Origin of the sequence: Polynucleobacter sp. MWH-UH35A (assembly GCF_018687075.1) — a bacterium.
Lineage (GTDB): Bacteria > Pseudomonadota > Gammaproteobacteria > Burkholderiales > Burkholderiaceae > Polynucleobacter.
The window spans coordinates 1192578-1250248 of the sequence record NZ_CP061285.1; the positions used below are offsets into that span (position 1 = coordinate 1192578).

Below are 57671 nucleotides of genomic sequence, written 5' to 3' on the forward strand. Positions count from 1 at the left end.
GCTACAGTAATGATCTGGTCTTCAGACTTAGAACCAGTACCGCCCATTTTGAATTTACCTGGACCAGCTGCTTTAGCTGCATCGATATATTCTTTAGCAGTCTTGTATGGTTTTTCAGCGTTATCCCATAAAACAAATTGGTCAAGCGCCAACATGGCTACCGGGGTAATGTCTTGCCAGTTAAATGGCACGCCAGTTGCCAATGGAGTGGTAAACAAATTAGAGAGCGTAATCACAATCTTATTTGGATCGCCCTTAGCCTCTTTCATTGCCAAGAAACCCTCAGCACCCGCACCCGCACCTTTGTTCACAGGAATAATTGCCTGCTTCATCAAATTATTTTTGGTAATGATCCCTTGGATCATGCGCGCCATTTGGTCAGCACCGCCACCAGGACCAGCAGGAATAATGAATTCAACTGGCTTGTTTGGTTCCCATGCTGCAAACGCAGGTGAAACGCCAACTACACCGAGGGCCAAAGCGGTAGATAACAACGCCCCTTTTAACTTCATCTTCATAAAGTATGTCTCCAAAATGGTTTACCAATTTAAATTTGGCTTATCTAATGTGAGATCGATTTTTAAACAAGATGGACTCGTAGAACTTGACTGCCATCAATAATTTCAAAATCGTTACACATAGGCCTCTGAAATCTAGTAGAAACCCTGATATATCAAGCCAAAGACCGTTGCTAGTGTACTTACAAATGAAAGTAAAAACTGCATTTTTTGCACGAATAATGAACGTTTTGAAATTCATTACTGAGCAATTCCAGTCTAGGGTTTTCCCTTAATTTAGAGGAATTGGTTGGTGCCGCTTGCCGGAATCGAACTGGCGACCTTTTCATTACGAATGAACTGCTCTACCAACTGAGCTAAAGCGGCATATCCGTTATAAATTCTAGCGGAATCGATCCAATAGTTTTTTGCTGACTTTATCGAGCTGAGTTGAGTCCTTGATCAAGAACTGCAAACCATTCGAGTCAGCAATCAGCAATGTGTTGCCTGCAATTCTACGAATATCTTCTTCGCCCTTTAGGCGAATTCGAGTTGGACCGCGATCGGTTTCAATATCCCAAATGCTTGGGGTAGCAAAGGTAGACACTTTCGTAATTTTTTCAATCACTGGCATGAACTCACGCTCAGCCAACTCTTCTTCAATCAATCCTAATTCTGCTTCAGGGATTGCAGCCATGTTTGGGAACCAGAAAAGCTCTTTGCCAGATTGATTCATGATGCCAATACCAGCGCCAGGCGCAGTGATTGGAAAGGCGCGCACAGGATGAACACCAACATGACGCTCGCCTTTGCTATCTACAAACACAAGGCGCCCCAATGCATCGCGCTCGAGTTGATGAGTGGATTGATTGATTTGCGTCATACCCCACCCCCTATTTTCTTGGCTACTTCTTGTAGCTGCTCTTCTTGCTGCTCTCTTTGCTCTTCTTCTAGGCTTTCCCCAATAGCACCGCCCTCAACCAATTCAGCTGCATGACGAAGCTGAGCCTGGTAAAGGGTGTAGTAAGCGCCTTGGGCCTCCATGAGCTGGTCATGCGAGCCAATTTCTACAATTTCACCTTTATCCAAAACGACTAAGCGATCTGCTTTTCTTAGAGTGGATAAGCGGTGGGCAATCGCAATCGTGGTGCGCCCCTTAACTAAGTTATCCAAGGCGCGCTGAATTTCTTTTTCGGTTGTTGTATCAACCGAGGATGTTGCTTCGTCCAAAATGAGAATGCTTGGGTTAATGAGTAATGCACGCGCAATAGATATGCGCTGACGCTCACCACCGGATAGAGACTGACCGCGCTCACCAACCAAAGAGTCATAACCTAAAGGTAAGCGAAGAATAAATTCATGGGCATGAGCTGCACGGGCAGCCTCAATAATTTCTTCACGAGTAGCATCAGGCTTACCGTAAGCAATATTTTCAGCAATCGTGCCAAAAAATAGGAATGGCTCTTGTAATACCAGGCCAATACGTTTGCGATAGTCGGAAATAGCGATACTGCGAATGTCGCGCCCATCCAGCGAGATAGCACCAGAGCTCACGTCATAAAAACGGCAAATCAAGTTCACTAAGGTGCTCTTACCAGATCCGCTATGCCCTACCAAACCAATCATTTCGCCCGGGGCAATGTCTAAATCAATGCCCTTGGAGACTGCACGGTTGCCGTAACGGAAACCCACGCCTCGCAAGGAGATGCGGCCCTTAACCTCACCCAATGGTGCTGGATTAATAGGTTCTGGAACACTGGAAACATGATCGAGGATGTCAAAAATACGTTTGGCACCCGCAGCCGCTTTTTGCGTATGCGAAACAATGCGGCTCATCGAATCTAAGCGGATGTAGAAACGTCCGATGTATGCCAAGAAAGCAATCAAGACACCCACGGTAACTTTCTGATGCGCTACTTGCCAAATACCAAAACCCCATACCACTAGCAAACCTGTTTCTGTCAGTAGCGTTACTGTAGGCGAGAACAAGCCCCAAACACGATTGACACGATCATTGATTTGCAAATTGTGTTTATTGGAATCGACAAAGCGTTTGAGTTCACGATCTTCTTGTGCGAATGCTTTAACAACACGAATACCTGGAATGGTGTCGGCAAGAATATTGGTCACTTCAGACCAAATACGATCAATCTTCTCAAAACCAAAACGCAAACGATCGCGCACTACGTGAATCATCCAAACGATAAATGGCAGCGGGGCCAGCGTAACCAAGGCTAGTAGCGGATCGATAGACACCAGAATCGCAGCCGTCATCGTAATCATCAAGACATCAGTTGCAAAATCAAGGGCATACAAAGACAAGAAAACGCAGATACGGTCAGTCTCTGCGCCAATGCGGGCAATCAAGTCACCTGTACGTTTGCCGCCAAAATATTCCAAAGAAAGTTTGAGTAGATGCTCAAACGTAGTGTTGCGTAAATCCGCACCAATGCGCTCACTTACGAGCGCAAGCAGATAGGTCTTCCACCAACCCAAACCCCATGCAACCAGTGCAGCACCAAACAAAGCCAACAGATACATGCTGGCCAAATGAAAATCAATCGGATTGCCACGTTCATATGGAATCAATACATGATCCATTAACGGCATCGTGAGATACGGAGGAATTAATGTTGCCCCTGTTGACAAAAGCGTCAACACAAAACCAAGCAGCAATTGTTTTTTATAAGGACGCGCAAAACGCCAAAGCTTAAATAAAGTCCAAGTAGATGGCGGAGCGTCATCTTCTGGATCGCATGTTGGACAATTCTCAGAATTTGCTGGTTTAGGGCTCAAGCAAACCGGACAGACCTGTTTGTCGTACTCACTAACCTCGCCATTACGAATTTCCTCACCACGGGTAAGTTGCCTAAAACTGGACTGCAAGCGAAGCACTTGGGGGTTCACTGCCAAAGTGAAGTTCCAAGACTTGAGTAACTTATCGGCTGTTTCCAGCCTTAAATGCCCTACCCCGGCATGATCGCCATGGACTAAATGGGCACCCTGACCCAATTCCCAGGATTCAAATGCCTTGCCATCCGTCCAAACCAGTCCTTCATGACTAAGCAAAAGGAGGCTTTTTTCAAAGCGCAAATCCGCATCCAAATCAAGCTCAACCCAGGCTAGTAAAGCCTCAGGGCTCTTTACAGGGGATGCGTGATTGGCTAAAACAGCCTCCCAGCCGCTTGGCAGCACGGGGGCAAAAGGTAGGATTTGTGGCTTCATTGACCTTAAAAGTATAGTGGAGCTGAATTATTTAGATTTATTGCTCCTGTCAACTTTAGGGGGCCAAAAGCCGTTAAATTATCCAACTAGGCCTTTTTATGTATTTTTGCTAATTTTGTGAGTTTTTCAATAACTACTAGAAACAGAGAGACTGTCTGACGCGTCAACGCCAAAATTCTGGCGCCGGCCATCGCAACACTGCATATATGCCCCAATTATTAGATAAATCCATCGAGATTCTGAGCGTGAAGCATCTCCGTGGCCCCAATATGTGGACCTACCATCCGGTTATCGAGGTTTGGGTCGATATTGGCGATTTAGAGGACTACCCCTCAAACCTCATTCCTGGCTTTTATGAACGTTTAGTCAAGGCACTCCCCAGTCTTGTTGAGCATCGTTGTAGTTATGGCGAAACTGGCGGCTTCTTAAAGCGCGTTGAAGAAGGCACTTGGCCTGCTCACATCATGGAGCATCTCACGCTTGAACTACAAAATTTAGCGGGAATACCAGGTGGGTTTGGTAAGGCACGAGACGGCGATCGTCGTGGCGTTTATAAAGTGATGGTTAGCGCAATTAACGAAGAAGTCACACTAACCGCCCTCAAATATGCGCGTGATTTATATCTGGCTTTAGCGCAAGACAATACTGATTGCATTGCTCTAGTACAAACCATCATCGAGAATTTACGTGACCTTGGCGACGATCTTCTGTTAGGTCCAAGTACGGCATGCATAGTGAATGCTGCAGAAGAGCGCGGCATTCCATCGATTCGTTTGTCTGAAGGCAATTTAGTACAACTGGGTTATGGCGCCAAGCAACGCCGCATCTGGACAGCAGAGACTGATCAAACGAGCGCCATTGCTGAAACAATTTCTAGAGATAAAGATTTAACGAAAAGCCTGCTGCGTAGCGCTGGCGTACCCACCCCTGAAGGTCGTACTGTAACGAGTCCAGACGATGCCTGGGAAGCTGCTCAAGATATTGGCTTACCAGTCGTTGTAAAGCCGATCGACGGCAACCACGGTCGCGGTGTTTTTATCAACCTGTATACCCAACAAGAAATTGAAGCTGCTTATGCAGTTGCGATTGATGAAGGTAGCGAAGTTTTAGTTGAGCGACATATTGTTGGTGATGAACATCGCTTGCTCGTAGTTGGCAATAAAGTCGTTGCTGCTGCAAAAGGGGAAACGGTTTGGGTTACTGGTGATGGCAAACACAGCATTCATGAATTAATTCAAATTCAGATTAATTCCGATCCACGTCGCGGTACAGCTGAAGAGCACCCGCTTAATCCAGTACGTATTGACTCAGCAGTTGAGCTTGAACTGGCGCGCCAACAATTAACTGGGGATAGCGTTCCTGCTGTCGACCAAAAAGTATTGATTCAAAGCAACGGTAATGTGGCATTTGATGTTACGGACTTAGTTCATCCTGATGTTGCCAGCCAAGTAGCCCTCGCCGCTCGCGTCGTAGGTCTTGAAATTGCCGGTGTTGATTTGGTGGCACAAGATATTGGCAAGCCACTTGCCGAGCAAAACGCCGCCATTGTTGAGGTTAATGCTGGCCCAGGCTTGTTGATGCATTTAAAACCCGCCAGTGGCAAACCTCAGCCTGTAGGCAAAGAGATTGCAAACCACCTCTTCCCCCCTGGAACAGATTTCCGTATTCCGGTAGTGGGTGTTTGTGGCGAACGCGGCAAGACTTCAGTATCTGAAATGATTGCCCACTTCTTGCGCTTAACCAATGTGTATGTTGGTCTATCTAGCAGCAAAGGATTATTTTTCGGCAACCGCGCCATTCCAAACTCGAATGCATCGAATTGGGAAAATGCGCGGCGCACCCTCCTCAACCGCGCTGTAGAGGCTGTTGTGATTGAAAATAATCACTTATCAATGTTGATTGAAGGTTTGGCCTACGATCGTTGCCAGGTTGGCGTAGTGCTCAATGTTGATCCGAAGGCCAACTTCCCGCAGTATGCAATTTATGACGAAGATCAAGTCTTTAGCATTGTTCGCACCCAGGTAGACGTTGTTCTGCCTACAGGCGTAGCTGTTCTCAATGCTGATGATGCTATGTGCGTTCAGATGGCGGAGCTGTGTGATGGTGAGGTGATCTTCTTTAGCGAGAATCCAGATTCTGAGATCGTCAAGACCCATTTACTCAATGGCGGTCGTGCAGTTGCAATTGGTAAACAACAAATTACCCTAAAGTCTGGCAAGCTCGATCAGAAATCCATTCCCGTGCCACGCCACTCAGAAGCGAATAGCACCACCCCATGGAAGACGATGAATTTGGGCGCCGCGATAGCAGCAGCTTGGGCCCTAGATATTCCGTTTAACGTTATCGAAGCAGGTGCAGAAACATTTGTGCCTGATGCCACTATTACTGCAGGGGCTTAATTGGAAATCACCCGTATCCGTATGTTACGCGGCCCAAATTTATGGAGCCGCCACACCGCTTTAGAAGCTATTGTTTCCTGTGATGAGTCGGAGCGCTCCATCGATTCCATCCCTCAATTTGAAATCAAGATTCGTGAACGCTTTCCACAACTAGGCAGCATGCGCCGTGGCGGTCATAATGAGGTGCTTTCGCTTGCTCATGCTTTAGAGCACGCCGCACTGGGACTTCAAGCGCAAGCAGGCTGCCCTGTAACCTTTAGTCGCACCGTACAAACCGTTGATACTGGCGTTTATCAAGTTGTTGTTGAATACACTGAAGAAGTTGTGGGCCGCATGGCTTTTGACTTTGCCTTTGCCTTAATACAAGCAACGCTAAATGACGCACCATTTGATCTGGCTGCCGCCCTCTCTGAATTAGAAGCGCTTTATGAAGATGTCCGCCTTGGACCAAGTACTGGTTCTATTGTTGATGCAGCCATTCAACGCAACATCCCTTTTCGCCGTATGACTGAAGGCAGTATGGTTCAGTTTGGTTGGGGTAGCAAACAAAAGCGGATTCAAGCAGCAGAGACTAGCGATACCAGTGCAATTGCTGAAGCCATTGCCCAAGACAAAGAGCTCACCAAAAATCTACTCGCTGCTGCTGGCGTATCTGTACCCATTGGTGAAGTAGTCACCACCGCTGACGATGCTTGGCGTGCGGCTCAAAAAATCGGTGGCCCGATTGTGCTCAAACCTAAGGATGGCAATCAAGGTAAAGGTGTTGTTGCCAATATTCAAACTGAAGAAGAAGTTCGTGCTGGCTTTATCGTGACGCAAGCCTTTGGCCGCGAAACCATTGTTGAGCGCTATCTTCCAGGCGCAGACTATCGCTTGCTGGTTGTAGGCAATCGCCTTTCCGCAGCAGCGCGCCGCGAACCTGCTCAGGTAGTTGGCGACGGCACTCATACCGTTACTGAACTGGTCGAAATAGAAAATAAAAACCCATTGCGTGGCGATGGTCATGCTACTGCCCTAACCAAGATTCGCTTTGACGATATTGCACTAGCTCATCTTGCGGGTAATGGCCTCACTCCAGAATATGTGCCAAAGACTGGTGAACGTGTATTGCTGCGTAACAATGCCAACCTCAGTACTGGTGGCACTGCTACCGATGTGACGGACGATGTTCACCCAGATGTCGCAGCTAGCGCTGTTGCAGCCGCCCAAATGATTGGTCTAGATATTGCTGGCGTAGATATCCTATGCGAATCAATCTATAAGCCTTTAGAGCAACAAGGTGGTGGCATTGTGGAAGTCAATGCTGCGCCGGGTTTACGGATGCACTTAAAGCCTTCTTATGGCAAAGGTCGTCCTGTTGGTGAAGACATTATTAATATGATGTTCCCTCTAGGTGAAGACGGGCGCATTCCAGTGGTTGCTGTCACTGGTACAAACGGCAAAACTACTACGGTTCGCCTTATCTCTCATCTGCTCAATCAAACTGGCCTACGTGTTGGCATGACCGGTACTGATGGTGTTTATATCAATAACCGCCTCATTGACACCGGTGATTGCAGTGGGCCTAAGAGTGCCCGCAATGTATTGATGCATCCAGATGTTGACGCCGCCGTTCTTGAAACTGCACGCGGTGGCTTACTGCGTGAGGGCTTAGGTTTTGATCGCTGTGAGGTTGCAGTCGTGACCAATATTGGTGAAGGTGATCACCTGGGACTAAATTACATTACCAGCGTTGAAGATTTAGCAGTTCTCAAGCGCGTTATTGTGCAAAACGTAGCCCCTACTGGTGCAGCCGTCTTAAATGCTGCCGATCCCATGGTTGCAAAGATGGGTGACAAATGCTCTGGTCGAGTGATTTTCTTTGCGCAAAATCAACATCACCCAGTCATTACCGCACACCGCGCTAAAAATAAGAAAGTGATTTTCTTTGATGGCACCTACATTGTTGCCTCTAAGGGTTCACGCGTGATGTATCGCTTCCCTGTAAGTGAAATACCATTGACGCAAAATGGTGTACTCGGGTTCCAAATTGAAAATGCCATGGCCGCCATTGGTGCAGCTTGGGCGTTAGGCTTAGATGCTGAAAAGATTGCACGCGGTCTGCACAGCTTTGAAAGCGATCCAAATTCAGTACCAGGTCGCTTTAACCAGTTCCAACATAATGGCGCTACGGTGATTGCTGATTACGGCCACAACCCTGATGCGATGCGCGCACTCGCAAGCGCAGTCGAGGCCATGAAACCCAAGAAAAGCCATGTCGTGATTAGCGGCGCCGGCGATCGTCGTGATGAAGACATTCGCGATCTCACTCGTATTCTTGGAAATGCTTTTGATAATGTCATCCTTTATCAAGATGCCTGCCAACGCGGACGTGAAGATGGCGAGGTATTACGCCTGCTACAAGAAGGTTTAGTTGGCGCCACCAAGGCAAAGCAAGTTCAAGAGATCCACGGTGAATTCAAAGCGATTGATACTGCATTAGATGGACTTTCTGCTGGTGATATTTGCCTGATCCTCATCGATCAAGTAGAAGAGTCACTTGCCTACCTTAAAGAAAAGGTCAAGCCATAAGGGCTTTTCAACCTATCCGTCAGCGGCAATTTCTGAATAATAAAAAAACCCAATCAAACGATTGGGTTTTTTTATTTACAGCAGCCGATCTGATTATGAGTGGTAGTGCACAATGCGATCAATTTCTTCTTTAGAACCAAGCATTACTGAAACACGCTCGTGGAGATCGGTGGGTTGCAAATCCATAATGAGATCTGTGCCATTGGTCGACGCACCACCGGCTTGCTCTACCAAGAAACTCATTGGGTTCGCTTCGTACATTAAGCGCAACTTACCGGGCTTGTGTGGTTCACGTTGATCCCATGGGTACATAAATACGCCACCACGGGATAGAACACGATGCACATCAGCCACCATGGAGGCAATCCAACGCATGTTGAAATCCTTATCGCGCGTGCCACTCACACCGGCAAGACACTCCTCAACATAACGACGCACTGGGTCGGCCCAGTGACGCATATTGGACATATTGATCGCAAACTCCTTAGTTGAGTGTGAGATCTTTACCGCTTCCTTAATCAGCAAGAAATCACCAGTGACTTTATTCAGAGTAAACATCACCACGCCATCACCCAAGGTCAATGCCATTGTGGTTTGTGGGCCATAGACTACATAACCAGCGGCAACTTGATGACGTCCCGATAACAAGAAATCAGAATTCTGCAAAGGCGCATTGGGATCTTGCTTTTTGAGAACAGAAAAAATAGTTCCAATGGAAACGTTCACGTCAATATTGGATGAGCCATCAAGTGGATCAAACAAAAGCAAGTAGTCTCCCGTGCCTTGAACTGGAACTGGCAACTCCATCTCTTCAGAGGCTAAACCAGCAAGTGATTTACAACCTTTAACGCCATCGATCAATAAATCATTTGCAATGATGTCGAGCTTTTGCTGAACCTCGCCTTGTACGTTGCCAGTGCCTGCAGAACCCAATAAACCAATCAAAGCGCCCTGCGCTACTTCATGACTCAGAGTTGAGCAGGTATTAACCACTGCAGTCAGCAATTCTTGCAACCCCGCAGGGATGGGAGCACCCGCTGGCTTAGCGGAGGTCAAATATTGCTTGAAATTGATATGGGTACTTGAGGACAAAGGTGTTTCTCCAAAGCTCTATAGAAATTAGGGTCTATTTTGCCCTTTTCTGAATATCATGCTGAAAATACGGTCATATCTTAAATAAATGGTTCTTTTTGCGGTAAAGCCCTCTGATTTTGATGTTATTTTAGATGTTATACTGCATCAAAATTGATGAGGAATAACTATGAGAACCACTGTCACCATAGATGATGACCTTTACCAGAGGGGTTTGGATCTTGCTGATCCCGAGATGGATAAAGCAGACCTCTTCAGGGAGGCTATTAATGTATTCATACGAGTTCAAGTGGCTAAGAGATTAGCGGCGTTGGGTGGAAAAGCTCCGCAGATGAAAAGCATTCCTCGTCGCAAACCAAAGAGTGGTCAGCAATCATGACCATGGTTTTAGTCGATACATCCGTTTGGGTGGCACACTTTAGAAAATCAAATGCATCCTTTGAATCGCTTTTAATAAACGACCAAATTCTTTGCCATCCCTTGGTTTTAATAGAAATAGCATGCGGCTCACCGCCTGCCCCACGCTCTAAAACCCTAAGCTATATTAAAAAATTACAGCAAGCGAAGGTGGCTACTCCAGCCGAAACGTTGGACTTTGTTGAAAAGCATCAACTCCAAGAATCTGGATGTGGCGCAATAGATGTTTCACTTCTTGCATCAACTCTGCTTTCAGAAAATGCCCAACTCTGGACTTTCGACAAGAACCTAGAAAAACTTGCTGTTCGCTTGGGTATTTCGTATAGCAATAAGCTCCACTAATTTCTTAGTTACCCAGCGCCTTGCCAATCACTTCCCTCACATCTGGGGAGAGTGTTTGACACGCTGAAACCCGCTCTAGCGCGGCCTTCATACGATCTTGGTAGGGCTGGGCAAATAGGCGCCAACGATCCAAGGCTCTTGCAAGGCGTGCGGCTACTTGGGGGTTAATCGGATCTAAGGCCAGCACACTGTCCGCCCAAAACTCATAGCCACTGCCATCCGCCTGATGAAAGCTAGCTGGATTGTTAGCACAGAATGAATGAATGACACTGCGTACTCGGTTGGGATTGTTTAACTTAAACGCTGGATGCTCACGTAGTTTCTTTACCTCAGTCAGCGTAGAGTCAAGACCATCCACTGGAGGACGGCTCGATTGCAGGCCAAACCACTTATCAATGACGAGTGCGTCATTTGCAAAGCGATTGTAAAAATCAATCAAGCAATCTTTTGCCTGCTTTGCACCATGCACTACCAATGCAGATAGGGCTGCATAGCGATCAGTCATGTTATCTGCGATCTGATACTGATGGGCAGCCATAGGAGCCCATACTGCTGGAGCAGCTTCAAGCAACATGGTTAATGCCAAGTTCTTGAGGGCACGCTTACCTGAGTCCACCCCATCTGACTTAAACGGTCCAGGTGTTTGCATTTGCTGATACAAAGCAGCCCACTCCAACTGGAGTTGTTTGGCAATCTCTCTACGGAAAGCACGGCGTGCGGTAAAAATCTGCTGCGGATCAACACTTGTGCATTGCTCATACAAGTAGGATTCTGCAGGTAGGGTTAGGGCCAGATCCTTGAAGGCTGGGTCTAAGTTGGGATCCAGCAAGACAGTGCGATACGCCTCAATGAGCTTGGCATCAGGCAGACGATTATTCAGAATCATTTGCATCGCCAGCTTTTGTCCAGCCTCCCAGCGATTGAAGGCATCATCATCGCTAGAAAATAGCGTCAAAAGATCTGCTTCAGACTGCTCAAAGTCTAAATTAATCGGGGCTGAAAAATTGCGGTTTATCGATAGCACTGGGCGCTCTGCAACATTGTCAAAGGTCCATGCCTGAGTCTCTTGCGTCAGTTCTAGCAATTGCTCTTTTTGGTCATTCGCTTTTGTAATTAAGCGCATATTCAATGGAATATGAAAAGGCTTTTTCTCGGACTGGCCAGGACTTGGTGCGCAACTTTGCGTCAGTGTGAGTTGGTACTGTTTATTGGCAACATCGTAATGCTCTTGTACCTTAACCCTTGGAGTACCTGCTTGGCTATACCAATTCTTAAACTGAGTGAGGTCTTTGCCGTTAGCATCAGCCATAGCCATCAAGAAGTCATCGCAAGTTACTGCTTGTCCATCATGGCGCTTAAAGTACAGATCCATGCCCTCACGGAAACCCTCCTTACCTAGCAGGGTCTGGTACATCCTTACTACCTCAGAACCCTTCTCATAGACTGTGACGGTATAGAAGTTATTAATCTCTTGGTACTCATCTGGACGAATGGGGTGAGCCATCGGACCCGCATCTTCTGGAAATTGCAGTTGACGCAATAATCTGACATCTTCAATTCGCTTGACTGCCCTGCCAGACTCGTTGCCCATTTGATCAGCAGAAAACTCTTGATCTCTAAATACGGTCAAGCCTTCTTTCAGTGACAACTGAAACCAATCCTGACATGTGACGCGATTACCAGTCCAGTTATGGAAGTATTCATGTGCAACCACACTTTCAATATTGGCAAAGTCAGCATCAGTAGCAGTTTCTGGTTGTGCAAGCACAAACTTGGTATTGAAAATATTCAATCCCTTGTTCTCCATGGCGCCCATATTGAAATCACTCACTGCGACGATCATGAAACGCTCAAGATCTAACTCCAGCCCAAAGCGCTTCTCATCCCAATGAATAGAAGCAATCAGAGAGTCCATGGCATGACGAGTCTTTTTCAGATCATGTGGCTCAACCCAGATCTGCAATAGCTTCTTAGCGCCACTGCTAGTGGTAATAGTCTCTTCAATACACTGCAGCTTACCGGCCACCAAGGCAAACAAGTAGGATGGCTTCGGAAATGGGTCTTCCCAAGTGGCGCTGTGCCAACCGTTAGGCAGCTTCTCTGTATTGAGTAAGTTACCGTTAGACAACAAGACTGGGCACTCTGTTTCACGAGCACGCAATGTCACACGATAGCGCGCCATGACATCAGGGCGATCCAGGAAATAGGTAATCTTTCGAAAACCTTCCGCCTCGCATTGCGTAAAGAAATTGCCATTTGAGACGTACAGACCCATCAAGGTAGTGTTTTTTTCGGGAACACAAACGCAAATAATCTCTACGACAAATTTTTCCCTGCCTTCGTTTGGCAATGAATGAATGGAAAGTGTCTCTGGAGTTAATTCAAAGTGACGATGGGCCTCACCATTAATCCGCAAGCTGACGAACTCAAGCTCATTTCCTACTAATACCAGGGGGGCACCTGCTTCAAAGCTTTTGCCTGGCAAAACTTCAATGCGACTTTTAACAATAGTGCGCGCTGGGTCTAGAGCAATATCTAACTCAACGTGATCGAAGGTATAAACAGGGGGGCGGTATTCGAGCCGACGGAAGCTCTGGGGGAGATCAGTTTTCATAGGCCTATTTTAAGTCTAGGCTGACTGAGTGGTGTGCCGCCTGATCGAGCCCTAAGTCAAGCCCTAAGTCAAGCCCAAATCAGGGTAGCCAAGCCAATAGCAATAAAAGTAACAGCGGCTACTGCGTGAACCCACTTTATCGGCATGCGTTTCGTGAACTTCTGGCCTATCCAGACTGCAGGAGCATTAGCCAACATCATCCCCAAGGTGGTGCCAATCGTTACCGAGACTACATCTTCATAACGAGCCCCCAAAGCAATAGTGGCAATTTGCGTCTTATCACCCATCTCAGCCAAAAAGAATAGGCCTGTTGTTAGCAAAAATACTTGCAGGGCTTTATCAGCCACCTTCGATCCAGCGGCATCATCAATATGATCTGGCACCAACAGCCACAAACCAATCCCCAAGAAACTCAATCCTAAAATCCAGCGCATGACATCAGGCGACACCAAGGTAGTTAACCAATGGCCTAGCAAAGCAGCGCAAGCATGATTAGCAATCGTGGCAATAAAGATGCCAGCAATAATTGCCATGGCTTGTTTTGGGTAACGCGCTGCAAGCATCAGCGAAAGTAATTGAGTTTTGTCCCCCATCTCTGCCAAAGCAACAACTCCAGCAGAGAGGGTTAAGGCAGAAAAATCCATAAATGAAATCAGTCCAGTCGGTTTTACGTATGCACCTCATTTTAAATCTGAAGCTCGTCCAGACCTACCCATTTATGAACGCCCCTGCTTTATGCCACCAACAATTCCTCTGCAGAGGCATACTTCAGGCCTTGTGCCACCGCAACTGGCATTGATGTCAATACTCCTTTGTGCACGCTCAAACCATTGCGCAAATGCTGATCAATTGAGAGTGCATTGAACACCCCGCGGTTTGCCAAGGCCTCTACAAATGGATAGGTTGCATTTGTTAAAGCAAAAGTAGATGTTCGGGCTACCGCACCCGGCATATTAGCTACGCAATAATGAATCACGCCATCCACTACAAATGTCGGATCTGCATGAGTGGTGGGTTTAGAGGTTGCAAAACAGCCGCCCTGATCAATAGCCACATCTACCACGACCGAACCAGGTTTCATTTTTTTAATCATGTCATTTGATACCAACTTAGGTGCAGCAGCCCCTGGTAGTAATACCGCACCAATCACAACATCAGCCTCACATATCTCTTGCTCAATAAGCAAACTATCTGAGTAGAACGTTCTCACCCGATTGCCATAGAACATATCGATCTGACGTAAGCGTTCAATATCACGATCAAAAATGCATACATCTGCGCCCATACCAACGGCCATTTGCAATGCATTACGACCCACAACACCGCCTCCCAAGATCACAATCTTTGCTGGAGAGACACCAGGCACTCCAGCCATCAGTACACCTAGACCGCCATTGGTTTTCTCAAGGTGGGATGCAGCTGCTTGAATAGACATGCGCCCCGCCACTTCACTCATAGGCGCCAATAAAGGTAAAGCGCCATTCATGGCGGTGACAGTTTCATAGGCAATGCACGTTGCGCCAGATTGCAGCAATGCTTTGGTTTGCTTAGGGTCTGGTGCTAAGTGTAAGTATGTGAACAGAATTTGATTCTCTTTCAACATGGCACACTCCTGCGCCTGAGGTTCTTTGACTTTCACAATCATGTCTGCCCGCTGAAACACCTCTGCCGCACTATTAATTAAATTAGCGCCAGCAAGTCGATAAGTCTCATCACTCAAACCAATTTGCTCACCAGCACCACGCTGTATGAGCACAGAATGCCCCTGCTTACACAGTCCACTAACATTGCCAGGTGTCAAGCCAACCCGAAACTCATTATTTTTAACTTCTTGAGGTACACCAATAATCATTGCTATCTCCTGTTATTTAAAATTACGCTTACTCTTCATTGCCCTTCATTACTCTTACTCACTCTTGCTTGCTGTTTTGCGATGCAAGCCCACGCCATAGAACATCGCCAGATACACACCCAACAAACACGGACCCACTATTAAGGCGATCCGGGCATCCTCATGAAATCCCATCAACACCACTACTAAACCAATAAATGCCAAAGCAAACCACGAGGAATAAGGCCACCAAGGAGCGCGATAAGCCAATTGAGCTACTTGGGCTTTAGATAAGGAGCGTCTGAATTTAATCTGCGTGATTAAGATAGCGATCCAAACCATCAAACCAATAAAGGTCACTGCGGCCATCATGTATTGAAAGGCTTTATCAGGGACAAAGTAGTTCAATACCACGCCTGACATACAAACGCCAACCGTAGTCATTACTGCCCGATGAGGAACGCCATACCTTGAAAGCTTTGAGAAGGATCTCGGGGCATAACCGTTAGACGACAGAGAGTACAAGAGGCGTCCGCCACTAAAGATGCCTGCATTACAGGATGAGAGCGCCGCAGTGATCACAACAAAGTTAATCAAGCCCGCCGCTTCTCGCAGCCCTAATCGCTCAAACATCACAACGAATGGACTACCCTGCTGACCCACTTGATTCCACGGGAAGATTGCCAAAATAACCAGAATGGCACCCATGTAAAAAATCAGAATGCGCCATGCCAGAGAATCGATTGCCATCGGAATAGTTTTTTGTGGGTTCTCAGCCTCACCCGCAGAAAGACCAATCATTTCAATTCCAACATAAGCGAACAACACCATCTGCAGTGACAGCAACATGCCACTGATGCCATTAGGAAAGAATCCACCGTGCTGCCACAAGTTACTGAGGCCGATTGGCTGCCAATTATTGGTAAAGCCAAATAAGATGACTGAACCACCAAGCGCAATCATGGCAACAATGGCCACCACCTTGATGAGCGCAAACCAAAATTCAAACTCACCAAATACTTTGACAGCAATCAGATTAATTAAGCCCATCATCACAATCGATGAAAGTGCCCAGACCCACTGAGGTGTTTCCGGAAACCAAATGCCCATATAGATGCCAACGGCCGTCACTTCCGCAATTCCTACTACGATCCAATAGGTCCAATAACCCCAGCCCACCATATAGCCAGCCAGGGGACCAACATAACTGTTGGCATATGCCGCAAAAGAGCCGGCTACAGGCTCATGTACTGCCATTTCACCTAATGTGCGCAGAACGATAAAGGCAACCAAGCCCGCAAGTAAGTAACCCAAAAGAATTGATGGGCCAGCAATTTGAATTGCGCTTGCCGAACCAAGAAATAATCCAACGCCTATCGTTGAGCCTAAAGCCATCAAACGAATATGGCGTACTTTGAGGTGGCGTTTTAAGCCAGTGTGTTCAGTCTGCAAGAGAGACCTCCTTTCGATTTGCTGTTAGCGATTTACCAACGCAGCAGAGTCTAGGGAGGACTGAGGATGAGCACTAGAGGCTGAAAATTACTAAAGTGACTAATTGAATAAATATGTTTTGGTAAAAATAGAAATGTCTTTTAAATCAATGCGAGACTTGAAATAAATTATTTATGACGGCAAAAGAATCAGTAATTTCCTACAGGGAATCCCCTTAAGGATTTACGGTACTTTTTAAGAAAAACTTATTGCGCGGAAATGAGATTCAGAATTTCTGCAGCGGCAGCTAAGCCGCAAGCAGCAGTCACCATCACAGTAGAGCCATAGCCGGAGCAGGCCAGTCCACCACTAGAAGCCCCAGCGCGTGGCTCATGCGAGTAGACCGCACGAATGCCGATTTTCTTTTTCAGGTTTCGAGAAAATCCATGATCTTGCCGCAACCCCTGTCGCACCTTAGCCAGTAATGCATCTTGCTCCGTACGTGAGAGATCATCACAGCGCACTGAGGTTGGATCAGATTTTCCACCGGCAGCGCCACACATCACTAAGGAGCGATGATTTTTCACAGCCCAAACGGATAAAGCAATTTTAGTTTGCACGGAATCCGTCGCATCCAATACCAAGGCATTTTCTGGAATGAGTTGATCTAAATTTTCGGGCTCCAGAAATTCATCACAGGAAGTCAGCTTGATCTCTGGATTAATTTGCAAAATACGTTGCGTCATCGCCTCTACTTTTGCCTTGCCGTACTGACCCTCCAAAGCATGTAACTGCCGATTGGTATTGCTCTCAGCAATATGGTCAAAATCAATCAAGACAAGATGCCCAATGCCAGTGCGTGCCAATGCTTCTGCCGCCCAAGATCCAACCCCTCCCAGGCCAGCCACCACCACTGTTGCATTCAGAAAGCGCTCACGTAGCTCCGCCCCGTAGAGTCTTGAAACCCCACCAAAACGACGATTCTCTATGCTGTCTTCTGCCCTGTCTTCTGCCTTGTCTTCTGCCATAGCTTCTCTTTATACTGAAAAAATGGACTCCATTGCTCAACTCCGCAAAAACTATACCCTTGGTCAGCTATCAGAGACCGAGGTTCCACATGACCCTCTACAGCTATTTCAGCTCTGGTTTGAACAGGCCATGAAGGCAGAGTGTCCGGAACCCAACTCCATGACCCTAGCAACAGCGGACCAAGCTGGCAATCCATCAGCTCGTATTGTCTTACTAAAAGGTGCCGATCAAAATGGCTTTACCTTTTTTACCAACTACGAGAGCCAAAAAGGTCGTGACTTAGCAATACGCCCTCAGGCAGCGCTACTCTTTCATTGGCATGAATTAGAGCGTCAGGTCCGCATTCAAGGCGTTGTCGAGAAGGTTAGCCCTAGCGAGAGTGATGAGTACTTCCATTCCCGTCCGGCCGCCTCCAGAATTGGTGCCTGGGCCTCGCCCCAGAGCGCCGCCATTCCAAATCGCGAATTCCTAGAAGAAGCAGAAAAACGCTTCAAAGCAGAATTTGGTGACAAACCCCCTCGCCCAGAGCATTGGGGTGGATACCGCTTATATCCTACGGAAATTGAATTTTGGCAGGGTCGCCCCTCTAGACTGCATGATCGAATGCACTACAAGCGAGAAGAAAACCAGTGGCGAATAAATCGCCTTGCCCCTTAAGATTTTTCTTAAGAATACTGGGGTGCGATGAGCGATTTAAATTTCGCTCTGAATTTCGCTAGCTTAGGCGCAACCACTGCCATGCAATATCCTTGATTAGGGTGTTGCTGAAAATAATTCTGGTGATAGTCTTCTGCGGGATAAATTGTTGGCGCAACATCGATCTGCGTCACCACAGGATTAGAGTAGATTTTTGAATCTTCCAACTCCCCCACTACCTCATGTGCAATCTTGGATTGCTCTTCACTATGTGTAAAGATCACAGAGCGATATTGTGCGCCGTGGTCATTGCCTTGATAGTTCAAAGTAGTTGGATCGTGAATGACAAAAAAGATTTCTAATAAATCCCTGAATGAAACCACCTGCGGATTAAATAAGATGTCGACAATTTCCGCATGACCAGATACACCAGTACAGACAGTTTCATAAGTTGGGTTCGGCCTTGCGCCTCCCGCATACCCAGAAACCACTGACTGAATACCAGTAATTTGCTGATAAACCGCCTCAAGGCACCAAAAACAGCCTCCGCCTAGGGTGGCCCGCTCTAAAAAGGGTTCGTTTTTATCTAAATTTGCTTCCATGGCTTTATCCTAATACCTTATTCAAAAGCCTGCCAACCAATAATCCACTATGAATCGCTTCACCATCCAACTCGACGAAATCAAAGCAGCCTTCGCAGCCGAACCCAATCCTACGATTGAAGTGCGGTTGGATCGCATTGCTCGCATCGAAAAAATGATCGAGGTTAATGAAGACAAAATATGTAAGGCCCTTGAGGCAGATTTTGGTGTACGCCATCCGGTAGAGACAAGACTTGCGGAATGCCAAATGATTTATCAGGCATGCAAACATACCCGCAAGCATCTTAAGGAGTGGATGAAACCCGAACAAAGAGACGTCCCCTTCCATATGGGTGATTCACAAGCTTGGGTTGAAAGTCAGCCACTAGGTGTAGTTGGTATTTTGAGTCCATGGAATTATCCAGTGCAGTTAGCACTCATTCCTGCGATTGCTGCTTTTGCGGCAGGCAATCGGGTGTGGCTCAAGCCTTCTGAACGCAGCTCACGCACTTCAGGATTTATTGCCAACCTGATTCAAGAATATTTCCACCCCACAGAATTTTGCGTTACCACCGGTGGCCCCGATGTTGCAGAACAATTCGCCGCCCTGCCTTTTGATCACCTCTTCTTTACTGGCTCAGGAAATATCGGCAAAAAAGTGATGCGCGCTGCCGCAGAAAACTTGACCCCGGTAACTCTAGAGCTCGGTGGCACCACACCAGTCATTATTGATTCCAGCGCAAAACTCAAGGATGCTGCTGCCTCAATTATTTATGGCAAATTGCTTAACGGAGGGCAAACATGTATTGCGCCCGATTACGTATTGCTCGAGCCAAATATTCAAGAAACAATTATTCAAGAGTTGCAAGCTGCGGCTCAGACGCAATTTAGCAAGCCCGAAGAATTCACCGGCCCGATTGATGAACGGCAACTGGAATATTGGCAACACTTAATCAGTGATGCAGTCGATCGTGGCGCAAAAGTCATCCCCCTGCTCAATAATCCTGGAGCTGGAGCAAGGCCATTCGAGCCGATTGTGCTCACAAACGTTTCACCAGAAGCACGAGTACTGCATGAAGAAATCTTTGGGCCCATCTTGCCGATTGTGACGATTGCCGATACCGCTGCAGCAATTGAGTATGTAAACAATAAACCGAACCCCCTCGCTTTGTACTGGTTTGGCAAAGACAAGCAAAACCTAAAACGCGTTTTAAGTGAAACTCGCTCTGGCGGCGTTACTGTCAATGACACCCTTTTGCATATCACGATTGAGGATCTGCCTTTTGGTGGTGTTGGGGCAAGCGGTATGGGGAGCTATCACGGTAAAGCTGGCTTTGATACCTTTAGCCATCAAAAGTCGATTTTGGAAGTGCGCGGCTTCTTTGGTTTGAATCTCTTTAAAGGGACCAAAACAGCGCGCCCTCCTTACGGAAAAATGACCGAATGGTTATTGCACTATTTGAAGTAACACCTCAAATTAGCAGCAAACGAATTGCAAACCCGATAAACAAAATGCCGGCCAATAACCAAAGTGCCGCGGCTAAGCGTGGGCGAGCCTGAAAGAATTTCAGAGAGGCCTGCCCTACACCGATCAGACACGCCAAATAGCTCATACTCATCACCTGCAGCACAATAGCAAGATAAAAGAAGGTATGTAAGGGTCGGACAAAATCAGGTCGAATAAATTGCGAAAAGAAAGCGATAAAGAAAAAAATTGCTTTGGGATTAGTTAACGAGAGCGTCAATGCAGCCACTAGTGGATGCAATTGCATCAAACGCATTTGTATCTCATACGCTTCAGAGTCTGCACCCAATTTCCAGCGTTGCAGTCCGCTACGCAAAAGCCCATAACCCATCCAAGCTAAGTACACAGCTCCGAATGTACGCACAAGACTAAAGAGAATGGGTGAAGAAATCAGAATAGATGCAGCTCCCAAAACAACAGCCATCATTAACACTGAGTCACCGATAAAGATTCCAAGCGCACCCCATGCACCAGAGCGCCAACCCTTTTGAATGGCAATTGTTAAGACATAAAGGGAGTTTGGGCCAGGCAACAAAATAATGAATAAGGTCCCAAGTAGGTAACTTGAGAAATCGACTATTCCTGCATTCGCTGGTGATAAGAGACTATATGAGAGCCATTCCATATCCTTATCATAATTAATTCGGGAAAACCCTTGTAATTACTTGCTCAAACTGTCATAATGAGGGGCTTTTTTAAGCAATTTGATTCATCGCCCCCCAGCTCTATTTCAGCGTACCGTTTAGAAGTCATAAACACCGAAGTTCATAATACGCGCTGCCGCTTGTCTGATGGTCGATGCCTTTGACCATCGCACCTTATAAAAACTATGGGTGCAACATACGGAGACATCCCTAAAAGGGGATGTGTAATAGCATGACTTTTTCTAAAGAAACTAAACATGAGCCAAAAGACGCAAGTCGCGGCTCAAAGAGCGCTGGTAATGAATTCCAGAATTTCGCCCTCGCGGCATCACTCCTTAAAAACGTTGCTGAACTGGGTTTTACCCAAGCTACCAATGTACAGGCACAGGTTATTCCTGCAGCCTTATCTGGTGGTGACTTATTGGTCAGCAGCCAAACCGGTAGCGGTAAAACCGCAGCCTTTTTATTACCTTTAATTAACCAACTCATCGAAGACAACCCGAATAACTCACCTGTACCAGGTCGCGCACAACCTAAAGTGCTAGTGCTCTGCCCTACCCGTGAATTAGCACAACAGGTTGCTGCAGATGCGGTGAACTTAGTGCGTGGCATGAAGGGCATTCGTATTGCTACTGTGATGGGTGGCATGCCTTACGGCAAGCAAATCCAGGCACTAAAAGGTGCTTTGTTAGTGGTTGCAACTCCAGGTCGCTTACTAGACTTGTGTGATAGCAAAGCGATTCGCTTAGACGACGTAAAGCAACTCGTTATCGACGAAGCTGATCGCATGCTCGACATGGGATTTGCGGATGATCTCGAGGCAATTGATAAGCGTTGCGCAGGCCGTAACCAAACTTTGATGTTCTCCGCAACTTTCGCGCCAAAGATTATGTCTTTAGCAAACGAGTTGACTACAGATGCCAAGCGTATTGAACTTGCTCACGCAGGTGAAAAGCACGCCAACATTGAACAGAAGTTGCATTGGGCTGACAGCATGTCACACAAGCATAAGTTGCTTGAGCACATTTTGGCTGATGCTGATTTGGATCAAGCAGTTGTGTTTGCGAGCACTCAAGTTGAGAGCGAAAAAATTGCTGACACATTACGTGCTAACGGCTACGAAGCTACTGCTCTTCACGGTGCAATGCCTCAAGCTGTGCGCATGCGTCGTCTCGAGTCCTTACGCAAAGGTCACACCAAGATTTTGGTTGCAACTGACGTAGCAGCTCGCGGTATTGATGTGCCACGCATCAGTCACGTGATTAACTTTGGCTTGCCAATGAAACCGGAAGACTATACGCATCGTATCGGCCGTACTGGTCGTGCAGGTCGTAATGGTGTTGCTATCACTTTGGTCGAGCATCGTGATCGCGCGAAGATCCGTAATATCGAACGCTTCACACAGCAAGATATTGTCGCTTCAGTCATTTCCGGTCTTGAGCCACAAGCCAAGCCTAGCTTTGGCGGTGGCAATCGCTCTGGTGGCGGACGTTCAGGCGGTGGTGGTCGTTCAGGCGGCGGCTTCGGCGGCAATCGCTCAGGCGGTGGTGGCGGTCGTTACGGCTCAGGCGCTCGTTCGGAATCTCGCTTTGGCGGTGGTGGCTCAGGCGGCAATGCTGGCGGCGGTCGCTCAGGCGACTCACGCCCAGCGCGCTCCGCTGATTCACGTCCATCACGCTTTGGTGATTCGCGTCCAGCGGGTGGCCCACGTTTTGCCAAACCTAAGTCTGGCGGTCAACGTCGCAACTTTAGCGGTAGCTAAAAATGATTCACCGTAATCGCCTCCGTTCTGCATGGAATCGAGTCGGTTCCGGTGAAATCCATCGGGCGCCCCGCAAATGGCAAGCTTGGTTAAGCGATACCGGATCTCTCACTCAAAAAATTGAAAAGGCGATTGGGCAAAAGCTAGAAGTTCAGGTTTTGCGTGACTGCCCTCAATCACTCAATAGCGACGAAAGTCGCTATTTTCATTTCAAGATCAGGCGCTGTAGAGTGCGTGAGGTACTGCTTTGCTCTAATGGTGTGCCTTTGGTAATGGCGCACAGCGTCATCCCCACCTTTAGTTCCAGCGGTAGTAATCACGCCATTTTGCGTTTAGGTTCCAAACCCTTAGGAGCGGTGTTATTCAGTAAAACCCGCAAGCATTCCAAAGCAAAGCCACCGCGGGACATTGCCCGCCTCGATAAAGGCAGTGAACTATGGAAAAAATGCTCTAAAAACTTTGCAGGTTTATGCTCGCCTTTGTGGGCGCGACGCACTCTCTATCGCTTAAAGGGTCATCCTATCTTGGTGATTGAAATCTTCTTACCTGCCCTATTAGAGGCTGCAAAGTTCTAGTTACTTGCTTTGACTTTTAGATTGTCAACCAAGCTAAGGTTGATTTCACCAAGGCTTCATCGCCTGGTTCGCTAGTAAAGACTTCTCCAAACCCAATCATCTCTGCCGCATCCGCAATATTGTGATGTGGGCAAAGTGCACTGGCACTATTGAGGTTGTACGTAAATTGATCTTTTATCACCTCACCAAGATAGCGCACGGCTTCTGATGAGGTCAGCAACCATAGCGATTTACTCAAATCCATTTCTCGCACAAGTTGCCAAGCTGGATTATCAATATCTAAGGGCACTCGACTATATGTAGAAATGGTCTCTACAGTAGCGCCCGCCTTGAGCAATGTTTCTGCAAGCCAATCGCGGCCACCCTCACCTTTAAAGATCACTACTTTTTTATTGCGCCAATTCCACTGCAAAGCTTGGAGCTCTTGCCACAAACCCTCAGAGTCCCACTGCTCATTATTTTTAGGAATGATGATGGGGGTGGGATTGTCTTCTGAGCCAATGCCGTGATTCTTTAGAGCTAAATGACTACTACCGCCCATCACACCAATTGGAATAATCTTTTTAGAAAAGTCTTGCCAATCTCGCTCCAATAAACGCATCACACTCTCGATGGCGTTCGGGCTGACAAAGATCGCCAGATCCGCATTACTCAAAGACGTGGCGATATGATCCGCTAAATGTTCATCTGACTTGGGAACGATAGTTAGTAAAGGCAAGGACAGTATTTCTGGGAGGGTGCGCTTACCAACACCACTTGCCTCAATGGCCCGAGTGAGCACTTCAATCAGCTGGCGCGCCTGACCGCTTGGTCTGGTAACGACAATAGTTTTAGTGCTCATCGCTACAAATACTTTTATTTAGAAATCTTGGGGATCAAATCTGCCGCGCCCTGAGACAGCAAGTCTTTTGCTACAACAAGTCCCAAAGCTTCAGCGTCTGCCACAGATTGCACTACCCCAATTCCATTCGCCAAACAAATGGCTTTGCCATCAACGCTTGCCACAAAAGATCGAATGCTCATTTGGTTCTGATCCCATATAGCATGAGCAGCAAGGGGTACTTCGCATGATCCACCTAGTTGACGTGACACCATACGCTCAGCAGATACTGCGAATAAAGTAGGTAAGTCATTTAGTGGAGCAAGCCATTGCTTGATATTGGGATGCTTGCTTAAAGTTTCGATACCAAGAGCACCCTGACCTGCAGCTGGCGTGTAAGGATCGTAAGGCAAGAAGGCGCGAATACGTGACTCCAAGCCTAAGCGCTTTAAACCAGCGGCCGCCAAGATGATGGCCTGATACTCGCCTTTGTCTAACTTACCCATGCGGGTATCTAAATTACCGCGCAATGGTTGAATGATGAGATGAGGAAACTTAGCGCGCAAAACGGACTCGCGGCGCAGACTGGATGTACCTACTATTGCGCCGCTAGGAAGCTCTTCAAGGTTGGCGTAATTATTGGAAACAAAAGCATCACGTGCATCCTCCCTAGCCATCACGCATGAAAGGTCAAATCCCTCAGGCATCACCATAGGAACATCCTTCAGGGAGTGAACTGCCAGGTCAGCACGACCGTCTTCGAGAGCGGTTTCCAACTCCTTCACAAAAAGGCCCTTACCACCCACTTTAGAGAGAGCCCTGTCCAAAATCTGATCCCCACGGGTAGTCATCCCCAAAATCTGGACATCGCAGCCTGGATAGAGCTTTTTGAGGCAATCTCGGACATGCTCAGCCTGCCACATAGCCAGGCGACTTTCACGGGAAGCAATGACTAGGCGCTTGGGGGCGGCCGGAAAAGCGGATGAGGGGGTGGAATTCAGGGTTTGGGACATAACATTTAAAATAATCAAAGACCTACACCAATATACTGTGTTTATGAGCTCATCAAATAATTCCTTAGCCAACAAAGCCCAAGCTTGGTCGGCCCGTTTTGCAGAACCCGTTGACGAACTTGTTCAGCGTTATACCGCTTCTATTGGCTTTGATCAACGCTTTGCGATGGTTGATATTGCCGGCTCATTAGCCCATGCCGAAATGCTAGCCAATCAAAAGATCATTAGCACCCAAGATTTGGCTGATATTCAGAAGGGAATGGCTCAAATTAAGAGCGAAATCGAGTCTGGTCAATTTAATTGGCAACTGGCCCTCGAAGATGTGCACCTCAATATTGAAGCCCGTCTCACTGAATTAGTAGGCGACGCTGGCAAACGTTTACATACTGGACGCTCACGCAATGACCAAGTGGCGACTGATTTGCGGCTTTGGTTGCGTGCTAGCGTGGACGACATTGCGGTCACACTCAAATCTTTACGTGTGGCACTTTTAGATTTGGCAGAGAAGTATGCATCGACGATCATGCCTGGCCATACGCATTTGCAAGTAGCGCAACCGATTACTTTTGGCCACCACTTAATGGCCTATTACGAAATGTTTAGCCGTGACGCAAGTCGCTTAACTGACTTGCGCGCCCGCTTTAATCACTTGCCTTTAGGTGCCGCTGCATTAGCAGGAACTACTTACCCAATCGATCGCGAGCAAGTCGCCAAGGCGCTTGGGTTTGATGGCATCTGCAATAACTCCTTGGACGCAGTATCTGATCGTGACTTTGCGATTGAGTTCTGCGCCTTTGCATCGATTTTGATGATGCACATATCGCGCCTTTCTGAAGAGCTCATCCTTTGGTTGAGCCCACGCTTTGGCTTTATTGATCTACCAGACCGCTTTTGCACTGGAAGCTCAATCATGCCGCAAAAGAAGAATCCCGATGTCCCAGAATTAGCTCGTGGTAAGACGGGTCGCGTTTATGGCGACTTGATTTCTTTACTGACGCTCATGAAGGGTCAGCCCCTCGCATACAACAAAGATAATCAAGAGGACAAAGAGCCTTTATTTGATGCGGTAGATACCGTACAAGATACTTTGCGTATTTTTGCCGACATGGTTCCACACATTGAAGTTAAAGCCGAAGTGATGAAGAAAGCTGCCGAAGAAGGTTTTGCAACAGCAACCGACTTGGCTGACTATTTAGTTAAAAAAGGTCTGGCATTTCGTGACGCACATGAAGCAGTAGCGCATGCCGTTAAAGCCTGTGTTGGCAGAAACTGCATGCTGACTGACTTAAGTCTTTCTGAATTGCGTTTTGCCTGCGGTTTAGATAGTCGACCCGAACTGATCGGCGACGATGTGTTTGCGCTACTGACTGTTGATGGCTCCGTCCAATCTCGCCAACATGCTGGCGGTACTGCGCCAGCCCAGGTAATTGCCGCTGTTAAACGGGGTCGCGCAGACCTCTAAAGTGCATGGGGTTTTGGTCCAAACTCTCTGCAGGCATTGATCGTGTAAATCAGCTTCTGGGTAAGGCAGCCAGCATCATGATTTTGCTGTCCTGCGTTGTATCTGCGCTAAATGCCCTGCTGCGCTATGGCCTAGACGTCAGCAACAACTGGCCATTGGAACTTCAGTGGTACCTCTTTGCAGCTGCGGTCATGCTAGGCGCATCCTACACTTTGAGGCGCAATGAGCATGTGCGAGTCGATTTAATTTACTCTCAGCTTTCTGATCGTGGCCGTTTGTGGGTAGACCTTTTTGGCTTCATTCTTTTTTTGATGCCGGCCTGTCTTCTGTTCGCATGGCTCTCATGGACTACGCTCTTTTATCCATCTTGGTTGGTGATGGAGCATTCATTGAATTCTGGCGGTCTCGCACGCTACCCTATTAAATTTGTTGTTCCATTTGGTTTCTTCATGCTCAGCCTGCAAGGAGTTTCAGAAATCATCAAGCGTATCGGCGCCCTTAGAGGCGAGATTACCTTACCAGCTGAAGACCTTCATTACGAAAAGCCCATGCAATGATTCCATTGGAGTGGATGCCGCCCCTCATGTTTGGTGGACTGATTGTCTTTATGCTGATTGGCTTTCCGGTCGCATTCTCGTTGATGGCAGCAGGATTATTTTTCTCCCTGATTGCAATTAGTGAAGGCTTTTTTGGTATCGCATTCTTGCAGGCCATTCCGCAACGCATCTTTGGTAGCGTGCTGGCCAACGATCTACTGCTGGCTATTCCCTTCTTTACCTTTATGGGTGCCATCTTGGAGCGCTGTGGTCTTGCCGAAGAGATGCTGGACTCGATGGGGCAACTTTTTGGACGTATTCGGGGCGGCCTCGGTTACTCCGTCATCATCGTTGGTTTTATATTGGGCGCCATTACTGGCACAGTAGCTGCTCAGGTGATTGCTATGGCGATGATCTCCTTACCAGTGATGATGCGTTACGGCTACAACATGCGCTACGCCACCGGCGTTCTAGCCGCCTCAGGAACCATTACTCAACTGGTACCGCCATCCTTAGTACTCATTGTTTTAGCAGATCAACTCAAGACGCAAAGCGGCAGCGCCGATGTCGGCAGCATGTACCTTGGGGCGTGGGGTCCATCGCTTTTACAAATTGCCCTATTTGCTCTTTACACCTTCTTCCTAAGTCGTGTTCGCCCCGATTATTTGCCGCCAGTGCCAGAAAGCGACCTAACACTCAAGGGATGGGCGCTGTGGAAAAAGTGTCTACTGGGAATCATCCCTTCTGCCGTTCTGATCTTCTTGGTTCTAGGCACCATCATGACTGGCATTGCCACACCCACAGAGTCTGGTGCCATGGGTGCAATGGGTGCACTTTTATTGGCGTGGCTACGTAGAGCTAGCATTCCGAACCTCAAAGGCCTAGTACAAGAGGCTTATCAGAACACCATGCGGATTACTGCGATGGTAGTTTTCATTCTGATTGGCTCTACCTGCTTCTCGGTGGCATTCCAAGGCGTGGATGGCGGCTTTTGGGTTGAAGAGCTGTTTTCTAATTTACCTGGTGGCTGGATTGGCTTTTTGATTGTTGTGAACTTATTTGTTTTTTTCTTAGCCTTCTTCTTAGACTTCTTTGAGATCGCCTTCATCGCTGTACCCATGCTGGCACCAGTAGCAGTGAAGCTACTTTCACCAGTGTTGCTCGAGTCCATGAATGGCAATCCTCAAGCAGCAGCAAGTGCTGCACTGGTTTGGTTCGGTGTCATGCTCTGTGTAAACATGCAAACCTCCTTTATGCATCCGCCATTTGGTTTTGCCCTTTTCTACCTCAGGGGCGTGGCACCCAAAGAGGTGAAGAGCAGTGATATCTATTGGGGAGCCTTGCCCTGGGTTGGCCTGCAATTAATCATGGTTGTTTTGGTGATCGCCTTCCCGTCGCTAGTAACAACTCTTCTGGATAAGCCTGCTGCTGTGATTCAGAGCCAGGACTTTAACTTCACTGGCGAAGAAAATAAACCAGATGCCCCAGCCTCTAAAGTGGATGAGGATGCTCCGGTGACCTTTCAACTGGATAAGCCGGTTAAATAAGCAGCCACATAGCTATTCATAGTGATATCGACAAGCAATTATTACAAGCTGGTCTTTTTCAATTGCATACACTAGCCGATGTGCATCATCGATTCTTCTTGACCAAAATCCTGACAGACTCTCCCTAAGCTCCTCTGGTTTCCCAATACCATCCTGTGGATTTCTTAAGGCATCTTTAATTAAAGAGTTAATACGCTTTAAGGTTTTTTTGTCCTGCCCCTGCCAATACACATAGTCAGACCATGCTGCATTTGTCCACACCAGCCTACTTAGCATCCACCAAGGCCTTTGCTTTGATGTGCCCTTTGCGATATTGCGCCAAAGATTTCTCCAGATGTTTAACGTTAGCGGGAGATTTTAATAAGTGGAGTGTTTCCATCATGCTGTTATAGGTATTCAAAGACATCACTACAGCATCTTCTGCATCTCTGCGCGAGATAACAGCAATGTCACAATCTGCCACTACCTGATCAATTACTTGCTTAAATTGATTTCTTGCGTCAGAAAAATTAATGATCCTCATCATGCCCCCAAACCTGTACAATATATTAGACAAGTATAGAGAGTCTTCTTGCTCTGCGCAAGTAAAAAACCCCGCAAATGCGGGGTTTTAAATATCAAGCTTGTTTCGATCAAAGAGTGATATCACGCTCTTGCCTTACGCAGTCTACGTAGTATTCACTCTTGCCATCGACATTGGCTTTAACCAATCCGTGGATATCCGATTCAAACCCAGGGAACCTCTCATTGAAGTCTCTAGCAAAGTAGAGGTAGTCAATGATGCGTTTATTGAAGCGCTCGCCAGGAATCAGCAAAGGAATGCCTGGAGGATATGGTGTTACCAACATTGCCGTTACGCGCCCCTCGAGTTGGTCAAGTGGTACACGATCAACTTGTTTGTGCGCCATCTTTGCCCATGCCTCTGAAGGCATCATGGCTGGAACCATGTCTGAGGTATACATCTCAGTGGTCATGCGCGCTACATCACGACTCTTATAGAACTCATGAATTTGTTGACAGATATCTTTTAAGCCTACGCGCTCATAGCGTGGGTGTTTGGCAACAAACTCAGGTAGCACTTTCCACAAAGGTGCATTTTTATCAAAGTGGTCTTTGAACTGCTGCAACTCAGTGACAAGCGTATTCCAACGACCTTTGGTAATGCCGATTGTGAACATAATGAAGAAAGAGTACAGACCGCACTTCTCTACAATAACTCCGTGCTCAGCAAGATACTTTGTCACAATGCTCGCTGGAATGCCCATCGAACCAAAGTTACCCTCAATATCTAAACCAGGCGTGACTACTGTTGCCTTAATAGGATCGAGCATGTTGAAGTCTTTGGCTAACTTACCAAAGTCATGCCAAGCAGCGGAAGGCTCTAAGACCCAATCGGAGCGCTCACCAATACCCTCTTCTGCTAAATGATCTGGGCCCCAGACCTTAAACCACCAGTCAGCTCCAAACTTATCATCTACTTCACGCATCGCGCGGCGGAAGTCCATTGCCTCGGCAATAGACTCTTCAACTAGGGTAGTACCGCCAGGAGATTCCATCATGGCCGCCGAGACGTCGCATGACGCAATAATTGCGTACTGAGGACTAGTCGAGGTGTGCATCAAGTAAGCCTCATTGAAACAATCACGATCTAGCTTTGCATCTTCTGCATCCTGCACCAACACCTGGGATGCCTGCGATAAACCCGCAAGCAGCTTATGTGTTGACTGTGTTGCGAACATTAAACTTTTCTTGGTGCGCTTGCGATCCGCTCCGATGGCATGCATATCCTTGTAGAAAGGATGGAAGGCAGCGTGTGGCAACCATGCTTCATCAAAATGCAGAGAGTCGACTTTGCCATCCAGCATCTCTTTGATCATTTCAACGTTGTAAACGATGCCGTCATAAGTGCTTTGCGTCAAAGTCATCACACGGGGTACTACATTCTTATCCTTAATGAATGGATTGGCATCAATCTTCTTCTGAATGTTCTTCCACCCAAACTCTTCTTTCGGAATCGGACCGATGATGCCTAAGTGATTACGGGTAGGCATTAAGAAGATGGGGATCGCACCCATCATGGTGATGGAATGAATAACTGACTTATGGCAATTGCGGTCTACCAATACCACGTCGCCAGGGGCAACAGTGGAATGCCAAACAATTTTGTTTGAAGTCGATGTGCCGTTGGTCACAAAGAACATATGATCTGCGTTAAAGATCCGCGCCGCATTGCGCTCACTCTGCAACACTGGACCAGTATGGTCCAAAAGCTGACCTAATTCTTCTACCGCATTACACACGTCAGCACGCAGCATGTTTTCACCAAAGAACTGATGGAACATACGCCCTACTGGGCTCTTTAGGAATGCAACGCCGCCCGAGTGACCGGGGCAATGCCAAGAATACGAACCTTCAGAGGCGTAGTTAGTTAACGCACGGAAGAATGGTGGCGCCAGAGAATCCAAATACACCTTTGCTTCACGAATAATGTGACGCGCAACAAACTCAGGTGTATCTTCATTCATATGAATAAAGCCGTGTAACTCACGCAAGATGTCATTCGGCATATGACGTGAGGTGCGAGTCTCGCCATACAAGAAGATTGGAATATCTTCATTACGCTTACGTACTTCGGTAATAAAAGCACGTAGGTTATTTAAAGCTGGAAGATCATGATCTTCAGAATCGGAGTCGAATTCTTCATCATCGATCGAAACGATGAAAGTGGATGCACGAGAAGCTTGTTGAGCAAATGAAGTCAGATCACCATAGCTGGTTAAGCCAATAACCTCCATACCCTCATTCTCAATCGCCTCGGCGAGGTCGCGAATTCCTGATCCGGAAATATTCTCGGAACGGAAGTCCTCATCAATAATGATGATTGGGAAACGAAATTTCATAAATACTCCCCTACTAACTTGTCCGATGTATTCGGAACCCACTTATCAAAATTAGTGAGATCAATAACTCGATCCCCATCTGGTAATGCTGTGACTATATCGATGAATGTTGCATTTTGCTGCACATCCCTAGGCAAGTACACATGGCGCGCATACACTTGGTTTGCTAAGCTTTCGTGATAGCCCGTAAAGGTAATCAGTAAATGCCATTGACGCTCAATAGCCGTTTTACCCAAATAGTCCTTTAGGGTGCTTGTCTCATCCACGCTATGCATTGCAGTCCAAGTTAATGAGAACACTGGACTCTCAGAGCGATGTAACTGCAACTCAACTGAGCGGCGATAGCGCTCACCTTCACTGGTCATGCTCTCGGCAATCAACCACAAACGTAATTGCGCCTCCACAATGTGCGAGCTCCGATCATTAGCAACCCGAAACTTAAATGTTTTTACGCCATCATGGCTTCCAACCACAGCCACTTTAGAAAAGCGTACGCCAGCAGTGGGCCTAGTAAAGCGTGCAAAAGCTAAACCTGTTGTCAGAGCAGAGTAAACAATTCCAAAGAAGGCTTCAAAAGTCACAATGGCATTTGGCCAACTACCCACTGGCGTCATGCGACCGTAGCCGATTGTTGCCATAGTCTGTACGCTAAAGAAAAAGACGTCTAGCAAGGAATCAGGACGGGCATGGGTAATAGCGCCTTCGCCACAAGCCAAATACGCTACTGCAAACAAAAGGTTAGTACCTAGATAAACTAAAACAACCAGCAGTAAGAAGCTGGTCCAACTTGTACCAAGCAGCCAGTGATAAAAATCATTTTCTGGTCGCGCCATTTCAGAGCGCGAAAGTGTGGCGCGATATTCGTCTAAGTTAATCCGTGCGGGACGGCGATTAAATAAAAATTTACGCACTGCCGTTACGGCTTAGGTCTTAGGCAGGGTAACGCCCCGCTGACCCTGGTATTTACCGCCACGATCTTTGTAAGACGTACCACATACCTCATCGCTCTCAAAGAAGAGCACTTGAGCGCAACCTTCACCTGCGTATATCTTGGCAGGTAATGGAGTGGTGTTTGAGAACTCTAGCGTGACATAACCTTCCCATTCTGGCTCGAATGGAGTCACGTTTACGATGATGCCGCAACGTGCATAGGTGCTCTTGCCTACGCAAACAGTTAATACACTGCGTGGAATCTTGAAGTACTCCACTGTTCTTGCTAGTGCAAATGAATTTGGTGGAATGATGCAAACATCGCCCTTGAAATCAACGAATGATTGTTCATCGAAATTCTTCGGATCAACGATGGTGCTATTGATGTTGGTGAAGATCTTGAATTCGTCCGCACAACGAATGTCATAGCCATAGCTTGATGTGCCATAGCTGACGATTTTGTTGCCGGCGGCGTCTTGGCGAACTTGCCCAGGTTCAAATGGGCTGATCATGCCTTGCTCGCCCATGCGGCGGATCCAGTGGTCAGATTTAATAGTCATGGCCGAATTGTAAAACCTTCGCCCTTACCTGCCCATGAATTTATTGGGGTTTTTGGGTAAAAACGACCCTCTCGGGAGCGTTATAGATCTCGAAGTGTTTACCAGAGCAGCGGGAGAGGATAGTCAGATTGGTCTTGCGTGCCAACTCGAGGCCCATCAAAGTGATCCCTGACCGAGTCAATAGGAAAGGAATGCCCATCTGAGCACCTTTGATGACCATCTCGGAGGTCAGGCGCCCAGTAGTAAAGAAAATGAGATCCCTCCCGGGTTTATTGGCCAACCACATCAAGCCAGAAATCGAATCAACCGCATTATGACGACCAACGTCTTCAATGAAATGCAGAAGACGTACACCTTCATTGCCGTCTCGCTCAAAAACGGCGCAGGCATGGACCGATCCAGACTTCTTGTAAATCGTGTCATGGATCCGGATTGAGTCAATCAAAGCAACTATTGCCTCCTGGGGCAAGGTTGGGCCTTCGGGAAGCTGGATCTCAGACATCTCTTCAATCAAGCCGCCAAACATCGTGCCCTGACCGCAACCTGTCGTCACGACCCGCTTACTCGTTAGAGCATCTATATCGACCGTGCTTCGGCGGGTTTTCACCGCAGCTGAATCTGTCTCCCAGTCCACCTGGATACTTTCGATATCGTCCGGTGACTCCACTAGGCGCTGATTACGCAAATAGCCCAGAACCAAGGCCTCCGGGGCGCTACCCAAGGTCATCAGCGTCACCACTTCACGCTTATCTAGGTAGATAGTTAAAGGACGCTCACCAGGAATATGCGTCTTTTTGAGACGCCCCATTTCATCCATAACCTCAACCTCATGCACAACAGGCACGGAAGCACAGGTCATCTGAATAGTGGGTTTTGCTGCCATAAATACACTCTCGGGGTCGAACTCAAAGGAAGTTTATCGGGGTTTATAAAGACTTCATGGAGCTTTACTTTAACCGCAGACTAAAATCAGTGCATAAGCCAGCATAATTGGGTGCTGTACCGTATTTAGCTGTTTAACCCCCTAAATTAAGTCCGCATTACATGAGCAGTTCTCAACGCCGCCTTCTTGTTACCTCCGCCCTACCGTACGCCAATGGTCAGATCCATATCGGCCATCTCGTGGAGTATGTTCAGACCGATATTTGGGTTCGCTTTCAGCGCATGCGTGGTCACGAAGTGCATTACGTTGGCGCTGATGACACACACGGCACCCCAATTATGTTGCGTGCTGAAAAAGAAGGTCTCACCCCAAAAGAATTGATCGCCAATGTTTGGAAAGAGCATAAGCGTGACTTTGATAACTTTCTTATTTCTTTTGACAACTACTACACAACCGATAGTCCGGAGAATAAAAAATTATCACAAGATATTTACATCAAGCTACGTGATGCTGGCCTGATTGAGAAGCGTGCAATTGAGCAAGCCTACGATCCAGTGAAAGAAATGTTTTTACCGGATCGCTTTATCAAAGGCGAGTGTCCGAAGTGTGGCGCTAAAGATCAATATGGCGACAACTGTGAAAAATGTGGCGCAACGTATTCCCCTACTGATCTAAAAAATCCTTTTTCAGTAGTCAGCGGTGCAACACCAATTAAAAAAGTTTCTGATCATTACTTCTTTAAATTGTCCGATCCCCGCTGCGAGGAATTTTTACGTGAGTGGACTCAAGTAAAAACACCATTGCAGCCCGAGGCTCGCAATAAGATGAAAGAATGGGTTGGCCAGCCAGGGGAAAGCAAGCTAGGTGACTGGGATATCTCCCGCGATGCCCCATATTTCGGCTTTGAAATTCCCGATGCGCCTGGTAAATACTTCTATGTCTGGCTTGATGCCCCTATCGGCTATTACGCCAGCTTCCTTAACTATTGCCAGGCTAATGGCCTTGATTTTGAAGAGTGGGTCAAGCCTGATACGAGTACTGAGCAATACCATTTCATCGGCAAAGATATTTTGTATTTCCATACTCTCTTCTGGCCAGCAACGTTACAGTTTTCAGGTTATCGCACACCGACTAATGTATTTGCTCATGGCTTTTTAACCGTTGACGGTGAGAAGATGAGTAAGTCACGCGGCACCTTGATTTCTGCCAACAGCGTGATTGAGTGTGGCTTTAATCCCGAATGGTTCCGTTATTACTTTGCAACCAAACTAAACGACAGTATGGAAGATTTAGATTTGAATCTCCAAGACTTTGTTGCGAGGGTTAATAGCGACCTTTTAGGTAAGTACATTAATATCGCAAGTCGTAGCGCCGGCTTCTTAGTCAAACGTTTTGGTGGAATTGTTTCTGACGAAGCAATGAATAATCCTTTGCTAAAAGACATTGCCGCAGCAAGCGAGAAAATTGCTGAACTCTATGAGGGGCGCGAATACGCAAAAGCACTGCGCACGGTGATGGAACTTGCTGATAAGGTAAATGGCTTTGTGGATGAGAACAAACCTTGGGAAATCGCCAAAGATCCAGCACGTGAAGCGGATTTGCAGCGAGTTTGCAGCATAACCCTGGAAGCTTTCCGAATGCTCAGCCTCTATATGAAGCCAGTCATTCCTCAGGTAGCTGCAGGGGTTGAGGAATTCCTATCCTTGGCACCCCTGACTTGGGCAGACATTAATACCCCGCTTTCCAGCAAAAACCCGATCAAGACCTATAAACACCTCATGACCCGCGTGGAAGCCCCACAAATTGAGGCTTTGCTAGCGGCAAACTTGTAAAAATAGCCCTAAAAAGCACCTATAATGAGGGTTGTAGTCCCCAGGTAACTTTTCGAATTAATTTTATAAGTTATTGAATTTATTGAGTATTTTAGGAAATGCCATGGCAAGATATCAATCCGAATTCACCCAGTTCTTAAATGAACTCAAGGCCGAGCGTCCATACCTCGAAGCTGAACAGCAAGCAGGTCGCGCCCTACTTTGGGACAAAGAGCCATTGAGCGTAGAAGACCAACGCCGCGCTAAAGCTGCAAAACTCAAACAACGCGCTTACGTGTATTCGAATGACTAATTCTGTAGGTGCATCAGGCAATGAGCCAAGCGCTCAGCCCATGTCTGATTTATTGGATAGCACTCCCTCTGTTACCGATGGCATGTCGGAAGCGTTCGCCAAGCTCTATGGCGAGCCGCTCTTTAAGCTCCCTACCGATCTTTATATTCCGCCTGATGCGTTGGAAGTTTTTTTAGAGGCGTTTGAAGGTCCCTTAGATTTATTGCTGTATCTAATTCGCAAACAGAACTTCAACGTTCTCGATATTCCGATGGCGCAGGTAACTCAACAGTACCTGAGCTATATCGATCAAATTCGTCATCACAATCTTGAGTTAGCCGCCGAATATCTACTCATGGCAGCCATGTTGATTGAAATTAAATCTCGCATGCTTCTGCCAATGAAGAAGGCAGATAGCGAAGAAGAAGTAGAGGATCCGCGTGCTGAATTGGTACGCCGCCTCTTGGAGTACGAGCGCATGAAACTTGCTGCGCAAGAACTTGATCAGATTCCCCAACAAGGTCGTGACTTCCAAGTGGCTCATGGCTATGTTGACACCACTATTGCTATTGCCTGGCCAGACGTCAATGTAGAAGATTTGCAAATGGCGTGGCGTGATGTACTCCATCGCGCCAAACTCACTCAGCATCACACCATTACCCGTGAAGAGCTATCAGTACGCGACTTTATGACACGCATCTTGCGGCGTTTGCAAAGCACCAAGTTCGTAGAGTTCGGTGAGTTATTTGAAGATGCGATCAAGTCTGGCAAAGGTATTCCAGTGGTGATCGTCAATTTCATTGCAATGCTTGAGCTCTCACGTGAAGCATTAGTAGAGATCACACAAGCTGAGCCATATGCACCTATTTACGTGCGCCTTGCCTATACCCCTGTTGCATGAAAATTATTAGCGACATACAAGAATTACGCGACCATTTAAGAGGTCAAAACCGTGCATCGTTTGTACCAACCATGGGAAATCTGCACGAAGGCCACCTTTCATTAATGCGCTTGGCTAGGCAACATGGCGACCCTGTTGTGGCCAGCATTTTTGTGAACCGCTTGCAGTTTGGTCCTAATGAAGATTTTGATAGCTACCCGCGTACCATGCAGGCGGATATCGACAAACTGGAAAAAGAAGGTGTCTACATCCTATTTGCGCCTACTGAGCGGGATCTCTACCCACAGCCACAAGAATATCGAATCGATCCACCACAGCAATTAGGCGACATCCTTGAGGGCGAGTTTCGACCAGGCTTTTTTAAAGGCGTTTGTACGGTTGTTCTCAAACTCTTTTCTTGTGTACAGCCCAAGGTTGCTGTGTTTGGCAAAAAAGATTACCAGCAACTGATGATTATTCGTCAGATGGCTAAGCAGTTTGCTTTACCAGTCGATATCGTTCCTGGTGAGACGATTCGTGCAGAAGATGGTCTTGCCCTTTCTTCACGCAATGGCTACCTATCTGTTGAGGAGCGCGCTGAAGCCCCAGAACTACAAAAGGCATTGAGAGAAGTTCGTGAACACGTTCTTGCACTAAAAGATCGTTCCAGCCAATCCATCTCGGAAATTGAGAGAGCAGCAGTTGCCTCTTTAGCAAAACGCGGTTGGCAACCTGACTATATCGCCATTCGCCAGCAAAGTGATTTAGCACCTGCCTCTAACGAACGCTTGGAAGCCGGTGAGCCCCTCGTTATTCTGACAGCAGCCAAGCTTGGCAAAACTCGCTTGATTGATAACTTAGAGATTTAATTCTCTATCGGTAACACCTGATTATTGGGGCTCTGCAGAGCAACAGCTGAAATAAATAAGCCCACTGAAAAAGCCAATACCAAAGCAGTATCGAAAACGACATTGCCGCTATAAAAATTAATAGCGCCATAATTTGGCCCTAAAAATGGTAGCACCAATGGATATACCAAGGTGTAGACATAACCCGCAGCCAATCCGCCAATAAAACCAAACAGCGCATCAATACTGCCATAACCAATTGCCATCTCAAGGGTGCCGGGACAATAACCCAGCATTCCCACACCAATTCCGAAAAGCAGCCCTCCGACCACAACCCCCACCACATAGAAGGGCTTAACACTCACAACGGCATCACCAAGGCTGTACTCTATAAAAAAGGCCACGCTAGATATTGATAGGGCAAAAAGCAAGATTTGAACTGCTTCAAAATTTTTCAAGACCCCTACAGAGAGAATCTGATCAGAGCAAAACAAATGGGATTTATAGGCCAAGAAAGAAAAGACGAGTCCTGCAATAAAAGCTAGCAACATATCAGCTCTTTTTGTAGAAGAATTTTGTGAAAGCAAAATACGATAGCGCTACACAAATAGCAAACACTAAGCTGCTGACAGCCATTTCCATATTTCCAGACAAAATATGCCCGCTAGCACAACCGTCCGCAATACGGGCTCCCAAAATTAAAATAAATCCACCCAAAAAGGAATAAGCCAATCTTTTTATACTCGATTTACCTTGGTACCTTCCCCAAAGTGCTGGGACGCAATGCATCTTAAATTTCTTAGTCCAGATCGCAATACACAAAGAGCCGATAAATCCCCCAAGTAGAAACCACATCTCCCAGGAGCCAGCTTTATCGATCGATTTAAAGTAGATTGAATTCTGCAGGTCAAATAAAAGTCCTGCAATATAGGGGTAAGAAGTGGATGCGCCAATCGGTCTATTCGAAACAAAGATATTGGTAATTGCCACATTCAGCAATCCAATGGCGCCACCAATCCATAGGGCGCGCTTCGTAGAACCAATGAACTTCATAAACCTAAAGGGTCAAGAACTGCCCGACTTCTAGCTTCAGTTCTTTAGCCAATTCAGCACCAGTGACTTTGCCTGCAGCGCCTTTCGCTTTCAGGACCTCAATCTGTCCACCGTGACAAGTAACGAAAAAAGAGTCCAAAGTAATTTGGGTCACTTCACCAGGCTTACCTTTGACGGCGCCAAATGTAGCTGCTACGTGCTTGTGGCAATCGTAGATCTGAATCTTTTGTTCACCGAACTTCGTCCAAGCACCTGGAGCAGGATTGCATGCACGAATCACGTTATAAATCTGACTGATGTGGGTTGCCCAATGAATCTGCGCAGCATTCGCATCAAACCAACCTTCGTAATTCGCTTGCGATTCATCCTGAACTAATTCTTGATGCTTTCCTGAGACCACAAGATCAGCAGCCTCTAGTAACGCTTTTACGCCAATTGGAAAAAGATGATCAAAGTAAATTTTTCCCAATGTGTCGTTAGGTCCAATAGCGACTTCTTTCTGCAAAATCACTTCCCCTTCATCCAACCCATCAGATGGGCGGAAGATGGTTAATCCTGTTTTCTCTTCTCCCAATGCAATCGCCCAGTTAATGGCGCTAGGACCACGATATTTGGGCAGTAACGATGGGTGATATTGAATAGTGCCGTGCTTCGGAATCTTGACCAGCTCTTGCGGCACAAACTGTATGACATAAGCCATTACACAGATGTCTGCATTCGCATCAATCATGGCTTGAGCAGCCTCTGGGTCCTTTAAGGAGGCAAATTGCAAGGGACTTAAGCCCCTTGCTAGCGCCGCTTCTTTTAGAACCTCGGGTTTGCTAGATTTGGGATTATCAGGTGGGCAGAAGACGGCAACCACTTCATCACCGCGATCCAAAAAAGCCTCTAATGCGGCTTTACCAAAATCTGCACTCCCAATCAAAGCAACCCGCATCTTAGATCACCTTATCGTGACGCAGAGAAATCAAATCATCAGTGGTGTAACCCAACTCATGCAGAATCTCATCGGTGTGCTCACCAAGCAATGGTGAACGCGTCACATCGGTTGGACTATCAGACATCTTGATTGGGTTACCAACAGTGAGGTACTTGCCACGAATTGGGTGATCCACTTCAACTACTGTACCAGTCGCACGCAAAGCAGGCTCTTCTGCAATTTCTTTCATCGACAAAATCGGACCGCATGGAATATCGTATTGATTAAGAATATCCATTACTTCAAATTTGGTCATGGTCATCGTCCACTTTTCGATCTCACCAAAAATTTCCATGAGGTGTGGCAAGCGGGCCATTGGTGAAGCAAAACGCACATCGGTAATCCAGTCTTCGCGACCAATTACCTTACAAATCGCCTCCCAAACTGGAGCCTGGACGATCACATACATGTAGGCGTTTGGATCAGTTTCCCAGCCTTTACATTTCACAATCCAGCCCGGCTGACCGCCGCCAGAGGCATTGCCAGCGCGGGGTACAGAGTCACCGAACTCACCGTTGGGGAACTGCGGATACTCTTGCATCAAGCCAACACGCTCTAAACGCTGTTGGTCACGCAACTTGACACGGCACAAGTTCAATACAGCGTCTTGCATTGCGGCCAATACTTTTTGGCCACGGCCAGAATGAGTACGTTGATACAAAGCGGTAACGATACCTAGCGCCAAATGCAAGCCAGTTCCGCTATCACCGATTTGTGCGCCCGTCACCATTGGAGGACCATCATCAAAACCCGTAGTCGATGCAGAGCCACCTGCGCATTGCGCTACGTTCTCATACACTTTGCAATCTTCGTATGGGCCAGGACCAAAACCTTTTACAGAGGCCATGATCATCATTGGATTGAGTTCTTGAATGCGCTCCCAAGAAAATCCCATGCGATCAAGTGCACCTGGAGCGAAGTTCTCCACTAAAACGTCACATTCTTTAATGAGCCGCTCAAGAATCTCTTTACCCTTTTGGGTTTTGGTATTTACAGTAATGGAACGCTTGTTGTGGTTCAACATCGTGAAGTACAAGCTATCTGCATCGGGAATATCACGCAACTGACCGCGTGTTGCATCACCTTCGCCAGATTTTTCTACTTTGATAACGTCTGCACCAAACCAAGCTAGTAACTGAGTACAGGTTGGGCCTGATTGAACGTGCGTAAAGTCGAGGATTTTGACCCCTTCTAGTGCTTTTGCCATGATTTAAGTCCTAATAAGAATGAAAATTTTGAATTAAGGCAATTTTACCAGTGGGAAATAGGGGAAATTGAGGCATGCCCGTTTTTTGGGCACAGATCTCATCCAGGCCTATATTGACGCCACCATCAGGCTATCTGCGATTAAGCCTGAGAGCCTTCAAGGTCAGAGAGACGCTTTTTGAGAGCCCGTTCTTCTGCAAAGCGAGCCGTTTCATCCCGAATGATCGCAACCACCCCATTTGCCTTCCCAGATTGGTCAAACAGCATTCCAACGGTAAAAGCGATCGAAAGTGTTTCACCATTTTGATGTTTTGCTGGCACTTTCAATAAAGATGTGCCGTAACGTGTCGTACCCGTTTCCATAGAATGGCGATAACCTTCATTATGTTTTTGGCGTTGGCGCTCAGGCACAATGAGATTTAACGTTTGACCCAAAGCCTCGTCTTCTGAGTATCCAAAAATGCGCGTGGCCGCAGGATTCCAGAGCACGATCTTTTCATTGGCGTCGGCCACAACAATTGCATCGCCCACGCACTCTACTAATTGGTGTAAATCAATGTTTGCATTCATATGATTAGTCTATCGAGTTTTTTATAAATAAAAAAGGCGCCCACTAGGAGCGCCTCAAAAATAACTACAAGAAACCGTAGTTAAACAGGTTCTTATTTTTATTAAACCGCTTTTGCTGCGTGCAACTTAGCAATATCGTCAGCGTTGTAGCCAAGATCAGCCAACACTTCATCAGTGTGCTCACCTAAAACTGGTGATGGCTTGACTTCGATCTCCAAATCAGAGAACTTGATTGGGCTACCGATTGTCAAATACTTACCACGCACTTTGTGGTCAACTTCAACGATAGAACCACTCTTACGCAGGTCTGGAGAAGCAGCTAATTCCTTCATTGAGAGAACTGGAGCGCATGGAATATCGAACTTACGGAGAATATCCACAGCTTCGTACTTAGTCTTGTCTTTGAGCCAATCTTCGATGGTTGCGAAGATGTCAAAAATCTTGTCTTGGCGAGCTTCAGCAGTCATGTAGGCTGGATCAGTTGCCCACTCTGGCTTGCCCAAAGCTTTGGTAATTGGCTCCCAAGCGTGACCTTGAATAGTGAAGTAAATGTATGCATTTGGATCTGTTTCCCAGCCCTTACACTTCAACACCCAGCCTGGCTGACCACCACCACCGGCATTACCACCACGTGGAACGACATCAGAGAATGAACCGTGTGGGTACTGTGGATACTCTTCCAAGTAACCAACTTTGTCTAAACGCTGCTGGTCACGCAACTTCACGCGGCACAAATTCAATACAGCGTCTTGCATTGAGCAAGATACTTTTTGACCACGGCCAGTTTTTTCACGTTGCATCAATGCTGTCAAAATACCGATTGCCAAGTGCATACCAGTATTAGAGTCGCCTAAAGCAGCAGCAGAAACTGTAGGAGGACCATCCCAGAAACCAGTTGTAGAAGCAGCGCCACCAGCACATTGAGCAACGTTTTCATACACTTTTAAGTCTTCATATGAGTGACCATCGCTAAAGCCTTTTACAGAAGCCATAATCATTTTTGGATTCAATTCCTGGATGCGCTTCCATGAGAAGCCCATACGATCCAAAGCACCTGGGCCAAAGTTTTCAACCATGACGTCAGAAGTTTTGATCATCTTCTCCAAAACTTCCTTACCTTCTTGAGTCTTCGTATCGAGAGTCAAAGAACGCTTGTTGCCGTTCAACATTGTGAAATACAAAGCATCGGCACCTGGAATGTCACGTAATTGGCTACGTGTCACGTCACCAGCACCTGGACGCTCAACTTTAATAACATCAGCACCATACCAAGCCAACAGTTGAGTACATGCAGGACCTGCTTGTACGTGTGTGAAGTCAATAATGCGAATTCCGTCTAATGGTTTAGTCATGTTTGTTTCTCCTTAAATGTTTCTTATTTGCTGCTTAATTTAGTCTAAAAATGTTAACTTTTTGTTACCGCTTATTTTTTGCCAGCCGCTGTGGATGGATTTAAATTTGTTAAACGTCCACTTTCAGTACCTGCAGTTTCATCAATAACGGCATTGATGAGGGCAGGCTTACCGGCAGCAATCGCTTCTGTTAAGGCTGCTTCTAATTCTGCTGGAGTAGTGACGTAATAACCCACACCACCAAACGCCTCAATCATCTTGTCGTAACGAGCATCCTTAACGAACACTGTAGGCGCTACATCAGCACCACCAGTTGGGTTTACATCGGTGCCGCGATACACGCCATTGTTATTAAATACAACGGTAGTAATAGGAAGCTTGTAACGACAAACTGTTTCGAGCTCCATACCGCTAAAGCCAAATGCGCTATCACCCTCTACAGCAACAGTTGGTAGACCACTCGTAACGGCAGCACCAATTGCATAGCCCATACCGATACCCATGATGCCCCACGTACCAGAGTCAAAACGCTTACGCGGCTTATACATATCAACGATTGCACGGCAATAGTCGAGTGTGTTTGCACCTTCGTTTACCAAGTTCACATCTGGGTTCTTCTTGATCACATCACGAATTACACGCAACGCGCCATGGAAGTTCATTGGGTTTGCTTCTTTAGCCAATGTCTCTGCCATCTTGGCTGTGTTCTTGTCTTTCTTCTCAGTGATTGCTGCAATCCACTCAGCGCTTGGATTTGGAACAACAGAAATACCTTTTAAGAGTTCGCCAACGCATGAACCGATGTCACCAATCAATGGCGCAGCGATTTGTACGTTGCTATCCACTTCGTTTGCTTGAATATCGATTTGGATAAATTTCTTAGGCTCTTTGCCCCAAGTCTTACCCTTACCGTGTGCCAATAACCAGTTCAATCGCGCACCAACCAACAACACTGCATCAGCCTCAGCCAACACAAATGAACGCGCTGCAGATGCAGACTGTGGATGGTTATCTGGCAACAAACCTTTGGCCATCGACATTGGCAAATAAGGGATCCCTGATTTTTCGATCAAGTCACGAATTTCTTTATCCGCTTGAGCGTAAGCAGCACCCTTACCCAGGAGAATTAATGGACGCTTAGCACCTTTTAGTACATCTAATGCGCGAGCAACGGCATCAGCTGCTGGGATTTGACGAGGAACGGGGTCGATCACTTTGAAGATAGACTTCTTAGCTTCTTCAACCGGCATGGTTTGCGAGAGCAACTGGGCTGGCAAGTCCAAATACACACCGCCTGGACGACCAGAAACTGCAGCACGAATTGCGCGTGCGAAACCGATACCAATGTCTTCGATGTGATTGATACGATAAGCCGCTTTGCAATAAGGCTTAGCTGCGTTCAGCTGATCCATCTCTTCATAGTCACCCTGCTGCAAGTCCACGATTTCGCGTTCGCTTGAACCAGAGATCAAAATCATTGGGAAGCAGTTCACGGTTGCATTAGCAAGCGCCGTCAAACCATTTAAGAATCCAGGAGCAGAAACAGTCATACAAATGCCAGGCTTTTGCGTCATGTAACCCGCAATCGCAGCAGCGTTACCCGCATGTTGCTCGTGACGGAAACCAATAAAGCGCATACCTTCCGCTTGGGCCAAACGACATAAGTCAGTAATCGGAATACCAACTAAGCCGAAAATCGTATTCAGATCATTTGCCTTTAAGGCGTCAATGACGAGATGGAATCCATCAGTTAATTGGGTGTTTTGGTTATCTGTTGTCATAGAAATTTTTATAAGAATTGCAAGTTGGCCCTATAGGCTAACGCAATTTAGCTTTCGCTAACGTCTCCAATGTAGTTATTAATCGCACAACGGGTTTTGTATCCCGCTTAGGCTGAAGTGAATATTAGGCTTGGGGAAGGGGTTCATCATTGACTTCGGTCAATTTCCCTCTAAATCCTGTAATTACTGGGTACCGGGCAGTTATAGCCTAGACAAAGAGCTCTTTATGCTTGGTTTTGAGGCGACTCAAGGTCTCTGGAGAGAGGTTCAGATAAGCAGCCAGCTCCTTTTTGGGGAGAAGCTCAAATAAATCCTCGTACTTACGCAAAAAGCGCTCCACCCTGCCCGGGGCATCCAACATATGCAGGGTAATGGTATGAGCCATGATTTCACTCATGAGGCGCATCACTTCAAACTCGAAGCTCTCCTTCAGAAGCTTGTGCTGCTCTAAGAACTCTGCCCACTTTTTTAGAGGCATGCGAGCAACGCGGGCCTTTGTAACACAGGCAATACTGTAAGGAGCGGCGGTCTTTAGGCGCCAAGCAGCATAGCTAGTTTCAATATCTTTTTCGATGGCAAAACGCAAAATCATCTCTTTTGCATCCGCACTAGAAACAATGCGCTTGAGGATTCCATCTAGAACAAAGTACTGCTCCATTTGATGATCACCTTGGTGGAGCAATATTTCAGATTTTTTGAGGTCAGAAATCTCTAAATGGCGCTCCAAATCAGCCATTGCCGCAGGATCTAAGCTTTTTAAGACCGAGTTTTGACTTAACTGTAGGCGAATCAGGTTTTTTTCGGGGTGCTTATCTAATACGGTCATTAATGCTTGCTCCTAGACCTCGTATTGTAGGCTTTTTTGCCTTTTTAAGCGGGGATTTAGGGTCTAAACCCCATCAAATCAGCTAGAATGGCGGTGTCGTGGTGCTTTATTGCGGTGCAATAAAGTTAAACGGGAAACACTAAACGTGTGCTGCCCCCGCAACGGTAGGTAAATGCGCTCTTTTTTGCTTTTTAGAGCGTCAGGAATCTGACAAAGCCACTGTGCGCGTCAATCGCATGGGAAGGCCAGATTTTGATATTTACTAGCCCGGATACCGGCCAAGACAGGTGGAATTTTGCGGACGGGGATCTTCGCGCGCCAATAAAGCGCTACCTGCGCCCAATTGACGCCTGAACTCCTGCACGGGAAATTCTGTTCGACCCAGCTAACGGGGAAGTTAGCTAGGCAATCGATAACAGAAAGTTTTTAATGAAACCGCAGTTCAGTAAGAAAAAAGTTGCCCTACTCTGTAGCGTTGTATTTTCACTTGGTAGCGCCCATCAGGCGCTTGCGCAAAACTCTCAATCAACAGTCATTGTTTCGGGCTCACGCTTTGAAGAAAATTTGAATGAGGTTCCGGCTAATGTGCAAATCATTACTCGCGAAGAAATTGCAGAATCTACCTCTAGCAATATTCCAGACATCCTGTCTCAGATTGGCGGCTTAAATGTTAGAAATACTGCTGGGGGGCAATTAAACCTTGGCGCAACAATTGATATGGGCGGTTATGGCGTCACCTCCAATAGCGCAACACTCGTATTGGTTGATGGTCAAAAGATAAACCCAATAGATTCTTCCTCGGTCTCCTGGGAATCCATTCCACTCGATTCAATCAACCGCATTGAAATTCTTCATGGTGGCGCCAGCGTTCAATACGGTAATGGCGCAGTTGGGGGTGTTATCAACATCATTACCAACGGCGGCAAAAAAAGCCTAAATCAAGCCTCTGTAACTTACGGCAGCTTTAATACACTTGTAAATAACGCCATCTTTAGAAATACCTTTAACCAAACTACAGTTCAGTTAAGCGCAAATACCTCCAACTCAAATGGCTGGAGACAAAACTCCGCAGCGAATGCTTACGCATTTGATGCAAAGGTAACGCAAGCATTGGGCGGCACAGACAATGTTTATACAGATGTTTTTTATAGTTACTCTAATCAACAAAATCCGGGGGGAGTAGTTGGCCAGGTTGGAGAAGGTAATCCTCAGTCAGCTAAGTTCAACAATATTGGATCTGGCACTGGGGCAAACAATACTGGTGTTCGTGCAGGACTGGCAAAAGCATTAGGCGAAAAATTCAACTTAGAGATTGATGGTTTCTATAGCAATAAAACCACCTTCTTCAATCAACCCTTTTACTCCACTGAAGCAGCTGGGATTGGCGATCCTTCCATCGGCAACTATCAATACATAAGCCCTTCATTCACAAAATTTCAGGGCTGGCAAGGTAACTTCTCTCCACGGATTAAAGGAGACTTTGGTTCGTTTGGAACCAGTATCTTGGGTTATGAATTTAATAAAGCAAGTCAATCATCAAGCAATAGCTTTAGCCCTGTAATGAATCAAACAGCAACCAACATTTATGGACCTGGTAGCGTGAATGGCAGTGTTGCAGCACTTCCATTGCAAGCAGGAGCAACAGCAAGCCTTTACAACCAGTCGGTCTACTTTATCCAAAAGCTTCCTATTACCAACGGAATTGAGTTGAATGGTGGCTATCGATATCAAACGCAAAGCGCCACTTCCAGCGGCACAGATATCTGGAGTGGAGCAGCGAATGACAGTCAAACCTATACAGCCAATGCAGGTGATGTCGCTCTGAACTTTAAGTACCTTCCTGGCCAAAGGGTTTATATCAAATGGAATCAGTCTTACCGCCTCCCCAATATTGATGAATTCTGGGGTTGGTCCAAGAATGGCGGAGGCTCGACATTTGGCGGAATCCTGAGACCGCAAACTGCGCAAACCTATGAGCTTGGTGGCAATTGGCAGGTATTGAAAAGCAACCTAACAGCCTCGATCTTTACATCGGTTTCTCAAAACGAAATCATGTACAACCCAGCCACTTATATCAATTCAAATTCACCTTACAACATTAATCGTAACGGCGTTGTATTTAATGGGCTAACCGCATTAACACCTCAGCTATCAGTTGGCGCCGGAGCAACGGTACAACATGCTTTTTATGCAAGTGGGCCATACCAAAATCAAGCCATTCCCCAAGTTCCCAATGTATTACTCAATGCAAGAGCGAGTTATTCATTTATGGGTAATTGGTCAATTGGTGGGGTTATCAATTATGTTGGTAGTCAACACTACGATGCCTCGCCCGTGTACTACAACTCTTTAGCAACCATGCCCTCATATACCGTGGCGGACATTTATGCGAATTACAAGTTCAGCAACTGGGAAGCGCGTGTAACCATTAAAAACGTAGGCAACTCCTCATACTCTACCTATGGAGGCTACGGATTTGTAACAGGGCCTAATAGCAATAACGCCAACAACTACTTCTATTACCCGAACGACCCCAGATCGGTCTTTGTCAGCGCCAAATACACCTTTAACTGATGGATTTAATACTCCATTTGCCTATGCTCTAAATAGAGGTGGGTCTATCTGGCAGGTCATAATACGATCCCAACCAGCAAATCCCTGCTGGCTTTGCCTGAGGCTACAATGCCAATATGAGTGAATTAAACCCACTTCCCCAAAGCGATAGCCCAGCTGACCTAGGCTCACTTAGCGCCTCGATAGCGCGCGTGGCCGAAAAACTCGCCATCATTAGCGAGGCAGTCAAAAACTTAAATCAAAATCGAGCACAACTTGAGGGCAAGATTGATGACGCCCATAAACGTGTTCAACGTATTTTGAGTCGCCTGCCAGATCAAAGCGATGGTCGCCAACTCAATCTACTTGGCGAAGTTATTCCACCCAATACTTCAGAGGATGATAATGAGCCAACAACGCATTGAAGTCAGTCTTGCTGGCCAAAAAATCACACTAGCAACCAGTGCTGAGCATGAGCCATTGCTCCGCGCAGCATGTGTCTTAGTAGATGAACAAATTCAACTTGCTATCAGTGGTGGCAACCGCAGCATTGAACGTGCCAGTATGATGGCGGCCCTGAAAATTGCAGGCGACCTTATTACGCTACAAAAAAAACAATCTCAGCAAGGCTCCTCCTCTAATGTGAGCTCCGATGAAGTCGCTCGCTTACAAAGTGAGATTCGCGCCCTAGAGGATCAAGTGGATGCCTTGATGCAAACCCTTTCCCTGCCTGGTTCGCCAAGGCCAATAGTTCCTTGAACCGATGCGCAAGCATCCGGAACGATCTTTACCTTGTGGGCGTGAGCGTTTTGCCAGTTCACAGTGCCAACTTAGACTTGGTCACTCCCTGAACCTCTTAATGCACCCGAAGCAGAGTAGCCGTTCCACCTTGAACCTTAGGGTTCAGGATGACGGCCTAGCGGCTAAGGCGGGGAATTCATGTTATTGAGTGATATCGCCATGCTGATGCTGTGTGGCAGCATCTCTGGATTTTTAGCTGGTTTATTAGGAATTGGTGGCGGCATGATTTTGGTGCCATTCATGATCTTAGTTTTTAATCATCAAGGATTTAGCCAAGAAGTCATTGTGCATATGGCAATTGCCACTGGCATGGCAACTATCTTATTCACCACCACCTCTGCAATCTGGGCGCATCACAAGCATGGCTCTATCGATTGGAAGTTAGTTGCATCACTCAGCCCAGGCCTGGTAATCGGCAGCTTGATTGGTGGCAGCGAAATTTTTGAAGCTCTAAATACTTCCTGGCTCTCCTTGTTCTTTGCCATCTTCATTGTCTACACATCTATTCAGATGCTGCTGAATAAAAAACCAAAGCCTGGCAGAGAATTACCAGGTCCCTTGGGTCTATTTGGGTTTGGCTCATTTGCTGGTGCACTGGCAAGTCTTGTGGGCGCTGGCGGCGCCTTCATCACTGTACCCTTCATGCTCTGGTGCAATGTCAAACCACATGTCGCCATGGCCAGCTCTTCTGGATTGGGCTTTCCGATTGCTGCCGCTGCGACAGTTGGCTATATGTATGGAAGCTGGGGGCATCCCAACCTACCAACAGGCTCTCTAGGTTTTGTCTATTTACCTGCAGTAATTTGCATCGCAGTGGTGAGCATTTTCACTGCCCCACTTGGCGCGAAGATGGCACGCAAACTCGATGTCGCACAACTAAAACGCATTTTTGGTGTAATGCTCTTGATGCTTGCAGCCTTCATGTTTAATGAAAGCCGCAAGGCATTCGGTTTTTAATTAAGCCGTGAACTGCTGACGCAAAATATTCTTTTGCACCTTACCCATCGCATTACGCGGCAAATCAGCAACAATCTCAACACGCTTAGGAATCTTAAAGTTCGCAATTTGTGTTTTTAAAGTAGCAATCATCGCCTCGGCATTTAACTTAGCACCGGCCTTAGGCACCACAACTGCCATCACGGCCTCACCAAAATCTGGATGAGGAATACCAATTACTGCGCTCTCATCAACACCAGGCATGTCATCAATAAAGCTTTCGATCTCTTTTGGATAAACGTTATAGCCACCAGAAATGATCAAGTCTTTACTACGGCCAACGATGCATAAGTACTCCTTAGGTGCTTTACCGCCATTAGCATCGCCACCCCAACGACCAACATCCCCCGTCTTAAACCAACCGTCTTTGGTAAATTCTTCAGCGGTCTTTTCCGGCATGCGCCAGTAGCCCTTAAATATGTTCGGACCCTTCACCTGAATTCCGCCGATTTCATCAACCTTGCAAGGCTTGTTGTCTTCGTTCACAACACGCACCTGAACTCCAGGTAATGGCACGCCAACAGAACCACCAACACGCTTGCCTTTATACGGATTAGAAACCAACATCACAGTCTCGCTCATGCCGTAACGCTCAAGAATGGGTTGCCCAATAAGCTCTTTAAAGCTATTGAATGTTTCAGTAAGCAAAGGTGCCGAACCAGAAATAAACAAACGCATATTGCGCGCTACTTTCTTGTTGAAACCTTTATCTGCCAACAAACGCACATAGAATGTTGGTACACCCATCATGACGGTGGATTGCGGCATATGCTTAATCAGTTGCGCCGTATCCAAACGGGGCAACCAAATCATCTTGCTGCCATTAATCAAGGCACCATGGGCTGCCACAAACAATCCGTGGACATGAAAGATTGGCAAAGCATGCAATAAAACATCGCCTTTTTTCCATCCCCAGAACTTTTGCAATACCTGAGCATTGCTACCCAAGTTTTTATGGGTCAGCATTGCGCCTTTGCTGCGACCAGTAGTGCCAGAGGTATACAAAATAGCCGCAAGATCATCATCTTTGGCGATGGCAGTTTTGAATTTATCGCTTAATCCAGCTGCACGCTCCAACAAAGTGCCCGTACGATTTTCATCTAAAGTAAACACATGCTTAGTCCCAGCCTTAGCAGCCACCTTTGATACCCAAGGAAGGTTCTTGCTGCTGCAAACCACTACCGCTGGCTCGGCATTTTCTAGAAAGTACTGGACCTCTGCAGATTGATACGCCGTATTGAGCGGTAAATACACATAACCCGCGCGAATAGTAGCCAAATAAAGAAAAAGGGCTTCGGGTGATTTTTCAACCTGCACTGCCACCCTAGAGCCTTTAGGCAACTTCAAGCTAGCAAGTAAATTTGCTAGCTTTGCAGTAGCTCCCTCTAGGTCACCCCAGGAGTAGTAAAGACCATCATGCGTTTCAATAGCGCACGCTTTTTTATCTTTTGGAAAACCTTTTTCCAATAGTGAATATAAATTCATTCGAACCTCAAATCCCAGGGGTAATTTTTAAAAATTATTAGTCTAATTTAGCGCCAGAAGCCTTGGCCACTGCAGACCAGCGCTTAATATCGGCACTAACAAACTTTCCAAATGCATCGCCAGTAAGGTTTGGAGTATCAGAACCATTATTAGTCCAAATCGTTTTCAACTCGGGAGTATTAATGGCTTTTTGCACCTCAACAATCATCTTGTCGACGATTGGTTGTGGGGTGCCCTTAGGGGCAAACAGGCCATACCAAGTAGAAACCTCATAACCCACTAAGCCCGCTTCTGCCGCAGTTGGCACATTCGGAAATCCAGGTGCGCGCTTTTGTGAAGCAACTGCCAAGGCCACAATCGAACCATTTTTAATTTGCGCTGCTGAGGAACCCAGGCCATCAAACTCAATATCTACTTGCCCTGCAATGAGGTCTTGCATTGCTGGGCCAGCACCACGATAAGGAATGTGGGTGATAAACGTTTTTGTCAGCATCTTGAACTGCTCTCCAGCCAAATGATGTGATGAGCCATTACCAGCGCTAGCGTAATTGAACTTGCCTGGGTTTTTCTTAAGCAATGCGATGAACTCTTTCAGATCCTTCACTTGCACGTTCTTTGGGTTCACGACAATCACTTGGGGAGGACTAGCAATCATTGCGACCGGGATGAAACTTTTCTCAATGTCGTAATCTAAGTTAGGGTACATGGCCGGAGCGATGGCATGGTGAGCAGCACCCACAAAGAAGCTATAGCCATCTGGCGCTGCTTTGGCTGCAATTGATGCACCCAGAGTTCCACCAGCGCCACCACGGTTATCAATAATAATTTGCTTGCCTAGTTGCTTGGTGAGTTGAGTTGCTAGCGGTCTAGCAAACGCATCCGTTCCACCCCCAGCAGGAAAAGGCACAACAAAAGTGATTGGCTTAGTAGGCCACTCTTGCGCCATTGCCACTAAAGGCAAAGCACAAATTAGAAGCACTACCCTCTTAATGTTTGCTGATAGATTGAATTGCTTAAACATCTTTGTCTCCTCCACTCGCCACTGTTCATGGCTGTAAATTCATTATTAATACTGCTTTTCCATCTAATTACTGCCTGGATCTTAGCGCCCAGTTTTACATTAGACCCCAAAGTGAATTTCTTCGAACTCTGCCTTAGGGTGCATCTCCTCCTGAATTCATTACTAAACCTGCATCAAGCGACCAACTGCACGGGAATAATCAATCTCTCCATGGGTAAAGCGCTCATGATTTTCTTCAACCGATGAAAGATCGTATAAGTAATTCACCATCAAAGAAGCCGACTGCCTTAATCCCTTGCGCGACAAGTCTCCAGCCCAGTTAATTTGGTGCAGTTTGGCCCCGTTACCTAGATGAAACTTGGCTACTGGATTACCGTTACGACCGGCCGAGCCCAATCCCAAATAAATACTTGCCAGACAGAGTAATGCCGCCTTTTCTTTTTCAGTAGCATTGTCGGGATGCCATCCTGAACTTAAACGTTCGGTCCAGGAGCGATTTGCTAATCCCAAAACCTCTAAAGACTGCTCACGTGCAGAACGTACTGCAGGCTTGAGTTGAGTGCCAGCTTTTTCGCCACCGATATCTGCTCCGGCAGCAATCCAATCGATGAAACCTGGAATCGGGGAAAGGGTTACAAAAGTCTTGAGTCCCGGGAACTCTGCATGTAATTGCTCAGCCACACGCTTGATCAGAAAGTTGCCCATCGAAACACCCCGCAAGCCAGGCTCACAGTTGCTGATTGAATAAAAAGCAGCCACCTTATATTGCGATGTTTGATGAACCGTCTCTGCTTTCTTATCTACCAACGGCGTGATAACTGCTGGGATTTCAGGTAACAACGCAACTTCGACGAATATCAATGGCTCATTTGGAAGCTGTGGATGAAAGAATGCAAAGCATCTACGATCAGGCTGTAGGCGGCGGCGCAGGTCATCCCAGCCATCAATTGCATGCACCGCCTCATGCTGAATAAGCTTCTCCAGAATTTCTGCGGGAGACTTCCAATCAACTTGATGCATCTTTAGGAAACCTGGATTAAACCAAGACGACAAAAGATGGCGCAAATCAAAATCAACTGCCGTTAACTCAGGCTGCTTTTCAAGAATCTGTAGCAGATCACGACGCATACTAACTAACGCAGCAGTTCCATTAGTTGCACGGTTCAGCCTACGAAATAATTCTTGTCTTGGTGGCTCAGTAACGCGCTGCAATTTAATGTAGTTACGGGCACTCGCTTCTGCCGAAAAATTTTGTGCAGCCGCCACTACTGCTGAAGGATCAGGATTGAGTTTTTCAAATAAAAAAGTAAAGAATTTTGCATGCTGATCTTTAGATAGCTTGCGATAGTTATTAATCACATCATCGGCCATGCTTACAGCGTTCGATTCGCCCCGCTCAGAAATGAGGCGATTGACCGCGCCTGTAACGCGGGAAAAGTAACGGGCTTTTGCTAGCTTTTCAAGCATGTATTTTTCTCAAAGAATCCTTCTCAAATGGAGAGGGATTGAGAGCTAATGTATAGCTGGGCACAGGCCAAATCAATTAATTCAGATCTCATTTCATTAACCTTTAGTTAATGAATGCAATAAAAATTAAGGGTTTATCAGGGGTTATTGCGATGCAACATGCGGGCTTCAGCAGCCAGAGCCAAAATATTGGGGTTTGATTCATTAGCCTGAAGATACATTAAGCCTATGTGCTGGGTTACCTGATACTTCGGTAATAAAGGGGTGAATTCGATCGCATTACCCATTAAGGCCTTCACCCTGCCCGGTAGCAAGGATCTACCAAGCTCACCCGAAACCATATTCATCAAAGAAAAGATGTCGCCAACTTTCATGACCACATTAGGCTTAAATCCAGCCAGTTGAAAAGCCTCATAAAAACCCGAGGTAGTTGCAAAGCCATCCTGCAGGGTCAGAAACTTTTCATCCTGATAGTCAGACAAATCAACACTGGTAGCAGTGGGTTTGCTAGTTTTCGAAGATGCTAAATACAGGTGATCTTCAAAAAGGGAGACAACTTGCACCCCATCAGGAAGATCTTTGTTTGGCACTGCGATGACAACTGCGTCAACACTTCCTTCTGTCAGCTTTTTCATTAAATCTTCATTGGAGCCCAGATATAAATCGATATCCAAATCAGGTCTACGAACTTTAGTGCCCATAATCATCCGCGGAATCAGGTTGGCAGTTAAAGAGTACATAGAACCCAAACGGATTTGCCCACTCTCAACTCCGGCTTTTGATCTGGTTTTTTTAAGAATGCGATCAACATCTGCTAGCAAATCAGCACTAGCTTCCGCCAAGTAACTAGCGGCTGGTAAAGGCTTTAATAGTCGCCCCTCTTTAATAAAAAGGGGGCAACCAACCCCCGACTCAAGCGAGTGCAAGGCTTTGTGGATGCTGACTGAACTCAAGTGCAATTCTTCCGCCGTTTTAGAAAGACTTCCCGTTCGCACAAATGAACAGAGAATTTCTAACTTACGTAGCGTGAGCTCTTCATTCAGCATAAGTTTATTACTTACTCTTGGATTGAAATGCGGTCATGAGATATACCCCAAACAAGATCATTGGCACGCACAACCATTGCCCCATAGACAGACCTAAACCAAGCAGACCCAAAAAAGCATCTGGCTCACGCGCAAATTCAGCTAGGAATCGGCAAATGCCATACCCCAACAGGAAGAATCCCGAAACTTGTCCTACACGCCTAGGTCTAGCTGCATAAATCCACAAAACTATTCCCAACAATACACCTTCACCAAGCAACTGATAAATCTGCGAAGGGTGACGCGGTACAGAATCCACCAAAGGGAAAATCATTGCCCACGGTAAATCGGTCGGCCTACCCCACAACTCGCCATTAATAAAATTTCCCAGGCGACCGAAAGCCAAACCAAAAGGAACCAGGGGTGCAACTAAATCACTTACTACAAAGAACGTCGTCTGACGCTTTTTAGCAAACCAGTAGAGTGCAATAAGAACACCAAGTAAGCCGCCATGAAAAGACATCCCGCCTTCCCAAATTTTGAAGATACTCAAAGGATGAGACAAATAAAAGCCTGGCATATAAAAAAGGATGTAGCCCAAGCGTCCGCCAAGCACCACTCCAAGTACGCCAGCAAAAAGAAGGTCTTCCAGATCTTTATAAGTCCATCCCAGGGCTACATACCGTGCAGACCGAATGCGCATACGACCTAGTAGCAAGAACTGCACAAAGGCCATGAGATACATCAAGCCATACCAATGAATTGCAAAAGATCCTATACGAATTGCGGCGGGATCAAACTGAGGATGAATCAACATGAAGATTAACTTTTGGATTGGTCAAAGTTATGTAACTCATGACCTAACTCTCGATAGGCTTTATAGCGCTCACGACCCGCTAAACGTTCCGCCTCATTGACGGTAACAACCTCAACAATACGAGGGAAGCGAGCGACTAATGCCGGGACATCAGCAGGCATCCGCATCCCCAAATGAATCATCACATCTGCATGTGGAATGGTATTTAATGCAGCTGAAGCAAAATCATCTGTTAATACAATAGGCGTCTCTGCTGCAGCCTCATCTTCAATAAAGCAGTGTGGCAAGAAGTCTGTATTACTGAACGACCAAAGTAGTTCATTTAACTTTTGCAGATCAGCCCTCTCCCCAACCATCACAATATTGCGCACCGGCTCACTTTCAGGTGTAGCACTCCAAATCTTGCGAGCGAGGCGGCAAGCATATTCCAGCTTATCACTCACATTGCTATGAAAATCGATTCGCGCCATTCAACATTTATCCAGAGATTTACGAGCTACTCACTTACGCTCAAGCAAGAAGTTCACTAATAAGGGAACTGGGCGACCAGTAGAGCCTTTGGCAGCACCACTCTTCCAAGCTGTTCCCGCGATATCTAAATGAGCCCATTTGTATTTCTCAGTAAAGCGCGACAAGAAGCAAGCGGCTGTGACGCTGCCAGCTGGACGACCGCCAATATTAGCAACGTCTGCAAAATTGGATTTAAGCTGCTCGTGATAAGCGGCATCTAATGGCAAGCGCCAAACCGTATCCAATGAAGCGTGACCGGCTTTAGTGAGCTCACTGACCAAACTCTCATCTTCAGAAAACAAGCCGCTATGCACATGACCTAAGGCAATTACACAGGCGCCCGTCAAGGTAGCAATATCAATGACTGTTGCAGGTTTGAAGCGCTCCACATAGGTTAGAGCATCGCAAAGAATTAAACGGCCTTCTGCATCAGTATTCAGAATCTCAATCGTCTGACCGGACATACTCTTCACAATATCCCCTGGACGAGTAGCTTGACCCGATGGCATATTTTCACAAGTTGGGATAACGCCAATGACGTTCTTTTTTAACTTCATCAGAGCAACGGAGTACATGGTGCCGATAACAGAAGCAGCGCCACACATGTCGTACTTCATTTCATCCATGGCTTCGCCCGGCTTTAATGAGATGCCGCCAGTATCGAAAGTGATGCCTTTACCCACCAAGACAATCGGCGCCTCTCCCACTTTGCCACCCTGATGCTTCATCACGATAAATTGCGGTGGTGTAACAGCTCCTTTAGCAACTGATAAAAATGAGCCCATCCCCAAAGCCTCTATCTGCTTGAGTCCGAGCACCTCAACTTTAAGGCTCGTCTTTTTGCTTAAGCCTTGGGCAGTCTTACCTAAATAGGTTGGTGTGCAGACGTTTGGGGGAAGATTGCCCAAGTCTTTTGCTAAGTTCATGCCCTCGACCATAGAAGTACCCTGCTCTACAGCCGCCTTCAACTCTTTGGCACAGGCATCGTTTCCAGCGAATACCAAACTTTTAAATGTGTCATCCTTATCTTTGGCTTTAAATTTCATGGCGGGTTGACGCACACCAAAACGATAGGCTTGATCGCCTGCATATTGAACTGTTAAGCGCACTTCTTCTGCAATAGAGTCCGACGTGTGAGTCGGCGCAAAGCTCGGGGTAAACCAAAGCGCACTTTCAATCGATCCACCACTGAGAGCTTTTAATGCAGCACGTGCTACTTTGGAGTAGGTCATCAAACTACGTTCGCTAGCAAGATGAACATCACCCAAGCTAACTAGCAATACTCTTTTTGCTTTAACGCCATTAGCGACCCAAGATTTTTCAGATCGCAACATACATATCGCAGCCTGCTTGGCATCCAAGTCCCCCACGCTATTGGCGTGAGTAACAGAGCCACCGAGCAATAGGTCCAGCTCTGGCAAAAATCCGACTTTTGCTTTGACGCCTTTGGCACCGGCAAAACTATCAAAATCCGCCTTTGAGAATGCCAAAACCAAACAGTCAGTAGCATTGCCAAGCAAGGTTTTAAGGCTAGATTTCTGAAGTTTTGGACTCTGAAGGTCGGCTTGAGGGAAAA

Annotated in this window: 52 protein-coding genes, 1 tRNA gene, 1 other RNA gene, 1 pseudogene and 1 riboswitch (2 of these 56 cut by a window edge); of the genes and pseudogenes, 20 read left to right on the forward strand and 35 right to left on the reverse strand. The window is 46.7% G+C overall.

The window, feature by feature from the left end:
* The 4 genes from ICV36_RS06240 to ICV36_RS06255 form a co-directional block, all read right to left on the reverse strand.
* Positions 1-512: the 5' portion of a tripartite tricarboxylate transporter substrate binding protein gene (locus ICV36_RS06240; RefSeq protein ID WP_251375132.1), read on the reverse strand. 487 nt of this gene lie to the left of the window's left edge; the window shows 512 of its 999 coding nt (coding positions 1-512); it begins with the start codon at positions 510-512; its stop codon lies beyond the left edge, outside the window.
* A gap of 296 nt (positions 513-808) precedes the next feature.
* Positions 809-884: transfer RNA gene (locus tag ICV36_RS06245), tRNA-Thr, on the reverse strand.
* 16 nt (positions 885-900) lie between these two features.
* Positions 901-1380: a DUF1854 domain-containing protein gene (locus tag ICV36_RS06250; RefSeq protein WP_215399824.1), complete on the reverse strand. Its 480-nt coding sequence runs from the start codon at positions 1378-1380 to the stop codon at positions 901-903.
* On the reverse strand, positions 1377-3722 hold the full coding sequence (locus ICV36_RS06255; protein WP_215399826.1) for an ABC transporter ATP-binding protein: 2346 nt from the start codon (positions 3720-3722) through the stop codon (positions 1377-1379). Before ICV36_RS06255 ends, ICV36_RS06250 begins: the two co-directional genes overlap by 4 nt.
* Positions 3723-3928: 206 nt before the next feature.
* Between ICV36_RS06255 and cphA (ICV36_RS06260) the strand changes: the two genes are divergently transcribed.
* A complete protein-coding gene (cphA, locus tag ICV36_RS06260; protein WP_215399827.1) occupies positions 3929-6121 on the forward strand; it encodes a cyanophycin synthetase in 2193 nt (730 codons plus the stop codon).
* Positions 6122-8692: a cyanophycin synthetase gene (cphA, locus tag ICV36_RS06265; RefSeq protein WP_215399829.1), complete on the forward strand. Its 2571-nt coding sequence runs from the start codon at positions 6122-6124 to the stop codon at positions 8690-8692. It begins immediately after the preceding gene.
* Positions 8693-8785: 93 nt separating this feature from the next.
* Here cphA (ICV36_RS06265) and ICV36_RS06270 read toward each other — a convergent pair whose 3' ends face one another.
* Positions 8786-9784: a class 1 fructose-bisphosphatase gene (locus tag ICV36_RS06270; protein ID WP_371743196.1), complete on the reverse strand. Its 999-nt coding sequence runs from the start codon at positions 9782-9784 to the stop codon at positions 8786-8788.
* A 169-nt stretch (positions 9785-9953) separates the two neighbouring features.
* Here ICV36_RS06270 and ICV36_RS06275 point away from each other — a divergent pair, with 169 nt between their 5' ends.
* Positions 9954-10163: a type II toxin-antitoxin system VapB family antitoxin gene (locus ICV36_RS06275; protein ID WP_215399831.1), complete on the forward strand. Its 210-nt coding sequence runs from the start codon at positions 9954-9956 to the stop codon at positions 10161-10163.
* Positions 10160-10543, forward strand: a complete 384-nt coding sequence (locus ICV36_RS06280; RefSeq protein WP_215399832.1) for a type II toxin-antitoxin system VapC family toxin — start codon at positions 10160-10162, stop codon at positions 10541-10543. Before ICV36_RS06275 ends, ICV36_RS06280 begins: the two co-directional genes overlap by 4 nt.
* A 4-nt stretch (positions 10544-10547) precedes the next feature.
* On the opposite strand, the gene pepN is transcribed toward ICV36_RS06280, so the two are convergent.
* The 5 genes from pepN to ICV36_RS06305 form a co-directional block, all read right to left on the reverse strand.
* A complete protein-coding gene (gene pepN, locus ICV36_RS06285) occupies positions 10548-13157 on the reverse strand; it encodes an aminopeptidase N (protein WP_215399834.1) in 2610 nt (869 codons plus the stop codon).
* Between the two features lie 68 nt (positions 13158-13225).
* Positions 13226-13801, reverse strand: coding sequence for a TMEM165/GDT1 family protein (locus ICV36_RS06290; protein ID WP_215399836.1), 576 nt, complete (start codon positions 13799-13801; stop codon positions 13226-13228).
* Positions 13802-13890: 89 nt separating this feature from the next.
* Positions 13891-15009, reverse strand: a complete 1119-nt coding sequence (ald, locus tag ICV36_RS06295) for an alanine dehydrogenase (RefSeq protein WP_215399837.1) — start codon at positions 15007-15009, stop codon at positions 13891-13893.
* A gap of 54 nt (positions 15010-15063) precedes the next feature.
* On the reverse strand, positions 15064-16440 hold the full coding sequence (locus ICV36_RS06300; protein WP_215399839.1) for an amino acid permease: 1377 nt from the start codon (positions 16438-16440) through the stop codon (positions 15064-15066).
* Between the two features lie 245 nt (positions 16441-16685).
* Positions 16686-17447 (reverse strand): ThiF family adenylyltransferase, encoded by a 762-nt coding sequence (locus tag ICV36_RS06305; RefSeq protein WP_215399841.1) that lies wholly within the window; start codon positions 17445-17447, stop codon positions 16686-16688.
* A 22-nt stretch (positions 17448-17469) separates the two neighbouring features.
* Between ICV36_RS06305 and pdxH the strand changes: the two genes are divergently transcribed.
* Positions 17470-18105 (forward strand): pyridoxamine 5'-phosphate oxidase, encoded by a 636-nt coding sequence (gene pdxH, locus ICV36_RS06310; protein ID WP_215399842.1) that lies wholly within the window; start codon positions 17470-17472, stop codon positions 18103-18105.
* A gap of 8 nt (positions 18106-18113) precedes the next feature.
* Here the strand turns inward: pdxH and msrA are convergent, their stop codons facing one another.
* Positions 18114-18686 (reverse strand): peptide-methionine (S)-S-oxide reductase MsrA, encoded by a 573-nt coding sequence (gene msrA, locus ICV36_RS06315; RefSeq protein ID WP_215399844.1) that lies wholly within the window; start codon positions 18684-18686, stop codon positions 18114-18116.
* Positions 18687-18735: 49 nt separating this feature from the next.
* Here msrA and ICV36_RS06320 point away from each other — a divergent pair, with 49 nt between their 5' ends.
* Entirely contained in the window at positions 18736-20133 is a 1398-nt protein-coding gene (locus ICV36_RS06320; protein WP_215399845.1) for a coniferyl aldehyde dehydrogenase, read from the forward strand.
* Between the two features lie 4 nt (positions 20134-20137).
* Here the strand turns inward: ICV36_RS06320 and leuE are convergent, their stop codons facing one another.
* Entirely contained in the window at positions 20138-20815 is a 678-nt protein-coding gene (gene leuE, locus ICV36_RS06325; protein ID WP_215399847.1) for a leucine efflux protein LeuE, read from the reverse strand.
* A 251-nt stretch (positions 20816-21066) separates the two neighbouring features.
* On the opposite strand from leuE, the gene ICV36_RS06330 reads away from it, so the two are divergent.
* Together ICV36_RS06330 and ICV36_RS06335 are read left to right on the forward strand one after the other, a co-directional pair.
* Positions 21067-22596, forward strand: coding sequence for a DEAD/DEAH box helicase (locus ICV36_RS06330; RefSeq protein ID WP_215399848.1), 1530 nt, complete (start codon positions 21067-21069; stop codon positions 22594-22596).
* A gap of 2 nt (positions 22597-22598) precedes the next feature.
* On the forward strand, positions 22599-23171 hold the full coding sequence (locus ICV36_RS06335) for a chorismate lyase (protein ID WP_215399850.1): 573 nt from the start codon (positions 22599-22601) through the stop codon (positions 23169-23171).
* A 16-nt stretch (positions 23172-23187) separates the two neighbouring features.
* Here ICV36_RS06335 and ICV36_RS06340 read toward each other — a convergent pair whose 3' ends face one another.
* Positions 23188-24012, reverse strand: a complete 825-nt coding sequence (locus ICV36_RS06340; RefSeq protein WP_215399852.1) for a uroporphyrinogen-III synthase — start codon at positions 24010-24012, stop codon at positions 23188-23190.
* A 14-nt stretch (positions 24013-24026) separates the two neighbouring features.
* Entirely contained in the window at positions 24027-25004 is a 978-nt protein-coding gene (hemC, locus tag ICV36_RS06345; RefSeq protein ID WP_215399854.1) for a hydroxymethylbilane synthase, read from the reverse strand.
* 43 nt (positions 25005-25047) lie between these two features.
* Between hemC and argH the strand changes: the two genes are divergently transcribed.
* Genes argH through ICV36_RS06360 form a run of 3 tightly spaced genes read left to right on the forward strand, consistent with a single transcriptional unit; the run spans position 25048 to position 28549 of the window.
* Positions 25048-26466: an argininosuccinate lyase gene (gene argH, locus ICV36_RS06350; protein ID WP_215399856.1), complete on the forward strand. Its 1419-nt coding sequence runs from the start codon at positions 25048-25050 to the stop codon at positions 26464-26466.
* A 5-nt stretch (positions 26467-26471) separates the two neighbouring features.
* Positions 26472-27023, forward strand: coding sequence for a TRAP transporter small permease subunit (locus tag ICV36_RS06355; protein WP_215399858.1), 552 nt, complete (start codon positions 26472-26474; stop codon positions 27021-27023).
* On the forward strand, positions 27020-28549 hold the full coding sequence (locus tag ICV36_RS06360; protein WP_215399859.1) for a TRAP transporter large permease subunit: 1530 nt from the start codon (positions 27020-27022) through the stop codon (positions 28547-28549). Before ICV36_RS06355 ends, ICV36_RS06360 begins: the two co-directional genes overlap by 4 nt.
* Positions 28550-28561: 12 nt before the next feature.
* Here ICV36_RS06360 and ICV36_RS06365 read toward each other — a convergent pair whose 3' ends face one another.
* The 6 genes from ICV36_RS06365 to ICV36_RS06390 form a co-directional block, all read right to left on the reverse strand.
* Entirely contained in the window at positions 28562-28825 is a 264-nt protein-coding gene (locus ICV36_RS06365; RefSeq protein WP_215399860.1) for a Txe/YoeB family addiction module toxin, read from the reverse strand.
* A complete protein-coding gene (locus ICV36_RS06370) occupies positions 28815-29072 on the reverse strand; it encodes a type II toxin-antitoxin system Phd/YefM family antitoxin (protein WP_215401590.1) in 258 nt (85 codons plus the stop codon). Before ICV36_RS06370 ends, ICV36_RS06365 begins: the two co-directional genes overlap by 11 nt.
* Positions 29073-29181: 109 nt before the next feature.
* The gene (locus tag ICV36_RS06375) at positions 29182-31449 is read right to left on the reverse strand and encodes an arginine/lysine/ornithine decarboxylase (protein ID WP_215399862.1); all 2268 of its coding nucleotides are present in this window, start codon (positions 31447-31449) and stop codon (positions 29182-29184) included.
* On the reverse strand, positions 31446-32360 hold the full coding sequence (locus tag ICV36_RS06380; protein WP_215399863.1) for an ion channel: 915 nt from the start codon (positions 32358-32360) through the stop codon (positions 31446-31448). Before ICV36_RS06380 ends, ICV36_RS06375 begins: the two co-directional genes overlap by 4 nt.
* A gap of 12 nt (positions 32361-32372) precedes the next feature.
* On the reverse strand, positions 32373-32939 hold the full coding sequence (dcd, locus tag ICV36_RS06385; protein WP_071464932.1) for a dCTP deaminase: 567 nt from the start codon (positions 32937-32939) through the stop codon (positions 32373-32375).
* A 40-nt stretch (positions 32940-32979) separates the two neighbouring features.
* Positions 32980-33822: a formate dehydrogenase accessory sulfurtransferase FdhD gene (locus tag ICV36_RS06390; protein ID WP_215399865.1), complete on the reverse strand. Its 843-nt coding sequence runs from the start codon at positions 33820-33822 to the stop codon at positions 32980-32982.
* 161 nt (positions 33823-33983) lie between these two features.
* Between ICV36_RS06390 and metG the strand changes: the two genes are divergently transcribed.
* From metG to panC, 4 genes are all read left to right on the forward strand, one after another.
* Positions 33984-35654 carry a methionine--tRNA ligase gene (metG, locus tag ICV36_RS06395; RefSeq protein ID WP_215399867.1) on the forward strand — a complete coding sequence of 557 codons (1671 nt, stop codon included), beginning with the start codon at positions 33984-33986 and terminating at the stop codon, positions 35652-35654.
* Positions 35655-35757: 103 nt separating this feature from the next.
* Positions 35758-35946, forward strand: coding sequence for a DUF3460 family protein (locus ICV36_RS06400; RefSeq protein ID WP_215399868.1), 189 nt, complete (start codon positions 35758-35760; stop codon positions 35944-35946).
* Positions 35947-35986: 40 nt separating this feature from the next.
* Positions 35987-36826 carry a ScpA family protein gene (locus tag ICV36_RS06405; RefSeq protein WP_371743217.1) on the forward strand — a complete coding sequence of 280 codons (840 nt, stop codon included), beginning with the start codon at positions 35987-35989 and terminating at the stop codon, positions 36824-36826.
* Positions 36823-37674 (forward strand): pantoate--beta-alanine ligase, encoded by an 852-nt coding sequence (gene panC / locus ICV36_RS06410; RefSeq protein ID WP_215399871.1) that lies wholly within the window; start codon positions 36823-36825, stop codon positions 37672-37674. The genes ICV36_RS06405 and panC overlap by 4 nt, the downstream gene beginning before the upstream one ends.
* On the opposite strand, the gene ICV36_RS06415 is transcribed toward panC, so the two are convergent.
* The 8 genes from ICV36_RS06415 to ICV36_RS06450 form a co-directional block, all read right to left on the reverse strand.
* The gene (locus ICV36_RS06415) at positions 37671-38204 is read right to left on the reverse strand and encodes a YeeE/YedE thiosulfate transporter family protein (RefSeq protein WP_215399873.1); all 534 of its coding nucleotides are present in this window, start codon (positions 38202-38204) and stop codon (positions 37671-37673) included. The two genes, panC and ICV36_RS06415, sit on opposite strands and share 4 nt — an antisense overlap.
* A gap of 1 nt (position 38205) precedes the next feature.
* Positions 38206-38706, reverse strand: coding sequence for a YeeE/YedE thiosulfate transporter family protein (locus ICV36_RS06420; protein WP_215399875.1), 501 nt, complete (start codon positions 38704-38706; stop codon positions 38206-38208).
* Positions 38707-38710: 4 nt separating this feature from the next.
* The gene (locus ICV36_RS06425) at positions 38711-39643 is read right to left on the reverse strand and encodes a methionyl-tRNA formyltransferase (protein WP_215399876.1); all 933 of its coding nucleotides are present in this window, start codon (positions 39641-39643) and stop codon (positions 38711-38713) included.
* A gap of 1 nt (position 39644) precedes the next feature.
* Positions 39645-40892 carry a formyl-CoA transferase gene (gene frc, locus ICV36_RS06430; RefSeq protein ID WP_215399878.1) on the reverse strand — a complete coding sequence of 416 codons (1248 nt, stop codon included), beginning with the start codon at positions 40890-40892 and terminating at the stop codon, positions 39645-39647.
* A 140-nt stretch (positions 40893-41032) separates the two neighbouring features.
* The gene (locus tag ICV36_RS06435; protein ID WP_215399879.1) at positions 41033-41461 is read right to left on the reverse strand and encodes a PAS domain S-box protein; all 429 of its coding nucleotides are present in this window, start codon (positions 41459-41461) and stop codon (positions 41033-41035) included.
* Between the two features lie 101 nt (positions 41462-41562).
* A complete protein-coding gene (gene frc, locus ICV36_RS06440) occupies positions 41563-42813 on the reverse strand; it encodes a formyl-CoA transferase (RefSeq protein WP_215399881.1) in 1251 nt (416 codons plus the stop codon).
* Positions 42814-42884: 71 nt separating this feature from the next.
* Positions 42885-44594, reverse strand: coding sequence for an oxalyl-CoA decarboxylase (gene oxc, locus ICV36_RS06445; protein WP_215399882.1), 1710 nt, complete (start codon positions 44592-44594; stop codon positions 42885-42887).
* A gap of 208 nt (positions 44595-44802) precedes the next feature.
* Complete coding sequence (locus tag ICV36_RS06450) at positions 44803-45420, reverse strand: Crp/Fnr family transcriptional regulator (RefSeq protein ID WP_215399884.1); 618 nt, start codon at positions 45418-45420, stop codon at positions 44803-44805.
* 82 nt (positions 45421-45502) lie between these two features.
* Positions 45503-45718, forward strand: a riboswitch (cobalamin riboswitch).
* 131 nt (positions 45719-45849) lie between these two features.
* On the opposite strand from ICV36_RS06450, the gene ICV36_RS06455 reads away from it, so the two are divergent.
* The 5 genes and pseudogenes from ICV36_RS06455 (at position 45850) to ICV36_RS06475 (ending at position 49731) form a co-directional block, all read left to right on the forward strand.
* Positions 45850-47994 (forward strand): TonB-dependent receptor, encoded by a 2145-nt coding sequence (locus tag ICV36_RS06455; protein WP_215399885.1) that lies wholly within the window; start codon positions 45850-45852, stop codon positions 47992-47994.
* Between the two features lie 116 nt (positions 47995-48110).
* A complete protein-coding gene (locus tag ICV36_RS06460; RefSeq protein WP_215399887.1) occupies positions 48111-48398 on the forward strand; it encodes a hypothetical protein in 288 nt (95 codons plus the stop codon).
* Positions 48379-48594, forward strand: a pseudogene (locus ICV36_RS10310) (cell division protein ZapA); the annotation flags it as partial. The gene ICV36_RS06460 and the pseudogene ICV36_RS10310, both read left to right, overlap by 20 nt.
* Positions 48595-48693: 99 nt before the next feature.
* A non-coding RNA gene (ssrS, locus tag ICV36_RS06470) (6S RNA) lies at positions 48694-48912 on the forward strand.
* Entirely contained in the window at positions 48913-49731 is an 819-nt protein-coding gene (locus tag ICV36_RS06475) for a sulfite exporter TauE/SafE family protein (RefSeq protein ID WP_215399888.1), read from the forward strand. It begins immediately after the preceding RNA gene.
* On the opposite strand, the gene ICV36_RS06480 is transcribed toward ICV36_RS06475, so the two are convergent.
* The 7 genes from ICV36_RS06480 to ICV36_RS06510 form a co-directional block, all read right to left on the reverse strand.
* Entirely contained in the window at positions 49732-51255 is a 1524-nt protein-coding gene (locus ICV36_RS06480) for a malonyl-CoA synthase (protein WP_215399889.1), read from the reverse strand.
* 37 nt (positions 51256-51292) lie between these two features.
* Positions 51293-52276, reverse strand: a complete 984-nt coding sequence (locus ICV36_RS06485; RefSeq protein ID WP_215399891.1) for a tripartite tricarboxylate transporter substrate binding protein — start codon at positions 52274-52276, stop codon at positions 51293-51295.
* Positions 52277-52438: 162 nt separating this feature from the next.
* The gene (locus ICV36_RS06490) at positions 52439-53743 is read right to left on the reverse strand and encodes a malonyl-CoA decarboxylase domain-containing protein (RefSeq protein ID WP_215399893.1); all 1305 of its coding nucleotides are present in this window, start codon (positions 53741-53743) and stop codon (positions 52439-52441) included.
* 137 nt (positions 53744-53880) lie between these two features.
* On the reverse strand, positions 53881-54789 hold the full coding sequence (locus tag ICV36_RS06495) for a LysR family transcriptional regulator (RefSeq protein WP_215399894.1): 909 nt from the start codon (positions 54787-54789) through the stop codon (positions 53881-53883).
* A gap of 7 nt (positions 54790-54796) precedes the next feature.
* Positions 54797-55585 carry a prolipoprotein diacylglyceryl transferase gene (gene lgt, locus ICV36_RS06500; RefSeq protein WP_215399896.1) on the reverse strand — a complete coding sequence of 263 codons (789 nt, stop codon included), beginning with the start codon at positions 55583-55585 and terminating at the stop codon, positions 54797-54799.
* A gap of 5 nt (positions 55586-55590) precedes the next feature.
* Positions 55591-56055 (reverse strand): DNA polymerase III subunit chi, encoded by a 465-nt coding sequence (locus ICV36_RS06505; RefSeq protein WP_215399897.1) that lies wholly within the window; start codon positions 56053-56055, stop codon positions 55591-55593.
* Between the two features lie 30 nt (positions 56056-56085).
* On the reverse strand, positions 56086-57671 hold the 3' portion of the coding sequence (locus ICV36_RS06510) for a leucyl aminopeptidase (RefSeq protein WP_371743218.1). Its footprint extends 19 nt past the window's final position; 1586 of the gene's 1605 nt are visible here — the last part of the coding sequence; its start codon lies off the right edge, out of view — the gene reads right to left on this strand; it ends in the stop codon at positions 56086-56088.

Bases quoted from the DNA above. Each gene is read 5' to 3' on its own strand.
- ICV36_RS06250 (WP_215399824.1), bottom strand. From the start codon at position 1,380: ATGACGCAAATCAATCAATCCACTCATCAACTCGAGCGCGATGCATTG.
- ICV36_RS06505 (WP_215399897.1), bottom strand. From the start codon at position 56,055: ATGGCGCGAATCGATTTTCATAGCAATGTGAGTGATAAGCTGGAATAT.
- ICV36_RS06365 (WP_215399860.1), bottom strand. From the start codon at position 28,825: ATGCTAAGTAGGCTGGTGTGGACAAATGCAGCATGGTCTGACTATGTG.
- ICV36_RS06275 (WP_215399831.1), top strand. From the start codon at position 9,954: ATGAGAACCACTGTCACCATAGATGATGACCTTTACCAGAGGGGTTTG.
- ICV36_RS06405 (WP_371743217.1), top strand. From the start codon at position 35,987: ATGTCTGATTTATTGGATAGCACTCCCTCTGTTACCGATGGCATGTCG.
- ICV36_RS06335 (WP_215399850.1), top strand. From the start codon at position 22,599: ATGATTCACCGTAATCGCCTCCGTTCTGCATGGAATCGAGTCGGTTCC.
- ald (WP_215399837.1), bottom strand. From the start codon at position 15,009: ATGATTATTGGTGTACCTCAAGAAGTTAAAAATAATGAGTTTCGGGTT.
- ICV36_RS06460 (WP_215399887.1), top strand. From the start codon at position 48,111: ATGAGTGAATTAAACCCACTTCCCCAAAGCGATAGCCCAGCTGACCTA.
- ICV36_RS06255 (WP_215399826.1), bottom strand. From the start codon at position 3,722: ATGAAGCCACAAATCCTACCTTTTGCCCCCGTGCTGCCAAGCGGCTGG.
- frc (WP_215399881.1), bottom strand. From the start codon at position 42,813: ATGACTAAACCATTAGACGGAATTCGCATTATTGACTTCACACACGTA.
- msrA (WP_215399844.1), bottom strand. From the start codon at position 18,686: ATGGAAGCAAATTTAGATAAAAACGAACCCTTTTTAGAGCGGGCCACC.
- ICV36_RS06390 (WP_215399865.1), bottom strand. From the start codon at position 33,822: ATGGCAGCAAAACCCACTATTCAGATGACCTGTGCTTCCGTGCCTGTT.
- argH (WP_215399856.1), top strand. From the start codon at position 25,048: ATGAGCTCATCAAATAATTCCTTAGCCAACAAAGCCCAAGCTTGGTCG.
- ICV36_RS06355 (WP_215399858.1), top strand. From the start codon at position 26,472: ATGGGGTTTTGGTCCAAACTCTCTGCAGGCATTGATCGTGTAAATCAG.
- ICV36_RS06290 (WP_215399836.1), bottom strand. From the start codon at position 13,801: ATGGATTTTTCTGCCTTAACCCTCTCTGCTGGAGTTGTTGCTTTGGCA.
- ICV36_RS06450 (WP_215399884.1), bottom strand. From the start codon at position 45,420: ATGACCGTATTAGATAAGCACCCCGAAAAAAACCTGATTCGCCTACAG.
- ICV36_RS06495 (WP_215399894.1), bottom strand. From the start codon at position 54,789: ATGCTGAATGAAGAGCTCACGCTACGTAAGTTAGAAATTCTCTGTTCA.
- ICV36_RS06370 (WP_215401590.1), bottom strand. From the start codon at position 29,072: ATGAGGATCATTAATTTTTCTGACGCAAGAAATCAATTTAAGCAAGTA.
- pepN (WP_215399834.1), bottom strand. From the start codon at position 13,157: ATGAAAACTGATCTCCCCCAGAGCTTCCGTCGGCTCGAATACCGCCCC.
- leuE (WP_215399847.1), bottom strand. From the start codon at position 20,815: ATGGAATGGCTCTCATATAGTCTCTTATCACCAGCGAATGCAGGAATA.
- ICV36_RS06360 (WP_215399859.1), top strand. From the start codon at position 27,020: ATGATTCCATTGGAGTGGATGCCGCCCCTCATGTTTGGTGGACTGATT.
- ICV36_RS06415 (WP_215399873.1), bottom strand. From the start codon at position 38,204: ATGTTGCTAGCTTTTATTGCAGGACTCGTCTTTTCTTTCTTGGCCTAT.
- ICV36_RS06455 (WP_215399885.1), top strand. From the start codon at position 45,850: ATGAAACCGCAGTTCAGTAAGAAAAAAGTTGCCCTACTCTGTAGCGTT.
- dcd (WP_071464932.1), bottom strand. From the start codon at position 32,939: ATGACTATTAAATCTGACCACTGGATCCGCCGCATGGGCGAGCAAGGC.
- ICV36_RS06400 (WP_215399868.1), top strand. From the start codon at position 35,758: ATGGCAAGATATCAATCCGAATTCACCCAGTTCTTAAATGAACTCAAG.
- ICV36_RS06480 (WP_215399889.1), bottom strand. From the start codon at position 51,255: ATGAATTTATATTCACTATTGGAAAAAGGTTTTCCAAAAGATAAAAAA.
- ICV36_RS06305 (WP_215399841.1), bottom strand. From the start codon at position 17,447: ATGGCAGAAGACAAGGCAGAAGACAGGGCAGAAGACAGCATAGAGAAT.
- frc (WP_215399878.1), bottom strand. From the start codon at position 40,892: ATGGCAAAAGCACTAGAAGGGGTCAAAATCCTCGACTTTACGCACGTT.
- ICV36_RS06490 (WP_215399893.1), bottom strand. From the start codon at position 53,743: ATGCTTGAAAAGCTAGCAAAAGCCCGTTACTTTTCCCGCGTTACAGGC.
- ICV36_RS06280 (WP_215399832.1), top strand. From the start codon at position 10,160: ATGACCATGGTTTTAGTCGATACATCCGTTTGGGTGGCACACTTTAGA.
- ICV36_RS06435 (WP_215399879.1), bottom strand. From the start codon at position 41,461: ATGAATGCAAACATTGATTTACACCAATTAGTAGAGTGCGTGGGCGAT.
- panC (WP_215399871.1), top strand. From the start codon at position 36,823: ATGAAAATTATTAGCGACATACAAGAATTACGCGACCATTTAAGAGGT.
- ICV36_RS06340 (WP_215399852.1), bottom strand. From the start codon at position 24,012: ATGAGCACTAAAACTATTGTCGTTACCAGACCAAGCGGTCAGGCGCGC.
- ICV36_RS06330 (WP_215399848.1), top strand. From the start codon at position 21,067: ATGACTTTTTCTAAAGAAACTAAACATGAGCCAAAAGACGCAAGTCGC.
- metG (WP_215399867.1), top strand. From the start codon at position 33,984: ATGAGCAGTTCTCAACGCCGCCTTCTTGTTACCTCCGCCCTACCGTAC.
- ICV36_RS06420 (WP_215399875.1), bottom strand. From the start codon at position 38,706: ATGAAGTTCATTGGTTCTACGAAGCGCGCCCTATGGATTGGTGGCGCC.
- ICV36_RS06375 (WP_215399862.1), bottom strand. From the start codon at position 31,449: ATGAAATTTCGTTTCCCAATCATCATTATTGATGAGGACTTCCGTTCC.
- hemC (WP_215399854.1), bottom strand. From the start codon at position 25,004: ATGTCCCAAACCCTGAATTCCACCCCCTCATCCGCTTTTCCGGCCGCC.
- oxc (WP_215399882.1), bottom strand. From the start codon at position 44,594: ATGACAACAGATAACCAAAACACCCAATTAACTGATGGATTCCATCTC.
- ICV36_RS06320 (WP_215399845.1), top strand. From the start codon at position 18,736: ATGAATCGCTTCACCATCCAACTCGACGAAATCAAAGCAGCCTTCGCA.
- pdxH (WP_215399842.1), top strand. From the start codon at position 17,470: ATGGACTCCATTGCTCAACTCCGCAAAAACTATACCCTTGGTCAGCTA.
- ICV36_RS06475 (WP_215399888.1), top strand. From the start codon at position 48,913: ATGTTATTGAGTGATATCGCCATGCTGATGCTGTGTGGCAGCATCTCT.
- ICV36_RS06425 (WP_215399876.1), bottom strand. From the start codon at position 39,643: ATGCGGGTTGCTTTGATTGGGAGTGCAGATTTTGGTAAAGCCGCATTA.
- ICV36_RS06485 (WP_215399891.1), bottom strand. From the start codon at position 52,276: ATGTTTAAGCAATTCAATCTATCAGCAAACATTAAGAGGGTAGTGCTT.
- cphA (WP_215399827.1), top strand. From the start codon at position 3,929: ATGCCCCAATTATTAGATAAATCCATCGAGATTCTGAGCGTGAAGCAT.
- lgt (WP_215399896.1), bottom strand. From the start codon at position 55,585: ATGTTGATTCATCCTCAGTTTGATCCCGCCGCAATTCGTATAGGATCT.